Consider the following 57,671-nt stretch of genomic DNA (forward strand, 5'->3'; position numbering starts at 1 on the left):
TCCACAAGCTAGGTGGCCGCGATTATAGGGCAGCCCGGGGCGGGCGTGCAGCAATCCGCCTTTGGTCGCAGCAAATGAGCATTTGCGCCCCATGGCGGTCTATCCAAAGGCTGGCCGAAACGCACTGCACAGTTCGCTGGCAGGCCGCGCGTTTTTGCCAGATAATGCGCGCCTTGTAATTGGCGTCATGACTTTGACAGCCATTCAATCCACTTCGTAGCCAACCCAGCAAGGAGACCGGGATGCCCAATGACGGGAAGGTGGTGCCGTTCAAGGCGGCCACCGATCAGGCGTCACGCACGCCGTTCGCTCGTCTGCCGGTCATTCTGCTGCAAGTGCGCGACAAGGCAGCGCAGCACCTGCGCCAGGCGCTGCAGGGGCTGTTCGACAACGCCGACGACACGCTCTTCGAAATGGCCGACACGGCCGCCGACAACCATGACCGCAGCCTGTTCTTCGAAGCGATGCGCGACCTGCGCCTCAAGCGCAAGAGCATCGAGCGTGCCTTCCTCGACCTGTTCTATGACGCCTTCATCGATATTGCCGGCAACGACCCGACCGCGCCGTTGGCGCGCCGTGGCTACGACAGGCAGGCGCTGATGGCCGACGATGCGCGTGAGCGGGCCCAGGCTGTGGAGACGATGGTGGCCCGCGTGGCCACGCGTGACGGCTTCGCCCTCGGCCAGCTGACCCTGCGCATGAACAGCCTGATCAGCCAGCGCCTGGACGATCGCGCCAACCCGCTGGGGCCGGCGCTGCTGTGCGAGTACTTTCTGCAGGCCGGGCGCAGCCTGGGCGTGGGCATCAAGGTCAAGCTGATATTGCTCAAGCTGTTCGAGCGTTACGTGCTGTGCGACGTCGGCCAGTTGTACGGCGAAGCCAACCAGCTGTTGAGCGCCACCGGGATCCTGCCCGACCTCAAGAGCGCGCCGGGCTGGCGAACCCCGGCGGCCGAACCGGCGCACCCGGCCGGCGATCCGGAGGTCAAGCCAGCCCCGCTGATGGCCGATGCCGGGGCGCAGGCTGCCTTCGCCTCACTGCAGGTGCTGTTGTCCCCGGTGCGCGGTCGGGTGGCCCCGCGCCTGGAGCCCTATGACCGGGTGCAGCCGATCAGCAGGCAGGACCTGCTGCGCCTGCTCTCGCACCTGCAGCAGTTCGTGCCGGCAGCGGGGGAGGTGCAGGACTTCGACCTGCGCCACCAGCTGGAGCAACTGCTGACCCGGGCCAGCGTGCAAAGCGGCAAGTACCGCAGGGTCGAGGTGATCGATGAGGATGTGATCAACCTGATCGCCATGCTCTTCGACTTCATCCTCGGCGATCGCAACCTGCCGCATTCGCTGCGCCAGCTGATCGCACGCCTGCAGATCCCGATGCTCAAGGTGGCGCTGCTCGACAAGAGCTTCTTCAGCCGCGCCACCCACCCGGCGCGCCGCCTGCTCGACGAGATTGCCGCAGTGGCGATGGGCTGGGGCGCGCGTGATGACGTGCAGCGCGACGAGCTGTACCTGCGGGTCGAGGCCATCGTGCAGCGCCTGCTCACCGATTTTGCCGACGACCCGCAGATCTTCGCCGAGCTGCTGGCCGAGTTCCTTGCCTTCAGTGCCGATGAGCGCCGCCGTACCGAGTTGCTCGAACAGCGCACCCGCGATGCCGAAGAGGGCCGGGCACGCACCGTGCTGGCGCGCCAGCAGGTTGAAAGCGAACTCAACCTGCGCCTGCTCGGCAAGTGCCTGCCGCAAGGCGTGGTACGGGTGATCGAGCAGGCCTGGAGCCAGGTGCTGCTGCTGGCCTGCCTCAAGCATGGGCGGGGTTCGACCCAGTGGCAGGACGCGCTGGCCAACATGGACCTGTTGCTCTGGAGCGTCGAGTCACACACAGGCGACGACCGTGCACGGCTGCTGGAGCAGGTGCCGGGCCTGCTCAAGGCCCTGCGCGAGGGGTTGACCCGGGTTGCCTACGATCCCTTTGCCACCAGCGAGTTCTTCGCCCAGCTCGAAGCGCTGCACCTGCAGGCTGTGGAAGGGGCAGGGCACCCCGGCCAGGCGCGTATTGAGCGGGTGCTGGTGCGTGATCGGATCGTGCTGCTGGGGCCGGAGTCGGTGGCGGCGGGCGGGCTGTGCTCCAGCCTGCCCGACGACGACCCGGCGCTGCACCAGGTGCGCGACCTGCGCCCGGGGGCCTGGATCGAGCTGCGCGATGAGGATGACGAGCCGGTGCGCGGCAAGCTGATCGCGATCATCGACAGCACCCACACCTATGTGTTCGTCGACCGTACCGGGCGCAAGCTGCGCGAATGGTCGCAGCAGGGGCTTGCCGGGGCGTTGAGCCAGGGCCAGGTACGCCTGCTCGATGCCACCCAGCTGTTCGAACGTGCACTGGGTTCGGTGGTCAGCCAACTGCGTCAGCGCCAACCCTGAGCGCCCGCACTTTTTAACGATACAACCGTCGATTCCTCGGGGCATACTGCGCCAGAGCCCTCATGCTTCAGGATCTTCTATGCAACTTGACCACGCTACTGGCTGGGTCGCTGGCGTCACCCATTGCCCTTCCCCCAACTTCAACGCGCGCCCCGAGGGCGAAGCCATCAGCCTGCTGGTGATCCACAACATCAGCCTGCCGCCCGGACAGTTCGGCACCGGCAAGGTGCAGGCGTTCTTCCAGAACCGCCTGCCCATCGCCGAGCATGCGTTTTTCGAGCAGATCAAGGACCTGCGTGTATCGGCGCACTTTCTGATCGAGCGTGACGGCAGGGTCACCCAGTTCGTCTCGTGCCTGGACCGGGCCTGGCATGCCGGGGTATCGCGCTTCGAGGGCCGCGAGGGCTGCAACGACTTTTCCGTGGGCATCGAACTCGAAGGCACCGATCAGACGCCGTTCACAGACGCCCAGTACACTGCCCTGCAACACTTGACCCTGCAACTGCAGGCTGCCTGGCCCATCGCGGGGCGAATCCGCGGCCACAGCGACATTGCGCCGGGGCGCAAGACCGACCCGGGGCCGGCGTTCGACTGGGAACGCTATCGCGCCAGCCTGCACGTCAACGAGGACAGATCATGAGTTTTCTGGTGTTACTGCTGGTGCTGTGGGTCGAGAAGTTCTCGGCGCTGCGCCAGCGCCTGCAACGCGACGGCTTCTTTCTCACCGAACTGGCCCGCCTGGGGCGCAGGCCCAAGGCCGACCCCTGGTGGGTGCTGGGCATTCTGGTGCTGTTGCCGGTGGTGGTACTGGCGCTGCTGCTGCACGTGCTCGACCCGGTCGCCTATGGCCTGCTGGCCCTGCCGGTGCACCTGCTGGTGCTGATCTACAGCCTGGGCCGGGGCGATGTGAAGGCGGCGCTGGGGCCGTTTCGCGATGCCTGGCGACGCGGCGATGAACAGGCGGCCGTGCACGTGGCCGAGCGCGACCTGGGGGTGACGGCCGACGACAGCCAGGGCCTGATCCAGAAGGTGCAGGGGCACCTGCTGTGGCAGGCCTACCAGAGCTTCTTTGCGGTGATCTTCTGGTATGTGCTGCTGGGCCCGGCTGCAGCGCTGGCTTACCGGCTGCTGGCGCTGACGGGCGAGCGGGCCGGCAACCCGGCGGTACAGGAACGCGCCCGGCAGTTGCGCCACGCCTTCGACTGGGCGCCGGTGCGGGTACTGGCCGCCAGTTTTGCACTGGTGGGCAACTTTGTGGCGGTCAGCCGCATGATGCTGCACGAACTGCTCAACTGGCACATCGGTGCGCCGCGCCTGGTGGAGCAGGCGGGCACGGCAGCGGCGGAGATTCCCGCCGACGTCGAGGCCGGCCCGCAAGGCCTGACCGGGCTCGACAGCCTGTGGGAACTGCTGCTGCGTGCCGCAGTGCTCTGGTACGCGGGCTTTGCCCTGTGGACTGTGCTCGGCTGACTCACAACGTGTAAACGGGCTGCCGCAACGGCGGCTCGTTCCTACAGGGCGCCGCCGCTGGTGGTTAACCTTAAGTTACAAAACTTCCCTTCGATATGCGCTATACAGAGGCTGCTGACGATCGCCAGTGGCCTAGTGCTATTGCGCAGAAAACAATAAGAAATCGAAAGGAGACGACCCTTGAAGCGCCTCTTGTATCCGGCAATCGCATTGATGAACCGGCTGAGCTTCGGCATGAAGTTCAGCCTGATCAGCGTGCTGTTCTTTCTGCCCATGCTGGTCACCAATTTCTATCTGGTGCGCGACGCCTATGCCAAGTTCCACGCCACCCGTGTGGAGCTGCACAGCCTCGGCCTGCTGAGCGAGAGCCTGGCCGTGCGCGGTGATCTGGAGAGCCTGGGCAACCTGGTGCAGATCAACGCGGTGCTGGGGCAGTCCGGCAAGGCCGACGACCTGGAGGCGCGCATCGATGCGCTGGAACAGCAGGTGGCAAAGCACGTGGCCGCGCTGGCCCCGATGACCGAGGACCCGGCCCAGGTGCAGGCCTTCACCGCCCGGCGCGACGAGTTGCTGGCAGGGCTCGAGGCGGCGCGAGCCGACTCCTCGTTGCAGACCCGTGCAGCCCTGTACGACGCCCTGCTGGCGCAGGCGCAGCTGCTTGGCAAGCTGGTGGTCAGCCAGTCGGGCCTTGGCCAGGACAGCGATGCCGGCGTGCGCCAGATGGGCGAGCTGCTGACCACGGTCACCGCCCAGGTCACCCAGACCCTGGGTGAAGGCCGGGCAATCGGGGCTTACTCGCTGGGCCAGGGGTTTCTCAACTCATCGGCCAGTACCCGTTTCGAAGAACTGCTCAAAAGCCTCGACAAGCTGTCGGCCGACTACGCCATTCGCCTGCAGGACGCCCTGGGCGACGAGCCGCGGCTGGCCATCCAGGCCGCCAGCAGCCAGGCGTCGCTCAAGCAGGCCAGCGAGCTGCTCGAAGACCAGGTGGTGATGGCCGATACCCTCGACGCGCCGTGGCCGGCGTTCTACCAGCAGGTCAGCGGCCTGATCGAGCAGACCTACCTGCTCAATGGCGCCACCCTGCAGGTGCTCGAACAGCAGTTGCAGGCGCGCCTGGGCGACTACCGCCAGCACATGGTGCTGCTGGTGCTGGCCCTGGCGGCAGTGTTCATGCTGATCGGCTACCTGTATGGCGGCTTCTATGCCTCCACCCGCAGCACCCTGCGTACCCTGGGCAAGGTGATGGACAAGGTGGCCGGGGGCGACATGACGGTGACCTTCCAGGCCCGCAGTCGCGACGAGCTGGGCGAGCTGGGCGAGGTGTTCAACACCACGGTGCGGCGCATCCATGACCTGATCGAGCGGGTCGGGCAGACGGTGGCCGAGGTGGAACACCAGGCCGAGCAGGTGCATGCGGTATCGGCGCGCAGCAACCAGGCGGTGAGCGGCCAGCGTGGGCAGATCGAGCAGGTGGCCACGGCCATGAACCAGATGTCGGCCACTGCCCAGGAAGTGGCGCGCAGCGCTGCGGCAGCCGTGAACAGCGCCCACGGGGTCAACCGCGAGACGGTCAGCGGGCGCGAGCTGGTGGAGTCGCAGCAGGGCAGCATTGCCGGGCTGGCGGCCGAAATCGACCAGTCGGTGGGGGTGATCAACCAGCTGGTCAGCGACAGCCAGCAGATCAGCCAGGTGCTGGAGGTGATCAAGAGCATCGCCGGGCAGACCAACCTGCTGGCGCTCAACGCCGCCATCGAGGCGGCGCGGGCCGGGGAGCAGGGGCGTGGCTTCGCGGTGGTGGCCGACGAGGTACGCACGCTGGCCAAGCGCACGCAGCAGTCTACCGAGGAAATCGACCAGATGATTTCACGCCTGCAGGGTGGGGTGGAGGCGGCGGTGCGGGCGATGGACAGCAGTCACCAGATGGCGGCGGGCACCGTGGGGCAGTCGCAGCAGGTGCAGCAGGCGCTGGTCAACATTCTGGGGGCGATGGGCAGCATCGTGGAGCAGAACCAGCAGATTGCGGCGGCGGTGGAGCAGCAGACGGCGGTGGCGCATGACATCGACCTGAACATCGTGCAGATCAACCGCGCGGCCGAGCACACCACCGAGGGCGCGCACCAGACCGAAGATGCGAGCCGGCAGCTGTCGGCGCAGGTGATGGAGTTGAAGCAGTTGATCGGGGCGTTCAGGGTCTGAGCGAGGGCTGGGCCCTTCGCCGGCAAGGCGCAGGGCCGGTATTACCAGCCAAACAGCTCGCAGGCATTGCGCGTGCTGGCCTCGGCCAGCACCTGGGGCGCAACCCCCATCACCTCAGCCAGTGCCACGGCAATCTGCGGCAGGTGCACAGGGCTGTTGCGCACCCCGGCGTACATCGCCGGGGCCATGTCCGGCGAGTCGGTCTCCAGCACCACGCCGTCCAGCCCCAGGCGCGGCAGCACCTTGCGCAGGCGCAGCGCCTGGGGCCAGGTGGCCGCCCCGCCCAGCCCCAGCCTGAACCCGAGGCGGCGGTACTCGCGGGCCTCCTCGTAGCTGCCGGCAAACGCATGCACGATGCCGCCACGCGCCAGCTTGAAGCGCTTGAGCCGGGCGATCACGTCGGCATGGCTGCGCCGTACATGCAGCAGCGCCGGCAGGTCGAAGTCCACCGCCAGCTGCAACTGGGCCTCGAACAGCGCCTGCTGGCGCTCGCGGTCCAGCTCGGCCACGTAGTAGTCCAGGCCGAACTCGCCCACCGCGCACAGCTGCCGGTCGCCACGCAGGCGGCTCAGCCAGTCGCCCAGCGCCAGCAGGTGTTCCGGGCGATGCTGTTCCAGGTACACCGGGTGCAGGCCGAACGCCGCATACAGCTGCGGATCGCTCTTGACCAGCTCCCATACCCGCTGCCAGTTGTCCTGGTACACCCCCAGCACCACCATGCGCTCGACCCCGGCGCGGCGCGCCTGCCCCAGCACTTCGCTGCGGTCGGCATCGAAGTCGGGAAAGTCCAGGTGGGTGTGGGTGTCTACCAGGCGCATGGTCAGGCCTTGAAGAGGCGTTGCTTGAAGGTGCGCGCCACCGCGTGCACACCCGGCGTGTAGTGCTGCTTCTCCACCGCCTCCAGCGCCAGGCGCAAGGCGGTTTCGGCCATCAGGCCGTGCTGCTGGGCCATGGCGTTGACCGGCAGGGGCAGGAAGTCCAGCAACTGGTTGTCACCGAAGGTGCCCAGGTGCAGGCTGCGCGATGCTGGCGGGCGGGTCTGCAGCACATCGAACACGCCTTGCAGCAGCACATAGGAGGTGGTCACCAGCGCGTCGGGCAGGCGCCCCAGGTCGGCCAGCAGCTCGCTCATCAGGCGGCGCCCGCACTCGCGGCTGAAGGCTTCGCCCTGGTGCTGGCTGGCCCGTCCGTCGAAGCCTTGCAGGGCCTGGTCGAAGCCACGTGCGCGAGCGCGGCTGACGCTCAGCTCAGGGCGTGCGCCAATCAGTGCGATATGCGCCGGGGCGCTGTCGAGCAGGCTGCGGGTCAGGTGCAGGCTGGCATGCTCGTCGTCGCTGACCACCGAGCAGAACTGCGCCGGGTCCAGGCTGCGGTCGATGCCGATGATCGGCAGGCCGTTGGCCTGCAGCGTGCGGTAACTGTCGTCGTCTTCGGGCAGGCAACTGGCGACGAACAGGGCGTCGCAGCGCCGTGCGCGAAACAGCTGCTGCAACTGGCGCTCGCTGTCGGGCTGGTCGTCGCTGCTGGCGATCAGCAGCTGGTAGCCCTGGGCCCTTGCGCCTTGCTCCAGTTGCTTGGCGATGCGCGCATAGCTGGGGTTTTCCAGGTCTGGCAGGATGAAGCCAAGGGTGCGCGTGTGACGGCTGCGCAGCCCGGCCGCCTGCGGGTTGGGCGTGAAGCCATGGGCCTCGACCACCGCACGCACACGCTCTACCGTGCTGCTGCTGATGCGTTGCTGTTCGGCCTTGCCATTGATGACATAACTGGCAGTGGTAACGGACACACCGGCCAGACGGGCGATATCGCTGAGTTTCACCGAATTTTCCTTGTTATTACCGGGGTTGGCTGCAGAGCCTGACCGGGTATTGTCGCCGATTGCGAAGCATCGGCGCAGACGACCATTGTCGCAATTGTCCGACAAAATGGGGCTTTCATTGTTCGCAGGTTATCGAGTAACGTGCACGCTATTCTAGGTTAAACGATTCAGCAGGCGATTTTTCTGCCGTGGCCTTCGCCTGCGCCCGGCCCTGCGACGTGTCGGGTGCTGCTAAATTCACAACAATACCTCGGCGCCGGCCCGGCGCTGCAAAGGAGAGGTTCATGCTCGAGCTCACCATAGAGCAGATTTCCATGGGCCAGTCGGCCGTGGACAAGACCGCCGCGCTGCAGCTGCTGGCCGAGCGCCTGGTGGCCGACGGGCTGGTGGCCGAGGGCTACCTGGCCGGGCTGCAGGCGCGTGAAGCGCAGGGCTCGACCTTTCTCGGCCAGGGCATCGCCATCCCCCACGGTACCCCGCAGACCCGCGAGCTGGTGCATGCCACCGGCGTGCGCCTGTTGCAGTTCCCCGAGGGCGTGGACTGGGGTGACGGGCAGATCGTGTACCTGGCCATCGGCATCGCCGCGCGCTCCGACGAGCACCTGCGCCTGCTGCAATTGCTCACCCGCGCGCTGGGCGAGACCGACCTGGCCCAGGCGCTGCGCCGGGCCGGCAGCGCCGAGGCGTTGCTCAAGCTGCTGCAGGGGGCGCCGCAGGAGCTGGCACTGGATGCACAGATGATCGGCCTGGGTGTGCCCGCCGAGGATTTCGAAGAGCTGGTATGGCGTGGCGCCCGCCTGCTGCGCCGCGCCGATTGCGCCGGCAATGGCTTTGCCGCCGTGCTGCAGCAGGTCGAGGCGCTGCCCCTGGGCGATGGCCTGTGGTGGCTGCACAGCGAGCAGACCGTGCGCAAGCCGGGCCTGGCGTTCGTCACCCCGCAGCAGCCGCTGCGCTACCTGGGCCAGCCGCTCAACGGCCTGTTCTGCCTGGCCAGCCTGGGCGCGGCGCACCAGGCCCTGCTCGAACGCTTGTGTACCCTGCTGATCGAAGGTCGGGCGCAGGAGCTGTTTCGCGCTACCAGCAGCCGTGCGGTGCTGGAGGTGCTGGGCGGCGAGCTGCCGGCCGACTGGCCCAGCGTTCGCGTCGGCCTGGCCAATGCCCACGGCCTGCATGCGCGCCCGGCCAAGGAGCTGGCGCAACTGGCCAAGGCCTTCGAGGGCGAGGTGCGCGTGCGCGTGGTCGACAGCGGCGAGGCCGCCGTGTCGGTCAAGAGCCTGAGCAAGTTGTTGAGCCTGGGCGCACGCCGTGGCCAGGTACTGGAGTTCATTGCCGAGCCGAGCGTGGCCGACAGCGCGCTGCCGGCGTTGCTGGCGGCGGTGCAGGCCGGCCTGGGCGAAGCGGTCGAGGCGCTGGCACCGGTGAGCGAGGTAGCGGCGCCCCAGGTGCTCGAGCCGGTGCTGAGCGCGCCGCTGCCGGGCACGCAGGTCCAGGGCGTGGCCGCATCGCCGGGCATCGCCTGCGGCCCGGCGCATGTGCAGGTGCTGCGCCATTTCGACTACCCGCTGCGGGGCGAGTCGCCGGTGATCGAGCGCGACCGCCTGCAACGTGCCCTGGCCGCGGTGGCCAGTGAGCTCGAAGCGCTGATCCGGCGCAGCCCGGCCAAGGCCATCCGCGAGATCTTCGTCACTCACCAGGAAATGCTCAGCGACCCGGGGCTGGGCGATGAAGTCGAGCTGCGTCTGCTCCAGGGCGAAAGCGCCCCAGCGGCCTGGATGACCGTGATCGAGGCCGCAGCGCGGCAGCAGGAGGCCTTGCACGACGCCCTGCTGGCCGAACGCGCCGCCGACCTGCGCGACGTGGGCCGCCGTGTGCTGGCCACCCTGTGCGGGGCCGCCGAGGTGGCGGAGCCGCAACAGCCCTATGTGCTGGTGATGGACGAAGTCGGCCCGTCCGATGTGGCGCGCCTCGATCCGGCGCGGGTGGCCGGGATTCTCACCGCACGCGGTGGCGCCACCGCGCACAGCGCGATCGTGGCGCGGGCATTGGGCATCCCGGCGGTGGTGGGGGCCGGCGCGGCGGTGCTGCTGATCGCCGCCGGCACCGAGCTGTTGCTGGACGGCCAGCGTGGACGCCTGACCGTGGCCCCGGCGGCGGATGAGCTGCAGCGCGCCCTGGCCGAGCGCGAGCAGCGCGAACAGCGCCTGCAGGCGGCCCGGGCGCGTCGCCTGGAACCTGCCGTGACCCGCGACGGGCATGCCGTGGAAGTGTTCGCCAACATCGGTGAAAGCGCGGGTATCGAACAGGTGATCTACCTGGGCGCGGAAGGCATCGGCCTGCTGCGCACCGAGCTGATCTTCATGGCCCATCCACAGGTGCCCGACGAGGCCACCCAGGAAGCCGAGTACCGCCGTGTGCTCGACGGCCTGCAGGGCCGGCCGCTGGTGGTGCGCACCCTGGATGTGGGCGGCGACAAGCCGTTGCCCTACTGGCCCATCGCCAAGGAGGAAAACCCGTTTCTGGGGGTACGCGGCATTCGCCTGACCCTGCAACGGCCGCAGGTCATGGAAAGCCAGTTGCGCGCCCTGTTGCGCGCGGCGGGCGAGCGACCGCTGCGCATCATGTTCCCGATGGTCGGGCAGGTGGAGGAGTGGCGCCAGGCCCGAGCAATGGTCGAGCGCCTGCGCCAGGAGATACCGGTCGGCGACCTGCAGGTGGGCATCATGATCGAGGTGCCTTCGGCCGCGCTGCTGGCACCGGTGCTGGCGCCGGAGGTGGACTTCTTCAGTGTAGGCACCAACGACCTGACCCAGTACACCCTGGCCATCGACCGCGGCCACCCGAGCCTGTCGGCCCAGGCCGATGGCCTGCACCCGGCGGTGCTGCAGCTGATCGACATCACCGTGCGCGCCGCGCATGCCCACGGCAAGTGGGTGGGCATCTGCGGGGAACTGGCCGCCGACCCTCAGGCGGTGGCGGTGCTGGTGGGGCTGGGCGTGGATGAACTGAGCGTGGCGGCGCGCAGCATTGCCGAGGTCAAGGCGGTGGTGCGCGAACTGAATTTTGAACAGGCCCGGCAACTGGCGCGTGATGCGCTGGTGCAGGGCAGTGCCGCCGATGTGCGCGCACGGGTGGAGATGCATTGATGGCACGGATACTCACACTGACCCTCAACCCGGCGCTGGACCTTACCGTCAGCCTCGCCACCCTGCAGCCCGGCGCGGTCAACCGCAGCCACGCGCAGCACAGCCACGCGGCGGGCAAGGGCCTGAACGTGGCGCAGGTGCTGGCCGACCTGGGGCATTCGGTGACGGTGGGCGGCTTCCTGGGCCAGGACAACCTGCAGCCCTTCGAGGCCCTGATGGCCCGTCGCGGCTTTGCCGATTGCTTCGTGCGGGTGCCCGGCGAAACCCGCAGCAACCTCAAGCTGGTGGAGGGCGATGGCCGGGTCACCGATATCAACGGCGTGGGCCCGCAGGTCGACGAACACGCCCAGGGCGAGCTGCTGGCGCGCCTGCAGCACCTGGCCAGCGGGCATGACGCGGTGGTGGTGGCCGGCAGCCTGCCGCCGGGTGTGAGCCCGCAGTGGCTGCAGATGCTGCTGGCGTGGTTCAAGTCGCTGGGCCTGAAGGTGATCCTGGACAGCAGTGGTGCGGCCTTGATCGCCGGGCTCAAGAGCGCGCCGTGGCTGGTCAAGCCCAATACCGACGAACTGGCCGAAGCGCTGGGCCGCCCGCTGCACAGCATTGCCGAGCAGCAGGCCGCTGCCCGCCAGTTGATGGACCAGGGCGTCGAGCATGTGGTGGTGTCCCAGGGCGAGCAGGGGGTGATCTGGTTCCGGCGCGACGGCGCCCTGCAGGCGCTGCCGCCCCAGGTGGTGGTGGCCAGCACGGTGGGCGCGGGCGATTCGTTGCTGGCCGGCATGCTGCACGGCCTGCTCAATGCCGAGCCTGCCGCGCAGACCTTGCGCCGCGCCACCGCGATTGCCGCCCAGGCCGTGACCCAGATCGGCTTCGGCATCGGCGACCGCGTGCAACTGGCGCAGCTCGAAGATGCCGTCCGGGTGCAGATTCCCCACGCTCGACAAGAGGGTGAACAATGAAGATCGCCATCGTCACCGCCTGCCCCAACGGCCAGGTGTCCAGCCTGCTCAGCGCGCGCCTGCTGGATGCGGCCGCGCAGCGCCAGGGCTGGAGCACCAGTGTCGAGGTGCACGACCCCGACCATCCCGAGCGCCAGCTTTCGCCGGCAGTGATCGCCGCCGCCGACTGGGTGCTGGTGATCAGCACCGGCCCGTTCGACCTGCAGCGCTTTGCCGGCAAGCGCCTGTTCCAGAGCACCCCGGCCCAGGCCCTGCAGGATGTGGAGAGCTTTCTGCGCCTGGCCGCCGAACAGGCCCAGGTGCATCACCCCGAAGCCGTGGCGCCTGCGCCGGCCGCAGCGGGGGCGGTGAAGAAGATCGTTGCGGTCACTGCCTGCCCCACCGGGGTGGCGCACACCTTCATGGCCGCCGAAGCCTTGCAGCAGGCGGCGCGGCAACTGGGTTATCAACTGGCCGTCGAAACCCAGGGCTCGGTGGGGGCACGCACCCCGCTGAGCGCCGCGGCCATCGCCGAAGCCGACGTGGTACTGCTGGCCGCCGATATCGAAGTGCCCACCGAGCGCTTCGCCGGCAAGCGCATCTACCGCTGTGGCACCGGCGTGGCCCTCAAGCAGGCCCAGGCCACCTTGAACAAGGCGCTGGCCGAAGGTCGCGAAGAGCGTGCCTCCGGCAACGCCGGCGCCGCACCTGCACGCAGTGAAAGGGCCGGGGTGTACAAGCACCTGCTGACCGGGGTGTCGTTCATGTTGCCGATGGTGGTGGCAGGCGGGTTGCTGATCGCCCTGGCATACATGTTCGGGCTCGATGCCTACAAGGAGCCGGGCACCCTGGCCGCCGCCCTGCGCCAGATCGGCGAAGACGCCGCATTCAAGCTGATGGTGCCGCTGCTGGCCGGCTACATCGCGTATTCGATTGCCGACCGCCCGGGCCTGGCGCCGGGCATGATCGGCGGGCTGCTCGCCAGTTCGCTGGGCGCCGGCTTCATCGGCGGCATCGTCGCAGGCTTCGTGGCCGGCTACGCGGCCAAGGCGATCAGCCACTGGGTCCGCCTGCCCAGCAGCCTGGAGAGTCTCAAGCCGATCCTTATCATCCCGCTGCTGGCCAGCCTGTTCACCGGCCTGGTGATGATCTACGTGGTGGGCAAGCCGGTGGCCGGCATGCTCGATGGCCTGACGCATTTTCTCGACAGCATGGGCACTGCCAACGCGGTGCTGCTGGGCATACTGCTCGGCGCCATGATGTGCGTGGACCTGGGCGGGCCGGTGAACAAGGCCGCCTATGCCTTCTCGGTGGGCCTGCTGGCCAACCAGAGCATGGCGCCGATGGCCGCGACCATGGCCGCCGGCATGGTACCGCCGATCGGCCTGGGCATCGCCACCTTCCTGGCGCGACGCAAGTTCGCCCAGAGCGAGCGCGAGGCCGGCAAGGCGGCGCTGGTGCTGGGCATGTGCTTCATTTCGGAGGGGGCGATCCCGTTCGCGGCCAAGGACCCGCTGCGGGTGATCCCCGCCAGCATGGTCGGCGGTGCACTGGCCGGCGCGCTGTCGATGTATTTCGGTTGCAAGCTGATGTCGCCCCACGGCGGGCTGTTCGTGATGCTGATTCCCAACGCGATCAACCACGCCCTGCTGTACCTGCTGGCCATCGCCGCCGGCAGCCTGCTGACCGCTGTGGTGTACGCGGTGCTCAAGCGCAGGGACGTGGCCGAGCTGGCACTGGAGCCGGCCAAGGCCTGATCAGGGGCGTGGGCGCGGGTGCTTCTTGCGCAGCGGTTCGAGCAGGTCGGCCAGGCCGTTGTGGTCGACCTCGTGCATCAGCGCCAGCAGCCCGCCCAGTTCGCCCTTGGGAAAGCCCTGGCGGGCGAACCAGTTGAGGTAGTGGCCGGGCAGGTCGGCGATCAGCCGGCCCTGGTACTTGCCATAGGGCATTTCGCGGGTAACCAGCAGTTCGAGTGTCTCGGGAGTCATGGGCTCGGCGCAGCAGTGCAGGAAAGGCCCGACAATACATGCAATCTGCACGAGACCAAAGGTCCGTTCATGCAAAACGCTGCTTGGGGAAGGTTCAAAATTTTTATAAGTTGTTGATTTACAAGGATTTAATTTTTACAGAAAAGCTGGCATGAACACTGCTCCTGTACTACGCAACCACCCTCATGCAAAGGAGCACTGTCATGACCAACGTGAACAAAGACGTTATTTCGGTTCTGAACAACCTCATCGAGTACAGCAAGGATGGCGAGAAGGGCTTCAAGACTTCTGCCGAGGATGCCAAGAACCCGGACCTGAAGGCGTTCTTCCTGCAGCGTGAAGGCGAATGCCGTAGCGCCGCCGCAGATCTGCAGCAGCACGTGCGTTCCCTGGGCGGCGACCCGGAAACCACCACCAGCCTCAGCGGTGACATGCACCGCGCCTGGGTCAACCTCAAGTCCTCGCTGACCAGCAACGACGACAAGGCGGTGCTGGAAGAAGTGGAGCGCGGTGAAGACCACGCCCTCAAAGCCTACAAGGATGCCCTGGAAAAACTGGCCAAGCTGAATGTACCGGCAAGTGACCCGGCATATGCCCTGGTCGAGCGCCAGTACCACGGCGTGCAGCGCAACCATGACCAGGTCAAGGTGCTGCGCGACGCCGCCCGCGCACGTTCCTAACCGGCGTACACCTCTACCCGGTTGCGCCCGTTGCGCTTGGCGCAATACAGCGCATCGTCCGCACAGCCCAGCAAGGTCGAAAGATCCTGCTGGGCTTCTGGCGTCTGCAGGCCCACGCCAATGCTGACGGTCACCGGGTGCTGGTCGTCGCCGAACGGCGGCAGTGCCTCGACGCTGCTGCGGATACGTTCGGCCAGGGTCAGCACGCCGTTGAGGTCGGTCTCGGGCACGATTACCAGAAACTCCTCCCCGCCATATCGCGCGGCCAGGTCCGCCGGGCGGCGGATGCTGTGCGCGATCGTCGTCGCCACCTGGCGTAGCGCTTCGTCCCCGCCCTGGTGACCGTGGCGTTCATTGAACGCCTTGAAGTGGTCCACATCCACCATCAGTACCGCCAGCGGGCGCTGGCTGCGCTGGGCACGTGCCCATTCGCGGCGCAGTACCTGGTCGAGCTGACGGCGGTTGGCCAGCCCCGTGAGGCTGTCGGTGGCTGCCAGTTCGGCCAGGCCCTGCTCGGCGCTGTGGCGCCTGCGCAATTCGCGCCCCAGCAGCAACGACAGCCAGAGGATGCCGATGCACAACAGGCCGGTAGCGATACTGACCACCAGTGCGGTACGCCGCCACGAGCCATAGACCTCGTCGGTGGACAAGGCCACCACCACCAGCAGCGGCAGGTCGTCCACCCGTGAAAAGGTGTACAGGCGATGCTTGCCGTCCAGGCTCGAACGCGCGGTGAAGCTGCCGTTGCCCTGGGCCATTGCGCGCTTGAAGTTGGGTTGCTCGGACAGGTCGGCGCCGATCAGCGGGTCGCTGGGCAGCGAAGGGTGGCGGGCGAGCATCACGCCGTCGCTGTTGAACAGGTTGACGCTGCTGTCGCGGCCGATGTCCAGGCGCTGGAACAGCTCGCTGAAGTAGGCCAGGCGCAGGGCGCCTGACGCGATACCGGCGAAGGCCCCATCGGCATCGTTGATGCGCCGGCTGAAACTGATGCACCAGTCCAGCTCGCCCAGGCGCGCCTTGAATGGCGGGCTGATGACCAGGCCCAGGCCGGGGTTGTCGCGATGGGCCTGGAACACCCTGCTGTCGGCAAAGTTGGCGCTGCGTGGCACCACGCTGGTGGAGTCGGCCGCCACGTTGCCGTTGCGGTCCAGCCACAGGATGTCGCCGCGTAACGGCACGGTGAAGGCCTGGTTGAACAGCAGTTGCTGGCGCAGCGGCGCGGCCACGCTGGCCAGCTCAGGGCGCTGGATGGCCCAGATCAGTCCGTGCAGCGACAGGTCGTAGAGCTCGACGTTGCGCACGATGTCGGTGTCGATCAACTGCACGATATTGCTGGCCGAGCGTGCGGCCGCCTGGCCCACGTTGGCTTTTTCGCGTACCAGCAGGAAGGTCACGATGGTGATGATGGCCAGAACCGCCAGGCAACTGCCCAGGTTAAGGATCAACTCCGGATGAGTCCTGTACAGGGTCGGGCGCTGGGGCGGAAGGCGCGAAGGCATGATGGGGGTGATTCGTACCGCTGTCGTTGAAAGGGCAGGTGCGAGGCGGCGGTATTCTAGGCGGGTGCAGATTGTCGGACAAGCTGTTGCTGGTGCCGATTGATGTACGGCATCTTGGGGCTATTTGCAGGAAAAGAGCCTGCATCCTGCAGGCTCTTTGGCGCATGGCGGTGGGATCAGAAGACGTTGAGCGGGTATTCGACGATCACGCGGTATTCGTCCACATTGTTGTCGACCTGGGCGTAGCCCTGGCTGCCACGGTGCGAGGCCCAGCGCAGCAGCACGCTGAGGTCCTTGAGGGAACCTTGCTGGAACACGTAGGCCAGGTCCATGTCGCGTTCCCAGTGGCGCGCATTGTCGCCGTCGGCGCTGTACCAGTTGCTGTAGCCGGCGCTGGCCGGGTCGACCTTGCTCAGGTCCAGCTTGCCGCGCGAGTACGACACGGCGGTGGTCAGGCCGGGCATGCCGACGCCGGCGAAGTCATAGGCGTACTTGAGTTTCCACGAACGCTCGCCAGGCCCGTTGAAGTCCGAGTACATCTGCGAGTTGTCCAGGTACACGCTGTCGCCCAGGGTGATGTAGTCGAACGGCGTGTTGCCGTTGACCCGCTGGTACACCGCAGTGACGGTATGGTTACCCACGCCGAGCGCCAGGTGCAGGCTGTAGGTGTTGTTGTCGATGCTGCCCAGCAGCGCATCGCCGGTGTCCTGGGTGTGGTAGTAGTGCAGGCCGGGGTTGAGGCTGACGCCGTCGGCGAGCTGCCAGGTGTAGTCCAGGTCCAGGTAGTACTGGTTCCACACGTCCTTGAGTTCGGCGGCGTACAGGCTGCTGGTAAAACCTTCGACCGGTGCCCAGGCTGCGCCGGCCCAGTTCAGGTGACGGCTTTCGCGGTCATCTGGCAGGTTGCCGTAGGTAGCGCCGATGCGCTTGTGGCCGCTCTGGTTGTAGAGCTTGGTGAAGCTGGCCTGGCCGCCTTCCAGTTGCAGCCCGTCGATGCTGTTGTTGGTCAGGCTGACGCCGCGGAAGGTCTGCGGCAGCATGCGCGTCTCGCCACCGGCGATCACCGGGTTGGTCAGGAACAGGTCGCCGGCACGCAGTACGGTGTCGAAGGCCTTGAGCTTGATGGCAGCGCCGGCATTGGAGAACGAATCCGGGGCCTTGCCCAGTTCGCCATCGTACTTGTAGTGGTAGGGCAGGATGCTCGAACCCGCCGTACCGCCACCGCCGTCCAGCTTGAGGCCGAGCATGGCATGGGCATCCAGACCAAAGCCCACGGTGCCCTGGGTGAACCCGGACTCGAACTTGCCGATGAAGCCCTGGCCCCATTCACGGTTGTCGTGGTTGCCGCGCTGCAGCTGGTTGCGGTTGAGGTAGTAGTTGCGGCTGAGCACGTCGAGGTGCGCACCTTCGACGAAGCCTTCGGCCTCGTCGGCCTGGGCGTGCAGGGGCATCGTTGCAGCCAGCGCAACGAACAGCGGGGTGAAGCGAAAAGCGTGGATCACCGGTGTGGACTCCTTGAGGTGAGGGATGCAGCTTTTTATTGTGCGAAGCGGTGTTTTCTTGTGAGGACACATCTCTGGCCGCAGAACCTTTTGTCCAGGCCAAAAAAAAGCCGCTGATAGCAGCGGCTTTGAAAGACGGCCACGCAGGCGAACACGTCGCCAGCGCAGCAGTCGAGGGAATAGGAGAGAGGCAGAGGCAGCGTATCAGCTGTCTTTGTCGGCACTCGCAGAACCTTTGGACGCGGTCTGCTCCAGGTTTTTGGCGTGGTCCTGCTGCTGGGCGAGGGCTTCGCGGCCTTGCTGCGCGGCAGCGGCGCGGGCGGCGTACTGCGCCACGAAAGCAGGGGACTCCTCGGCCATGGCCAGGGGCGAGAGCAATACGGACGACAGGACGAAAATACTGGCAATACCCATACTGTTGGACATTTGAAGCTACCTTCTTGCATAGCAAGCTATCTATTTGGTGTGGGTACGATAGTCCTCGGTGGGGGGTTGAAACAGAGGGGATTGGGCAATGCACTGTTGCATTTCGGGCAACAGTCGAGCGCAGCGTTTGGCCCATCGCGGGTCAAGCTCGCTCCCACAGGGTGTTCGCTGGCCCTTGTGGGAGCGGGCTTGACCCGCGATGGGGGCTTCAGGCCGGCAACAGAATCCCGAAGGTATTGGCCCCCGCCTGGCTGCGCGCAAACACGCTGCCGCCATGCATCAGCGCAATCGCCTTGACGATCGCCAGCCCCAGCCCATGGTTGCCCACGGCGCTGTTGCTGCGCGCGGCATCCACCCGGTAGAAGCGCTCGAACAGGCGAGGCAGGTGCACGGCCTCGATGGCCGGGCCCGGGTTGCTCACGGCAATGCATACCTGCTCGCCCTGACGCTCGATATGCACCTGGATCACCTGCTGGCGGGCCGTGTGCTGCACCGCATTGTTGAGCAGGTTGATCAGCGCCCGGCGCAACTGCGCCTTCTCGATGCGCGCCCGTGCATCGCCGCTGACCTGCACCCGTACCTGGGCGTCCTCGAGGATGTAGTCCAGGTAGTCCAGGGTGGTCGCCACTTCCTCGGCCAGCGAGCTGCTGGTCAGCGCGGTGGCCTTGTTGCCCTGGTCGGCACTGGCCAGGAACAGCATGTCGTTGACGATGCTGCGCAGCCGTTCCAGTTCCTCCAGGTTCGATTGCAGTACCTCGAAGTAATGTTCGGCGCTGCGACCGCGGGTCAGCGCCACCTGGGTCTGGCCGATCAGGTTGGTCAGGGGCGAGCGCAGCTCATGGGCCACGTCGGCATTGAACCCCTCCAGGCGTGAATAGGCCTGCTCGACCCGCTCCAGGGTGGCATTGAAGGTGCCGGCGAACTGTTGCAGCTCTGGCGGCAGGTCGGCCGCATACAGGCGTGCGCTCAGGTGCGGTGGCGCCAGTTGCTGGGCCTCGGCCGAGAGCGCCCGCAGCGGGCGCAGGCCGATGCGCGCGGCCCAGTAGCCCAGGGCCGAGGCCAGCAGCACGCCGATCACCGCCAGGCTGATCAATGCCCCCAGCAGGGTGTGCTGGGTGTGCCAGAAGGTTTCGGTATCGATGCCGAGCAGAAAGCGCAGGGCAGGGCGCCGGTCCAGCGCCGGCAGCTCGCTCACCAGCACCTTGTACGGGTACGGCCGGCCCTTCAGCTGCAGGTCGCGCATGCCCAGCGGGCCGGCGGCAAAGTCGCGTATCGCGGCGTCGGGCTGGCCGTACTCGTAGTGCGCGTCGCCACTCACCACCCAGAAGCGGATACGCCGGTCTTCCTCGCCCAGCAGGTTGAGCTTGTTGGTGATCTTGGCCCAGTGCTCCCGGGTGCCATAGCGGGTCAGCGCCGATTCCAGCACGCTGTAGCGGGCGTCCAGCTCGGCCTCCGGCAGCAGGTCGAGGCTGCGGTCGACCTGTTTGTACAGGGCACCGCCGATCAGCAGGAACACGCCCAGCGCCACCAGGCTGAACAGCAGGCTCAGGCGCAGGGCGATGGAGTTAGTGCGCACGGCTTTCCAGTACATAGCCCATGCCTCGGATGGTGTGCAGCAGCTTGGTCTCGAACGGGCCGTCGAGCTTGGCGCGCAGGCGCTTGATGGCGACCTCCACCACGTTGGCGTCGCTGTCGAAGTTGATGTCCCACACCAGCTCGGCAATCGCGGTCTTGGACAGGATCTCACCCTGGCGGCGCGCCAGCACGCTGAGCAGCGAGAACTCCTTGGCGGTCAGTTCCAGGCGCTGGCCGGCGCGGCTGGCCTTGCGGCTGATCAGGTCCACCCACAGGTCCGCGACCTGGATCTGTACCGGCTCGTGCCCGCCGCTGCGGCGGGTCAGCGCCTGCAGGCGCGCCACCAGTTCGAGGAACGAGAACGGCTTGCCCAGGTAGTCGTCGGCGCCTTCGCGCAGGCCGCGGATGCGGTCTTCGACGCGCTCGCGGGCGGTGAGCATGATCACCGGGGTCTGCTTGCGTGCACGCAGGGCGCGCAGTACGCCGTAGCCATCCAGGCCCGGCAGCATCACGTCGAGCACGATCACCGAGTAGTCGCCCTCGAGGGCCAGGTGCAGGCCCTCGATGCCGTCCGGGGCGAGGTCCACGGTAAAGCCTTGTTCGGTGAGGCCGCGATGCAGGTAGTCGGCGGTCTTCTGTTCGTCTTCGATAATCAGCACGCGCATGGTCGGCTCTCAGTTCTCGATCGGCCGGGCCGCCGGCAGGTCGTTGCGGCGGCGGTGGAACAGGCGCTCCAGGGCCAAGTATATGACCGGCGTGGTGAACAGTGTCAGCGCCTGGCTGACCAGCAGCCCGCCCACCACCGCGATGCCCAGCGGCTGGCGCAGCTCGGCCCCGGCCCCGGCGCCGAGCATCAGTGGCACCGCGCCCAGCAGGGCGGCCAGGGTGGTCATGATGATCGGACGAAAGCGCGTCAGGCACGCCTCGTGGATCGCCGCCTCTGGCGCAAGCCCGCGCTGGCGCTGGGCTTCCAGGGCAAAGTCGATGAGCAGGATGCCGTTCTTCTTGACGATGCCGATCAGCAGCACCACGCCGATCAGGCCCATGATGGTGAAGTCCTGGCCCATCAGCCACAGCAGCGCCAGTGCGCCAAGGCCCGCCGAGGGCAGGGTGGAGATGATGGTCAGCGGGTGCACGAAGCTCTCGTAGAGCACCCCCAGAATGATGTACACCGCCACCAGCGCGGCCAGGATCAACCACGGCTGGCTCGACAGCGAACTCTGGAAGGCCTGGGCCGCGCCCTGGAAGGTGCCGATGATCGAGGCCGGCATGCCCAGCTCGCGCTGGGTGCGTTCGAGGATGCTCACCGCATCGCCCAGGGCTACCCCCGGTGCCAGGTTGAACGACAGGTTGGCGGCCGGGAACAGCCCGTCGTGGCTGATCGACAGCGGCCCGGTGCTGGGCGCCGCGACCTTGGCCAGCGCCGCCAGCGGCACCATCTCGCCACTGAGGGGCGAGCGCAGGTAGAAGTAGGCCAGGCTCTCGGCCTTGCCACGCTGGCGTGCATCGATTTCCAGGATCACCTTGTACTGGTTGGTCTCGGTCTGGAACTCGCTGATCTGACGCTGACCGAAGGCGTCGTACAGCGCCTGGTCGACGTCGGCGGTGGTCAGGCCGAAACGCGCGGCGGCCTGGCGGTCGATGTCGATGCGGGTCACGCTGGCGCCCAGTTGCAGGTCGTTGGACAGGTCGCGGAACGCCGGGTTGGCGTGCAGACGTTCGGTCAGGCGCTGGGTCCACAGGTTGAGCGCCGGGCCGTCGTTGCTCTTGAGCACGTACTGGTACTGGCTGCGGCTGGGCCCGGAGCTGAGGTTGATGTCCTGCCCGGCCCGCAGGTACAGCACCAGGCCCGGCACCTGGGCGGCCTTGGGGCGCAGCCGGTCGATGAACTCGCTGGCCGACACATCGCGCTGGGCAGGGTCCTTGAGGGCGATCCAGAAGCGCCCGTTGGCGATGGTCTGGTTGCTGCCGGTAACCCCCACCGAGTGCGAGAACGCGCGTACCGCAGGGTCGGCCTCGATGATCTTCGCCAGCGCCTGGTGCTTGCGCACCATGTCCGGGTACGACACGTCGGCCGCGGCCTCGGTGGTGCCGAGGATGAAGCCGGTGTCCTGCACCGGAAAGAAGCCCTTGGGAATGGCCACGTAGCCGCCGATGGCCAGGGCCAGGGTCACGAAGAACAGCCCGAGCATCAGCCGCTGGTGCGCCAGGGCCCTGACCAGCAGACGATCGTAACCGGCCACCAGGCGCTCGCCGAAGGTCGGTGCGGCGTGCTCGGGGTGTTGCGGGCGGCGCATGAACAGCGCGCACAGGGTCGGCGCCAGGGTCAGCGAGACCACCACCGAAATCAGGATGGTGGAGGTGGCGGTGAGGGCGAACTCCTTGAACAGCCGCCCCACCACGCCCCCCATGAACAGCAGCGGAATGAACGCGGCCACCAGCGAGAAGCTGATCGAGACAACGGTGAAGCCGATCTCGCCGGCGCCCTTGAGGGCAGCCGTGCGGCTGTCGTCGCCGGCCTCCAGGTGCCGGTGGATGTTTTCCACCACCACGATGGCATCGTCCACCACAAACCCCACGGCGATGACGATGGCCACCAGGGTCAGGTTGTTCAGGCTGAAGCCGAACAGGTACATCAGCGCGAAGCTGGCCACCAGCGATACCCCCAGCACGCTGGAGACGATCAGCGTGGCCGACCACTGGCGCAGGAACAGCGCCATGACCGCGATCACCAGCAGCACGGCGATCAGCAGGGTGATCTCCACCTCGTGCAGCGAGGCGCGGATGGTCTGGGTGCGGTCGCTGAGCACCGACACCTGCACCGATGCCGGGAGCATTTCCTCCAGGTGCGGCAGCGCCTGCATGACCCGGTCCACGGTGTCGACGATGTTGGCCCCGGGCTGGCGGAACACCACCAGGTTGAGGCCTTCCTGGTCGCCGGACCAGGCTTTGACATAGGCGTTTTCGGCGCCGTTGATGACCGTGGCCACGTCCTTGAGGTGTACCGGGGCGCCGTCGCGGTAGGCGACGATGAGCTGGGCGTATTCATCGGGGTGGAACAGCTGGTCGTTGGTGGCCAGGGTCGACACGCTGCTGTCGCCGTACAGCGCGCCCTTGGCCAGGTTGAGGCTGGTCTGCTGGATGGCCTGGCGCAGGTCGGCCAGGGTCAGGCCGATGGCGGCGAGTTTTTCCGGCTGGGCCTGCACGCGAATCGCCGGGCGCTGCTGGCCGGTGATGTTGACCAGCCCGACCCCGTCGATCTGGCTCAGCTGGCGTGCCAGCAGGGTTTCGGCGTAGTCGCTCAGTTCGTTGGCCGGCATCTGCGCGGAGCTGACGGTCATGATCAGCACCGGGCTGTCGGCCGGGTTGACCTTGCGCCAGGTGGGCAGGCTCGGCATGTCCTGGGGCAGGCGCGAGGAGGCGGTGTTGATCGCGGCCTGGACTTCCTGGGCGGCGGTGTCGATGTTCTTGTCGAGGGTGAACTGCAGGATCAGGCTGGTCGAGCCCAGTGCGCTGCTGGAGGTCATCTGGGTCATGCCGGGGATGGCGCTGAACTGCACCTCCAGCGGGGTGGCCACCGACGAGGCCATGGTCTCGGGGCTGGCGCCGGGCAGCTGCGCGCTGACCTGAATGGTGGGGAAGTCCGCCTCGGGCAGCGGTGCCACCGGCAACTGCGGGAACGCCACCACGCCCAGCAGCACCAGGGCGAAGGTCAGCAGCAGGGTGGCCACCGGGCGGTCGATGCACCACGCACTGATCGAGCTGCGCCCGCTCATGGCTGCACACCGCTGCCGGCAACATCGTCGCCGACGGGCGCGGCGGGCGGGGCTGTCAGTACCTCGACCCGGGCGCCGGGCCTGAGCCGCGACTGCCCGTCGGCCACCAGCGTGTCGTTGACCGCTACGCCGCTGATCACGTTGAGATTGCTGTCCTGGTACAGCACCTTGACCGGCACCACCGCGACCTTGTCGCCCTCGACGCGGTACACGAAGTGCTGGTCGATGCCCCGCTGCACCACGCCGGGGGGCACCACCAGCGCATCGCGCTGGATGCTGGTCTGGATCTTCAGGCTCACCAGTTGCCCCGGCCACAGGCGGGCCTGGGCATTGTCGAACGCGGCCTTGGCGCGCAGGGTGCCGGTGTTGGCGGCGATCTGGTTGTCGATCAGGCTCAGGTGCCCTTCACCCAGCAGCAGGCCGCCGCTGTCGCCGTTGCCTTCGAGGTAGGCGCGGATCGGCGCCGGGGGGTCGGCGGCCACCAGCCCCTGCAGGGTCGGCAGCCATTGCTGCGGCACGGCGAACTCCACCGCGATGGGGTCGATCTGGGTCACGCTGAACAGGCCCTGGGCGTCGCTGGTGCGCACCAGGTTGCCTTCGTCGATGTTGCGAATGCCCACCCGTCCGGTGACCGGCGAGCGGATCTGGGTGTACGACAACTGCACCTTGGCCGCTGCGATCGCTGCCTGGTTGCCGAGGATGCTTGCCTTGAGCTGGTTGACCAGCGCCTGCTGCTGGTCGAGGGTCTGGCGCGAGATGCCGTTGTCTTCGCTGAGCAGGCGGTAGCGCCTGAGGTCGACCTCGGCCACCTGCTGCTGGGCCTGGCTCTGGCCCAGTTGCGCCTGGGCCTGCTCGAGGCTGGCGCGGATGCTGCGGTCATCCAGGGTGGCCAGCAGGTCACCGGCCTGCACCGACTGGCCCTCCTTGACCAGGATCCGGGTCAGCACGCCCTCCACCTGGGGGCGGATCTGCACGCTGTGCAGCGACTGCACCGCGCCGATGGCGCTGAGGTAGTGCGGCACATCCTGCTGCTGCACCTGGATCACACTGACCGGGGTGGCCAAGGGCATGGCCGGTTGGCTGGCCGTGTGGCGACCGAAAGTCAGGTACAGCGCCAGGCCCAGCAGCAACGCTATCAGGCCGAAAAAAAACACTCGAGAGCTGGAAATTCGCATGCGTGCACGGCGCCAGGGCAGAAAAAGGAGGGCTGTCAGTAGGTTATAGCTGCTACTGGGGGTCAGCAGTGTGACGCCCACCTGTCAGCGCTGTCAGCTGGCAGATGGCCAAGTGCCAATAGTCTGCGCTGGATCAAGGTTTTACTAAATGTTGCCCCGTAGAGTCTCTCGCCCTGCCGCCCCTCCACCTATAAAAACGCGAGCGCTTTCGATGAAGAGCAATCTGCCTGTGACCGGCCGCAATGTAGATTACCCCGGTGACGCGAATATCCTTTCCACCACCGATCTGACCAGCGCCATTACCTATGCCAACGAGGATTTTCTCAAGGTCAGCGGGTTCGAGCGCGACGAGCTGATTGGCCAGTTGCACCATGTGGTACGCCATCCCGACATGCCTTCCCAGGCCTTTGCGCAGATGTGGCAGACCCTCAAGGCCGGCCGCTCGTGGATGGGGCTGGTGAAGAACCGCTGCAAGAATGGCGACCATTACTGGGTCAGCGCATTCGTGTCGCCGGTCACCAGCCAGGGCCAGACGGTGGAGTACCAGTCGGTGCGCACCAAGCCCACCCCGGCGCAGGTGGAGGCCGCCGAACGTTGCTATGCACGCTTGCGCCAGCAGCGCCCGTTGCCCTGGTGGCAACGCCTGCCGCGCCCTGGCCTGGCGTTGCAGCTGGGGCTGGGCACAGGCCTGGTGCTGGCAGTGGTGCTGGGCACCAGCCGCCTGCTGTTGCCGACGCTGCCGTGGCAGTGGCTACTGGAGCTGGTGGCCGCCGGTGGGCTCAGTGCGCTGCTGGTGTCGGTGCTGCTGCGCCCACTGGAACAACTACGGGTGCGGGCGCAGTCGATTGCCGACAACCCGTTGAGCCAGCAGCTGTATACCGGCAAGGCGGGCGCCGTGGGGCAGATCGAGTTCGCCCTGCTGATGCTCGAGGCGCAGATCGGGGCGGTGGTGGGGCGCATTGGCGACACCTCGCAGCGCCTGGCCGGCCACACCGCAGAGCTGGCCCAGCACCTTCAGCACAGCCACACCACCACCCTGGGCCAGCAGGGCGAGGCCGATCAGGTGGCGGCGGCAATCAACCAGATGACCACCAGCGTGGCCGAGGTGGCCAGCAATGCCCAGCAGGCTTCGGAGGCCGCCGAGCATGCCGAGGATGCCACCCAGAATGGTCACCAGCTGGTGGATCGCAGCCGCAGCAGCATCCTCGAGCTGGCCAGCGCGCTGAGCGCTGCCACCGAGGTTATCCACACCCTGGAAGGCCACAGCATGGAAATTTCCGGGGTGCTGTCGGTTATCCACAGCATCGCCGAGCAGACCAACCTGCTGGCACTGAACGCGGCCATCGAGGCGGCGCGGGCGGGGGATCAGGGGCGTGGCTTTGCGGTGGTCGCCGATGAGGTGCGCGGCCTGGCCAAGCGCACGGCCGAGTCCACCGGCGAAATCCAGCGCATGATCAGCGCCTTGCAGCGCGGCACCCGCGATGCGGTGCAGGCCATGCACGAGAGCCGCGAGCATGCCGGGCAGAGCGTCGAGCAGGCGCAGCAGGCGGCGGTGGCGCTGGACGGCATCAGCCAGCAGGTCAACCAGATCAGCGAGATGAGCCTGCAGATTGCTGCGGCGGTGGAGCAGCAGAGCCTGGTCAGCGAAGACATCAACCGCAACATCATCAGCATTCGCCAGGCCAGCGAAGAGAGCGTGGTGGCCGGTCAGCACGGGCATGCCAACGCCAGCGACGTGGCCGGCCTGGCCGAAGACCTCCGGCGCCTGGCCGAGGAGTTCTGGCAGCGCCGCTAGGCGCCGCTCAGAAACCGATGAAGCTGTAGTGGCCAGCCGATGTGCTGCACACCCGGGCGCCGGCCTGATGCAGTTGCTCGACCAGTGCCGGGTTTTCCACGTGCAGGGTCCAGGGCGCCAGCGCGGCGTTGCCCGGGGCATGCAGGGCGGCGTGCAGCGCCCCGGTGTCGGGCAGGTAGGCGGTGAAGCCGTTGCCCTTGAGCGCGCTGGTGGTGATGCCCAGTTGCTGGCAGATCTGCACCTTGGCGTGGATATCGTCGCGGTCGGCCTGGCGCGAGCGCTCGATCAGCTCGGCCAGTTGGCGGTCCATCAGATGGCTGCCGTGGATCAGTACCGGGCCGCGTTGCCAGGCTTCGGTCGGGCAGTCCTTGGCGTCGGGGCGCAACGGGATGTGCGGGTTGATTTCCATCGGGTAGATGCGGCACACCAGCGGCCGGCGCTCATAGATGCGGCACAGGTTGTCGGCATCCAGATTGCGGCAGGCGCCGGGGTTGAACGCGGCGAAGGTGATGGCCACGTGTGCCTGGGTACTGCCGCAGGGCACGGCGCAGGCACGGCGGGTGGCGTGCTCGCGCTGGGCGTCGGGCAGGCCCAGGCCGTTGGCCAGAAAGGCTTCCACCAGCACGATGAGCTGGCCGCCATCTGCCACCCAGTGGCGCGCTTCGTCGAGGGTCAGGGGAACGTGGTGGCCATTGCAGCATTTGCCACAGCCGGTGCAGTCGAACTGGAGTGAGGTTGCAGCGCTGGTCACGGTTTGGCGGGGGTCCATTCGGTGATGAAGGCAGTCTTGCGCTGCTTGTCGAACAGGCACAGCTCGCTGCCTTTCTGGTTCTTCATGTGCTTTTGCGGGTAGTGGCCGCTGATCAGCAGGGCACTGTAGCCGACGCGGTCGTCGAACTCGGCCGGCTTGCTGGCGGGCCGGGCATCCTTGAACTGGCTGGCGGCGAGGCAGGCCCTGGTCAGGGCTTGTTCGTGGTCGGCCCAGGCCTGGTCGCTGGAGGCGTGGGCGCCGAGGCTGAACAGGGCCAGCAGGGCGAAGGTGAGGGCTTTCATGATGGGCGGCTCATGAGGGGAGAGGCCGCTGATTATGCCAGAGCATCGGTTTTTGCAGGAGCAGGAGCGTTTCAGCGTTTGTCCTGGCCTCTTCGCCGGCAGCCCCTATAGGAGTCGCCTTGCCGGCGAAGGGGGCCGGCTCAGCGCTCGGCGAAAGCCACCGCCCGCGCTGCCACGATCAGGCAATCGGTGAGTTCCGGCGAGGAGAACTTGGTCAGCACCGCGTTCGCCCCTGCCAACCGGGCTTTCTCGCTGTTCATCGCGCTGTCCAGCGAGGTGTGCAGCAGTACATAGAGGTGCTGGAAGTCAGGCGTTTCGCGCAGCGTGCGGGTGAAGGCGTAGCCGTCCATCTCGGACATCTCGATGTCCGAGACCACCACGTTGATCTCCCGGTCGGTACCCTGCAGCTCCAGCAGGGTGTCGATGGCATCCTTGGCGCTCTTGGCGGTGTGGCATTCCAGCCCCAGGCCGCGCAGGGTCAGCACCGACTGGTGGAGTGCCACATGGCTGTCATCGACCACCAGTATGTTGGTGGCCTGCAGAACGGCGGCGTCTTCGGGGTTCAGCTCGCTGCTGCTCACTTCACGCGGCGGCGGCGCAATGCCGTGAATGACCTTTTCGATGTCCAGCACCTGCACCAGCGTGCCGTCCACCTGGGTTACCCCGGTGATGAATGCCTTGCTGCTCGACCCGTAGGGCGGCGGCTTGATGTCGGTACTCAGGCAATGCACGATGCGGCTTACCGCCTGCACGTGCAGGCCCTGCTTGGAGCGGCTGATGTCGGTGACGATCAGGCAGCCGCCGTTGGGGTCTTCCAGCGGGCGCTCGCCGATGGCACGCGACAGGTCGATGACCGACAGCGAGTTGCCCCGCAGGGTGGCCACGCCTTTGACGTGCGGGTGCGATTCCGGGAGCTTGGTCAGGGGCGGGCAAGGGATGATCTCGCTGACCTTGAGCAGGTTGATTGCCATCAGCTTGCCGCTGCGCAGGGTGAACAGCAGCAGCGACAGCGAGTCGGCGCGGGCATTTTGCGAGGCCATAGGCACCTTCAGGGCAAAGAGAATAAGGGATCTGCCGGGTTATCGACCCGAGCACGCCAGGCTTTAATCCGCCACTGCACTTCAGCGTAGCCCCAGTCGGCGGGCCAGGCGGCTGAGGTTGGCGCGGTCCAGGCCCAGCTCGCGCGCGGCACTGGCCCAGTTGTGCTGGTGGCGCTCCAGGCAGGCCTCGATCAGCTGGCGCTGGTACAGGTCCAGGGCCTGGCGCAGGTCGGTGCCGGGCGGTGGTGGCAGTGGCGCCGCCACGCTGGGCGCTGCCCCCGGGCCGGCGCCGGGCAGGTCGAAGTCGCGGGCCTCCAGGGTCAGGATCTTCGGCCGCTCGGGGTGCTGGCCCAGCGCCTTGAGCGACGAGCGGCCGATCAGGTGCTCCAGTTCGCGCACATTGCCCGGCCAGTCGTACGCCAGCAGCGCGGCCTGGGCATCGCTGCTCAGGCGCAGGCTGTTCAGGCCCATGCGCGAGCGGTTCTGCTCCAGGAAGTAGCCGCTGAGCAGCAGCACGTCGCGCCCGCGCTCGCGCAGCGCCGGCACCCGCAGCGGGTACACGCTCAGGCGGTGGTAGAAGTCGGCGCGGTAGCGCCCGGCACGCACTTCCTCGGCCAGGTCGCGGTTGGTGGCGGCAATCAGGCGCACATCCACCTGGTGCTCCTGGTCCGAGCCCAGGCGCTGCAGCTGTCCGCTTTGCAGCACGCGCAGCAACTTGGCCTGCACGGCCAGCGACAGTTCGCCCACTTCGTCGAGAAACAGTGTGCCGCCGTTGGCCAGCTCGAACTTGCCGCGTCGCTCGCCCACCGCGCCGGTGAAGGCGCCGCGCACATGGCCGAACAGCTCGCTCTCGACCAGGGTGTCGGGCAAGGCGGCGCAGTTGAGGCTGATCATCGGCTTGTCGGCACGCGCCGACTGCTGGTGGATGGCCTGGGCCACCAGCTCCTTGCCTACCCCGGTTTCACCGGTGACCAGTACGGTCAGGTCGCTGCCGGCGACCAGGCGGATCTCTTCGAGCAGGTGCTTGTGGGCCTTGCTCTGGCCGATCAGTTCCTGGTGCTGCTGGCCGCTGGCCTGGCGGTAGATCTCGGCGCGCTGGTGTTCGTCTTCGGCGCGCAGGGCCAGGCGTTCGATACGTTGCGCCACGTTGACCGTGGCGGCGGCCAGGCTGGCGAAGGCCTGCAGGGCGTCCAGCTCGACCTGCTGGAAGCGCTCCGGGGCCAGCGCATCGAGGGTGATCAGGCCCCAGGGCCGTTCGTCGACGAACAGCGGGCAGCCCATGCAGTCGTGTACCTCCAGGTGCTGGTGCAGGCCCTCGACCAGGCCGTCGTAGGGGTCGGGCAGTTGGCTGTCGCTGGCAAAGCGGGTCGGCTCGCTGCGGCTGAGCAGGGCGGCGAAGCGCGGGTGTTCGCTGACCTTGAAGCGCCGGCCCAGGGTGTCGGGGCTCAGGCCGTCCACCGCCAGGGGGACCAGCCATTCGCCATCCAGGCGCAGCAGCGCGGCGGCGTCGCATGGCAACAGGGCGCGCATGGCTTCGAGCAGGCGACGGTAGCGTTCGCGTTCGGGCAGCTCGCGAGACAGGTCGCTGACCAGGGGCAGCAGTGCGGTAAGCAGGGATTTTGCGGTCATGATGACTCCTTCGAGTCTTTATGACTCTAGCAGGGCTGTGGTCAATTTGACTCAAAAATATTCAAGCTATTGATTTATATGGATTTAATAGTTGGCACGAAAGCTGAAACAACCCGGACAGATTATCCAGAAGCCATAAGGCCCGGGAGTTACCCATGCTCAATGCCCAAGATCGTGCCATCGTCAAAGCCACCGTTCCGCTGCTTGAAAGCGGCGGCGAGGCGCTGACCACGCATTTCTACAAACTGATGCTCAGCGAATACCCCGAGGTGCGTCCGTTGTTCAACCAGGCCAACCAGGCCAGCGGCGACCAGCCGCGGGCGCTGGCCAATGGCGTACTGATGTATGCACGCCATATCGACCAGCTCGAGCAACTGGGCGGCCTGGTGAACCAGATCATCAACAAGCACGTGGCGCTGCAGATCCTGCCCGAGCACTACCCCATCGTCGGCGCCTGCCTGTTGCGTGCCATCGAAGAGGTGCTCGGCAAGGAGGTCGCCACCCCCGAGGTCATCGCGGCCTGGGGCGCGGCCTACCAGCAACTGGCCGATATCCTGATCGGCGCCGAAGAGGGCCTGTACCAGCAGAAGGCCCAGGCGCCGGGTGGCTGGCGCGGTGCGCGGGCGTTCCGGCTGGCGGCGCGGGTGCAGGAGAGCAGCGAGATCGTCTCGTTTCACTTCGCCCCGCTCGATGGCGGCCCGGTCCTCAAGGGCGAGCCCGGCCAGTACTTGGGCCTGAAGGTGCAGATCGATGGCCAGGAGCATCGGCGCAACTATTCATTGTCGGCGCTGGGTGACGGCCGCGAGTACCGCATCAGCGTCAAGCGCGAGGCGGGCGGCAAGGTGTCCAACTACCTGCATGAGCAACTGCAGGTGGGCGATACCCTGGAGCTGTTCCCGCCGGCGGGCGAGTTCACCCTGAGCGCCAGCGACAAGCCGCTGGTGCTGATCAGCGGCGGGGTAGGGATCACCCCGACCCTGGCGATGCTCGACGCGGCCCTGGCCAGCGGTCGCCTGGTGCACTTCATTCATTGCGCGCGCAACGGTGCGGTGCATGCGTTTCGCGACTGGGTGGACGAACGCGCGGCGCGTCATCCGCAGCTCAAGCGCTTCTATTGCTACGCCGAGGATGATGGGGTGAGCCTGCCGGCCGACGCCGTGGGGCTGCTGAGCCAGGATCAACTGGCGCAGTGGCTGCCGGTCGAGCGTGACCTGGACGCGTACTTCCTGGGGCCCAAGGGCTTCATGGCGGCGATCAGGCGTCAGCTCAAGGCCCTGGGGGTGCCGGAGCAGCAGAGCCGCTACGAGTTCTTCGGGCCGGCGGCAGCACTCGAGTAAGGGCCGGGGCCTGTTCGCCGACAATGCCGGCGCCTGCAGCTGCGCGTATGTGCTGCAGGCGCCGGCTAAGCTGCCGACCTTAATCTTCTTTTAATCGGTTTAACCTTCACTCCCTGTGGTCATGGTCGGCGTGTAGAATTGCGCCCAGGCTTGAGCCACCTATCTAGTGAAGGGAACGGGAATGAACGATCTAACGCAGCGCCTGAATCGGGAACGGCGCTTTCTGGTACTGCTGGGCGCCATCTGCCTGGCGCTGATCGGCGGTGCCCTGTACATGCAGATCGTGCTGGGCGAGGCACCGTGTCCACTGTGCATCCTGCAGCGCTATGCGTTGCTGTTCATCGCCCTGTTCGCCTTCATCGGTGCGGCCATGCCCGGGCGGCGCAGCCTCACGCTGTTCGAGGCCCTGGTGGTGCTGAGCGCCATCGGCGGCATTGCTGCAGCGGGCAACCACGCCTACATTCTGGCCAACCCGGCCGTCAGCTGCGGCATCGACACACTGCAGCCGATCGTCGACGGCCTGCCGCTGGCCTCGGTGCTGCCGCTGGTGTTCCAGGTGGATGGTTTCTGCTCGACGCCGTACCCGCCGGTGCTGGGGCTGTCGCTGGCGCAATGGGCGCTGCTGGCCTTCGTGCTGACCGCCGTGCTGGTGCCGCTGGGCATCTACCGCAACCGTCGCCAGCGTTAGACAAAAGTCCCGTGTCGAGGCAAGTGCGCAGGGCTTGAGAATTTTCCGAAGAAGTCGCCTCCAGGTTGACCTGGATCAAGTCCCAACCCTTGCGGTACGGGCATTTCAGGGCTACAGCCAGGGGTGCGACAAACTGTCGCGAAATTGATTTTTGCTGCGCTATTGTTACGTTTTCTGTAAAGGACTGTTGCTCAATAAGTCATAGTCATGGCCATGTTACGTCACTACAATCGCCCCCAATTTCCGTTCGGCACCGCTTGCGAGTTGCAGGATTAAAGGAGCTCCGGCTCCTTTCGTGACTCTGACGAGCATCGCCTGCGGCGATGCCGGGCTGACCCCCCTCCCGTGATTTTCCGCACCAAATGGAATTGGTCTGTAAACAGGCCTGATTGCCTACGAAGTCAAAACAATAAGCACCGTTGCACACCGGTTCTGCCGAGCAGCCGCAGCTGAATTCCGGCGTGACCGTATTCGATCCCATAAATGCTGACGCTTGGCAGGACGAAGTGTTGGCGACCAAAACACAAATTGCATTGAAGCAAGCTGCTCTAGAGGTCGTGAGATGAGTAAAAAGCGTTACCCCAGACTGTTTGGCATTCTGCCCTTTTTAGGCATGCTTTTACTCAGTGGGTGCAACTGGACCCTGCTCGACCCGAAGGGCCAGGTCGGCATTGAGCAAAGGAACCTGATCCTGATCGCTACCGGCCTGATGTTGCTGGTGGTGATTCCTGTCATTTTCATGACGATCGCGTTCGCGTGGAAGTATCGCGCCTCCAACAAGGCTGCCACCTACACCCCTGACTGGTCGCACTCGACCAAGATCGAAGTGGCCGTATGGTCCATCCCGGTGCTGATCATCATCGCCCTGGGTTATGTCACCTACCTCTCCACCCACAAGCTGGACCCGTACCGTCCACTGGATTCCGACGTGAAGCCGGTGCAGATCGACGTGGTCGCGCTGGACTGGAAATGGCTGTTCATCTACCCGGAACAGGGCATTGCCACGGTCAACAAGATCGTCTTCCCGGCCAACACCCCGGTCAATTTCCGCGTGACCTCCGACGCCGTGATGAACTCGTTCTTCATCCCGGGCCTGGGCGGCCAGATCTACGCGATGGCGGGCATGACCACCAAGCTGCACCTGATTGCCAACCAGAACGCCGAGTTCGACGGGATCTCCGCCAACTACAGCGGTGCCGGCTTCACCGGCATGAAGTTCAAGGCGATCGCCACGTCCCAGGAAGATTTCGAGGCGTGGGTCAACGAGGTCAAGCAGTCGCCGCAACAACTGGACAAGGCCACCTACGAGGCTCTGGCCAAACCTAGCGAAAACAACCCGGTTGCGCTCTACAGCGTGGCCCCGGAAAACATGTTCCAGTCCATCGTCGACAAGTACGAGGGCATGAACCGTGGCAAGCCGGTGGTGCACGAGAAGAAAGAGCACAAAGAAGCGGCCGAAGCGATGGACGTGAGTATGCATTCAGCTGCTGGGGCAGAGGAGTAAAAGATGTTCGGTAAACTTAGTCTGGACGCGATCCCGTATCACGAGCCGATAGTCATGGTGACCCTCGCCATGATCGCGCTCGGCGGTCTCGCGTTGGTTGCTGCAATCACCTATTTCCGCAAGTGGACCTACTTGTGGACCGAGTGGCTGACGTCGGTCGACCACAAGAAGATCGGGGTGATGTACATCATCGTCGCGATGGTCATGCTGCTGCGCGGCTTTGCCGACGCCATCATGATGCGTACCCAGCTGGCCATGGCCACTGGCGGCGCCGAGGGCTATCTGCCTCCTGAACACTATGACCAGATCTTCACCGCTCACGGTGTGATCATGATCATCTTCATGGCGATGCCATTCTTCACCGGCCTGATGAACCTGGCCCTGCCTCTGCAGATCGGTGCACGTGACGTTGCCTTCCCGTTCCTCAACTCCCTGAGCTTCTGGCTGCTGGTGTCCGGCGTTGCGCTGGTCAACATCTCCCTGGGCGTGGGCGAGTTCGCCAAGACCGGCTGGGTGGCCTATCCACCGCTGGCGGGTATCCAGTACAGCCCTGGGGTCGGTGTCGACTACTACATCTGGGCGCTACAGATATCCGGATTGGGGACAACGCTGACCGGTGTCAACTTCCTGGCCACCGTGCTGAAAATGCGCGCCCCTGGCATGAAGCTGATGGACATGCCGATCTTCACCTGGACCTGCACCTGGGCCAACATCCTGATCGTGGCTTCGTTCCCGATCCTGACCGCGACCCTGGCACTGCTGACCGTTGACCGTTATCTGGACTTCCACATTTTCACCAACGAGCTTGGTGGGAACCCGATGATGTACGTCAACCTGTTCTGGGCATGGGGTCACCCTGAGGTGTACATCCTGATCCTGCCGGCGTTCGGCGTGTTCTCGGAAGTCATCTCGACCTTTACCGGCAAGCGCCTGTTCGGCCACAAGTCGATGATCTACGCCTCGGGTGCGATCTCGGTTCTGGGCTTCGGCGTATGGCTGCACCACTTCTTCACCATGGGTTCGGGCGCCAGCGTCAACACCTTCTTCGGTCTGGCGACCATGCTCATTTCGATCCCGACCGGGGTCAAGCTGTTCAACTGGCTGTTCACGATCTACCAGGGCCGTCTGCGCTTCACCGCGCCAGTGCTGTGGACCCTGGGCTTCATGGTGACCTTCTCGATCGGCGGCATGACCGGCGTACTGCTGGCCGTACCTGGTGCTGACTTCGTGCTGCACAACAGCCTGTTCGTGATCGCTCACTTCCACAACGTGATCATCGGTGGTGCGGTGTTCGGCTACATTGCCGGCTTCGCCTTCTGGTTCCCGAAAGCCTTCGGTTTCACCCTGAACGAGAAGTGGGGCAAGGCTGCCTTCTGGTTCTGGATCTCCGGTTTCTACGTGGCCTTCATGCCGCTGTACGCACTGGGCTTCATGGGCATGACCCGTCGTCTGAACCACTCGGACAACCCTGCCTGGGAACCGTACCTGTACGTGGCCGTGGTCGGTGCCGTGCTGATCCTGTTCGGTATCGCCTGCCAGCTGATCCAGCTGTACGTGTCGATCCGCGATCGCAAGGACAACATGGACGTCACTGGCGACCCATGGAATGCGCACACCCTGGAATGGTCGACCTCGTCGCCACCGCCGTTCTACAACTTCGCCACCATGCCGGAAAAAGTCGGCCTGGACGCATGGACCGAAGCCAAGCGCGCCGGTATCGCCTACAAGGCTCCGGCCCAGTACGCACCGATCCACATGCCGAACAACACCGCTACCGGTCTGTACATGGGCGCGCTGTTGACCGTCTTCGGTTTCGCCACCATCTGGCACATCTGGTGGTTGGCCGCGGTCGGCCTGATCGGCACCATCGCTGTCTTCGTTGCTCACGCTGCGCGTGACGACCAGGGCTACATGGTTCCTGCCGAGGAAGTGGCACGTATCGAAGGTGAGCGTCTGAAGCACCTCGGTCTGGCTACCGGCTCGCCAGTCGGTGCGCCTGTCGAATCGTTTGAACGGGTTTAATCAATGTCCAGTCATGTAATCAATGCTGATGCTGCTCATGGTCACGACCATGGGCACGAAGAACACCACGACTCGGGCCAGATGACCGTATTCGGTTTCTGGCTGTACCTGATGACCGACTGCATCCTGTTTGCGTCGATCTTCGCAGCCTACGCGGTGCTGTCCGGCAACTTTGCCGGCGGCCCGTCGGGTCACGACATTTTCGAACTGCCGTATGTACTGGCTGAAACCGCGCTGCTGCTGTTCTCCAGTATCACCTTCGGCTTCGCCATGCTGCAGATGTACAAGGGCAACAAGAACGGTGTACTGGCCTGGCTGGCAGTCACCTTCCTGCTCGGCCTTGGCTTCATCGTCATGGAAGTCAACGAGTTCCACCTGCTGATCAGCGAAGGCTTCGGCCCGCAGCGCAGCGGCTTCCTGTCGGGCTTCTTCGCCCTGGTCGGCACCCACGGTCTGCACGTGACCGGTGGTCTGATCTGGATGGCCGTGATGATGTACCAGATTCAGAAGAAGGGCATCACCGGTTCGGCCAAGACCCGCATGGGTTGCCTGAGCCTGTTCTGGCACTTCCTGGACGTGGTCTGGATCTGCGTATTCACCGTTGTCTATCTGCTGGGGGTTCTGTAAATGGCTAACGCACATAACGAGCACGCCGAGGGCAGCCACGGCAGCGTGAAGTCGTACGCAATCGGCTTCGTACTGTCGGTGATCCTGACGCTGATCCCGTTCGGTCTGGTGATGTACCCGACCTTGCCCAAAGACATGACCGTACTGATCGTGGTGGCCTTCGCGGTCATCCAGATCGTCGTGCACCTGTACTACTTCCTGCACCTGGACCGTTCGCCAGAGCAGCGTGAGAACGTCAGCGCCTTCCTGTTCACCGGGTTGGTCATTGCACTGTTGGTCGGCCTGTCGCTGTGGATCATGTTCAGCATCCACACCAGCATGATGGCGAAGTGAGGTAAGACGGCATGTCCTTTAAGCACTTTATCCAAATCACCAAACCGGGGATCATTTTCGGTAACGTGCTTTCTGTGGCAGGCGGTTTCTTCCTTGCCGCGCAAGGGCATGTGGACTTCATGCTGTTCCTGGCCACGGTGATCGGCACTTCGCTGGTGGTGGCGTCCGGTTGCGTGTTCAACAACTGCATCGACCGTGACATCGACATCAAGATGGAGCGCACCAAGAACCGTGTGATGGTTCAAGGGCAGGTCTCGCTGAAGATCGCGCTGGCCTACGCCACCCTGCTCGGGGTGGCCGGGCTTGGCCTGCTGTACGTGCAGGCCAATGCCCTGGCAGCGTTGTTCGGCCTGATCGGGTTCATCATCTACGTGGGTTTCTACAGCCTGTACCTGAAGCGCAAATCGGTGCACGGCACCCTGGTAGGCAGCCTGTCCGGTGCCATGCCTCCGGTGATCGGCTACTGCGCCGTGAGCAACAGCTTCGACCTGGCTGCGTTGACCCTGCTGGTGATGTTCAGCCTGTGGCAGATGCCGCATTCCTATGCGATCGCGATCTTCCGCTTCAACGACTACCTGGCGGCCTCGATTCCGGTACTGCCGGTCAAGCGTGGCATCCTGGTGGCCAAGAAACACATCCTTTGGTACATCGTGGCGTTCCTGGTAGCGACCCTGATGCTGACCATCGGTGGTTATGCCGGCATGAGCTACATGGCCGTGGCCGCGGCGATGGGCATGTACTGGTTGTACATGGCCTGGACCGGCTACAAGGCTGTGGATGATCGCCTGTGGGCGCGCAAGCTGTTCGTGTTTTCCATCTTCACCATCACTGCGTTGAGCGTGATGATGTCGTTGGACACCAAGGTGCCGACCGAACTGCTGCTGACCTACGCGCATTGATCTGATGTGTTGAAAGAGACCCCGGGCCGAAAGGTGCCGGGGTTTTTTTTGCCCTTCAGAAACGGCTTCGCTCCCGCTCTTGCTTTTGATCTTTCCGTCCTTCAGGAGGCCGAATGGAGCCCGCGTGTAGTGGGGTGTAGGGCCATGGATGGCCCGGAAAGTGCCGACGGGCAGGGACGCCCGTGCGGCGCGGCCCCACGGAGCGTGGGTGGAATGAGGGGACCCGTAGCGAAGCGTAGGGCCGGATGCTGGACGGAGCGGTTTTGCTTACTTTTTCCAAGAAAAAAGTAAGCCGCTGTAAGAGCGGAAGGGGCCCTAAATGTCGATATCCATGCTGGATAAGCACATGATTGTCGATTTTCATGTCGGTGTGATTATCCGACATGGATAGCGCTGCGAGCGGCGCCTTCCGCTCTTACAGCGGGTCACTTTTGGCAAACGCCCCAAAAGTAACCAAAAAGGCTGGGCCCTGCATACGGCCCTACGCTTCGCTACGGGTCCCCTCGCTTCGCACCTGCTCCGGGGGCCGCGCCGCACGGGCGTCCCTGCCCGTCGGCACTTTCCGGGCCATCCATGGCCCTACACCCCACTACGCAGGCGCTCCACTCGGCCTCCTGAAGGGCCAGAAGATCAAAAGCAGATCCAAAGCAGATCAAAAGCAGATCAAAAACCAGAGCAAGATCACCAGCCGGAGCAAGGCCTCTGGATCGGTGCGTGCCAACGGCCGGCAATCCCTCCCACCCGGGCACCACTCCCCGCTGAACACGCAACCCCCGGCATTGCTAGCGTGACGGCTCCCCACCCCAAGGAGCACACCGCCATGAGCATTCTGACCGTTTACTTCTGCGGCACCGGATCGCACCGTTTCGATGACCAGAACCCCAATTTCTGGAACGGCGAACTGGTCGCCACCCTTGCTTCCAACGACCAGAGCCGCGAGTTCGCCAACTGGATCGCCATCGACGGCCCGGGCAGCGGCAACCTGCAGGCCGATGACCTGTTCATCGAAAACAAGGAATACGGCCTCACCGGCACCCTGTTCGGCGCCGGCTGGGAGCAGAACGTGGCCCACGCCCTGCAGGTCATCAAGGGCTCCTGCACCTGGCAGCGCGAAAAACTCACCGAGCAGGACTACAACCGCCTGAAGTCAGCCGGCGTGCCGATCGAGGACGTGAAGAAGGAGGGTTCCTGGTTCTGGCGCCAGTACGACTATGGCGACCGCGGCGTGACCCCGCAGCAACTCCAGGAAGGCATCATCCGCATGCACCGCAAGGACGGCCTGATTCCCGATCAGGTCAACATCGTGGGCTGGAGCCGCGGCGGCATCAGTGCCCACATGCTCGCCAACGCCATGGCCGACGACCCGCAACTGGCCCACGTGCCGGTGAACATCTTTGCCATCGACCCCGTGCCCGGGATCAACAACCTGCAGCCACACCGCCTGCACCTGCGCACCAACGTGAAGGAGTACGTGGGTTTCTTTTCTCGCGACGAGCGCTCCAAGGGCTTCGCCTGCGTCATCCCGTCCACCTACCCCGATACCCGTGTCCACATCTTTCCGCTGCCAGGACGCCACGCCACGCTGGTGGGCAATGCCTCGGCCGATGGCGCCAGTGCCGGCAACGAGCTGCCCGACCCGGGCCTGATCGTGCGCCATTTTGCCGAAACCTGCCTGACCCGCTGGGGCGTGACGCTGCAAAAACGCCTTGAGCTGAGCGAAGGGCAGGTGGCCGACTACCTGGATGCCATGGACCGCGACGATGCCCGCTACAGGGCCATGCGCAAGCACTCCTACACGCTGCTGAGCGAGTCCGAAGGGGAGCATCGGCTGGTCCACCAGGGCGATATGCGCAAGGCTTTCAGCTTCGTGCGCGGGGCCCACATGGCGCCGGAGGAGGGCCTGGATGTGGGGAGCTGGCGCTCGCTGTCGTTCGAGCGTCTGTGCTGACACCCGGCATCGGTCGCGGCCGCGCTGTGCGGCCCGCGATCGAATCCACTTTACAGGCATTGCCTGCAGGCACTATCTTCTGCCTCGGCCACCGCAGTGGCCAACGTCGCTCGGACGGTTCCGGGCGCTTACGTCCTCGAGGTAACCATGGCTGACCAAGGTTCGCCGCGCCGCTTTGCGCGCATAGATCGTCTCCCCCCCTACGTATTCAACATCACCGCCGAACTCAAGATGGCCGCGCGCCGTCGTGGCGAAGACATCATCGACCTGAGCATGGGCAACCCCGACGGGGCCACGCCGCCGCACATCGTCGAGAAGCTGGTACAGGTCGCCCAGCGCGAAGACACCCACGGCTACTCCACCTCGCGCGGTATCCCGCGCCTGCGCCGGGCCATCTCGCACTGGTACAAGGACCGCTACGACGTCGAGATCGACCCCGAGTCCGAAGCCATTGTCACCATCGGCTCCAAGGAGGGCCTGGCCCACCTGATGCTGGCCACCCTGGACCACGGCGATACCGTGCTGGTGCCCAACCCCAGCTACCCGATCCACATCTACGGCGCGGTGATCGCCGGGGCCCAGGTGCGTTCGGTGCCGCTGGTGCCCGGCGTGGACTTCTTCAACGAGCTGGAGCGGGCGATCCGCGAGTCGATCCCCAAGCCCAAGATGATGATCCTGGGGTTCCCCTCCAACCCCACCGCGCAGTGCGTGGAGCTGGACTTCTTCGAGCGGGTGGTGGCGCTGGCCAAGCAGTACGACGTGCTGGTGATCCACGACCTGGCCTATGCCGACATCGTCTACGACGGCTGGAAGGCCCCGTCGATCATGCAGGTGCCAGGTGCCAAGGACATCGCCGTGGAGTTCTTCACGCTGTCCAAGAGCTACAACATGGCCGGCTGGCGGATCGGCTTCATGGTCGGCAACCCGGAGCTGGTCAACGCCCTGGCGCGAATCAAGAGCTACCACGACTACGGCACCTTCACGCCGTTGCAGGTGGCGGCGATCGCGGCGCTCGAAGGCGACCAGCAGTGCGTGCGCGACATCGCCGAGCAGTACCGCCAGCGGCGCAACGTGCTGGTCAAGGGGCTGCACGAGACCGGCTGGATGGTCGAGAACCCCAAGGCCTCGATGTACGTGTGGGCCAAGATCCCCGAGCAGTACGCGCACCTGGGTTCGCTGGAGTTCGCCAAGAAGCTGCTGGCCGAAGCCAAGGTATGCGTGTCGCCGGGCATCGGCTTTGGCGACTATGGCGATGACCATGTGCGCTTTGCCCTGATCGAGAACCAGGACCGCATTCGCCAGGCGGTGCGCGGCATCCGCCAGATGTTCCGTGCCGATGGCATCGAGGCGCCGAAGGCGGTCAGGGCTTCACGCACGTCGTGATGCACCTCGCCGGCAAGGCCTGCTCCCGTAGGAGCCGGCCTTGCCGGCGAAGGGCGCGACACCGCCTTCCGTCGGCCGCCCATATTTCTTTCACTGCCCCCCTTTTCAACGCCACGCCGAAGCATAGAATGATCGTCGGGTTTCTCCCTCCAACGATACTTCTCCCCCCCTCCCAAATCATGTCCGAAAACAATCCTTGTTTGACTTGCGGTGCCTGCTGCGCGTATTTCCGTGTGTCCTTTTTCTGGGGTGAATGCACCTCGGCCGGGGGTGTCGTGCCTGATGAACTGGTGGTGCAGATCAACCCGACCCGGGTGGCGATGATCGGCACCGACGCCAAGCCGTGTCGCTGCATAGGGCTTGAAGGCGAGATCGGCAAGAGCGTCAGCTGTTCGCTCTATGCCCAGCGCTCCAGCCCCTGCCGCGAGTTCGATGCCGCCTGGGTCAATGGCCAGCCCAACGACGACTGCAACGCGGCGCGGGCCGCCCACGGCCTGCCCCCTCTGGAAGCCAACGAGCCGTTCTGGCCCGCCGAAGACCCGGAGGTGGCCTGACCGTTCGTCGGTTGGCTGACGCTGTAAGTTTGACGAGGCCCTGTATTCACGGGGCCCATTGCCAAAGTATTAACACCATTTGACGTAACGCCTTTGCGCAAGGGCTCCGGGAAAGCGGCTACATATTCCAGCACTGGAATCGTAGTCGCCAAGGTCAGGCATTTCGACGTTAGTGTGTGTAGTTTCCACGGCTTACCCGTCGCACGCATTCAAGGAACGAACTGCCTGATCCACGAAGGAGTCGCCCGTGGACAGACGTGCCGTCAAGCTTGCCCCCACCCGTATTCGCCCCTTGTCGCTGGCCGTGAGCCTGGCCACCGCGGGAATCGCTTTCGGCCTGTTCAGTGCAACGGCCAGCGCCGCCTGTACCCCACTGGTCCCCGGTGCGGGCGCGACGGTCACCTGCACCCCGGGGTTGAACGGCAACGTCAGTTCCTCCGCCAACAACCTGACCCTTAACCTGAGCAATGGCTCGCAGATCAACGCGCCGTTGCTCGGCACGGCAGTCAACCTGACCGGCAACAACGTCACCCTGAACAACTCGGGCACCATCGACCCCGCATTCCTCGGGATCCTGAGCGGGCTCAGCTCCGGGATCAAGGTCGGCAACGCGGCGGCCAGCACGGTCAGCATCACCAACTTCAGCGGTGGCGTGATCAAGGGCACCACCGGTGTGCTCAGTGCCAGCCTGCTCAACCTCAACGGCCTGGCCCTGAGCGTGCAGAACGGCAACGGTGGCGTTACCACGCTGGTCAACGACGGCACCATCGGTTCATCGAACATTGTCGGCGTCAGCGTGCTGGCCCCAGACGCCCCGGTGGTGGCGGTGTATGGCGGCGGCAGCGTGAACATGACCAACACCGGCACCATCATCGGTCGCGTGGCGTTCCAGGCATCGGGCACTGCCACCGGCAATACCTTCACCAACAGTGGCGCGATCAGTGGCGGCGTGTCGATGGGGGCGAACTCCACCAACCGCTTCAACGCAATCACAGGTTCCAGTGTCAGTAGCGGGGGAGGTGTAGGCGTCGACCTGGGCATCGCCGGCATCAACCTGCTGTATGCGCCTAGCGGCAAGGTCGACGGCGGTGCCGGCGGCAGCAACACCCTTGCCCTGCAGAACGCCATCGGCGGGGGCACCGGTACCGGCGGCACGGGCACGCTTTCGGCCAGCAACTACATCAACTTCAACAACCTGCTCGTGCAGAGCGGCACCTGGACACTCTCCGGCGCGTTGCTCGGGGTCACCAGCACCAGCCTCAACGGCGGCTCGCTGGTGTTCGACGACGCCTCGACCTTCGGCACCGGCACCATCGCGGCCAACGGTGGCGCGCTGGGTGCGGGCGCGGCCAACCTGTCGCTGGCCAACGCCGTCACCCTCGGTGCCGGCGGGCTCGGCATCATCGGCGACAACAACCTGACCCTCACCGGCATCGTCAGCGGTAGCGGCCCCTTGACCAAGACAGGCGCCGGCACCCTGGGCCTGAGCGGGGCCAATACCTATACCGGCGGCACCTTCCTTAATGCTGGCGTACTGTCGCTCGCCAACGCCGCGGCCCTGGGCACCGGCAGCCTGAGCGTTACCGGGGCCGGCAGCCTGCAGGGCTCGGTACCGCTGGTGCTGAGCAACGCCGTGCAGCTGTCGGCAGCGCTGAGCCTGCCCGGCAGCAATGCGCTGACCCTGGGCGGTGTGGTCAGCGGCACCGGCTCGCTGAACAAGACCGGCAGCGGCGACCTGACCCTGGCCGCCAGCAACACCTACAGCGGCGGTACCACGCTGGGCGCCGGCAAGCTGATCCTCGGCAATGCCGCCGCGCTGGGGGGCGGTACATTGACTGCGGCCGCCGGCACCAGCCTGGACACCAGCAGTGCGCTGACCCTGGCCAACGCCATCAGCCTGGGCGGTGCGCTGACCCTCACCGGCAGCAACAACCTGACCCTCGGCGGCGTCATCGGCGGCAACGGCAGCCTGGTCAAGAACGGCACCACCAACCTCAACCTCACGGGCACCAACACCTTCACCGGCGGCCTGCTGCTCAACGGCGGCAGCCTGACCGTAGGCAACGGTGCGGCGCTGGGTACCGGCGCGCTGACCCTGGGCGCCAATGCCAGCCTGGACGCCAGCAGCGCAGTCAACCTCAACAACGCCGTGGTGCTCGGCGCCAACACGCTGAGCCTGCTGGGCACCAGCGCGACCACCCTGGGGGGCGTGGTCAGCGGTACGGGCGGGCTGATCAAGAGCGGTGCGGCCGACCTCACCCTGGGCGCGGCTAATACCTTCGGCGGCGGCGTGCAGTTGCAGGCCGGCAAGCTGATCGTCGGCAACAACACGGCGCTGGGTACCGGCACGCTGGCCGTGGCCGATGGCACCACGCTGGACAGCACCAGCTCGGTTGCACTGGCCAATGCCATCAGCCTGGGCGGCAACCTGACCCTGGCCGGCAGCAATGCCCTGACGCTCGGCGGCGTGGTGTCGGGCAGCGGCGGGCTGGTCAAGAACGGCGCCGCGTTGCTCACGCTCAACGGCAACAACAGCTTCCAGGGCGGTGTGACGCTCAATGCCGGCGGCCTGATGGTGGGCGCGGCCAACGCCCTGGGCAGCGGCGCCCTGAACACCACGGGCACCGCCAGCCTGGATGCGAGCGTGGCACTCAGCCTGGCCAACGCGGTCAACCTTGGCGCCGACCTGACCGTCGGCGGCACGGCCAATCTTGGCCTGGGCGGCCCGATCAGTGGCGCGGGCGGCGTGATCAAGAACGGCGCGGCCGACCTGACCCTTTCCGGCAACAACACCTACGTGGGCAACACCCGGCTCAACGCCGGCAAGCTGGTGCTCGGCAGCAGCACGGCGCTGGGGCAGGGCGCACTGATCGCGGCGGACGGTACCCGCCTTGACGCTGCCCCAGGCGTGACCCTGGGCAACGCCCTCACGCTCAACGGCGCGCTGACCCTCGACGGCAGCAACGACCTGGCCTTGCAAGGCCTGATCAGCGGCAATGGCAGCCTGATCAAGAACGGCACCACCAACCTGACCCTCAGCGGCAACAACACCTTCCTCGGCGGTACCACCCTGAACGCCGGTACCCTGACCCTGGCCAGTGCCGCAGCGCTGGGCACCGGCGCCCTGACTGTCGGCGGCGCGGCGAGCCTTGCCAACAGTTCACCGCTGGTACTGGCCAATGCCGTGGTTCTCAATGGCGTGCTGACCCTGCCGGGCACCAGCAACCTGACCCTGAACGGCGTCATCAGCGGCGCCTCGGGCCTGAGCAAGAACGGCGCGGCCAACCTGACGCTGGGCGCTGCCAATACCTTCGGTGGCGGCGTGGCGCTCAATGCCGGCACGCTGATCCTGGGCAACAACACCGCACTGGGCACCGGTACGCTGGCTGCTGCCGGCAACACCTCGCTGGACGCCACCAAAGCCCTGACGGTGGGCAATGCCGTGACCCTGGCCGGCAACCTCAACCTGCTGGGCAGCAACACCCTCAACCTCGGCGGCGTGATCAGCGGCGCAGGCGGCCTGACCAAGGCCGGCGGTGCCGACCTGACCCTGAGCGGTGCCAACACCTTCAGCGGCGCCACCAACCTGAACGCCGGCAAATTGATCGTCGGCAGCAACACCGCGCTGGGCACCGGCGTGCTGAACGCAGCCGGCAACACCCAGCTGGAGGCCAGCACGGCGGTCAGCCTGGCCAACCTGGTCAACCTGGCCGGCAACCTGGGCATCGGCGGGGCCGCGAACCTGACGCTCAACGGCGTGGTGGGCGGCACCGGCAGCCTGACCAAGACGGGCACGGCCACCCTCGGCCTGAACGCGGCCAATACCTATCAAGGCGGTACCAACCTCAATGGCGGCGGCCTCAGCCTTGGCAACAACCAGGCACTGGGCAGCGGCGCACTGAACGTGGGCGGCGCTGCCACGCTCGACAACAGCGTGGCGCTCAACCTGGCCAACCAGGTGAACCTGAACGCCAACCTGAGCGTTGTCGGCAGCAATGACCTGACCCTGGGCGGTGTGATCGCCGGGGCCGGCCAATTGATCAAGAATGGTGCCGCCACCCTGACCCTCAATGGCCTCAACACCTTCACCGGCGGGACCTTGCTCAATGCCGGCGCGCTGGTGCTGGGCAATGCCTCGGCACTGGGCAATGGCGCACTGAACGTGACCGGTGCGGCCAGCCTCGACAACAGCGCCAGCTTCGCCTTGGCCAACGCGATCAACCTGGGTGCCAACCTGACCCTGGCCGGCAGCAACGACCTGACCCTGGGCGGCGTGATCAGCGGCGCCGCCGGGCTGGTCAAGAACGGGGCGAGCAACCTGACCCTCAATGGCGTCAACACCTTCCAGGGCGGCACCGTGCTCAATGCCGGCGGCCTGACCCTGGGCAATGCCAATGCCCTGGGCACCGGCGCGTTGACCGTGGCCGGCAACGCCAGCCTGGACAACAGCGCCAGCTTCGCACTGGGCAACAACCTGATACTCAATGCCGACCTGAGCCTGGCGGGCAACAACGACCTGAGCCTGGGCGGGGTGATCAGCGGCACCGGTGGCCTGATCAAGAATGGCCTGGCCGACCTGACCCTGAGCGGCAACAACACTTTCAGCGGCGCGGTCAACGTGCTCAACGGCAGCCTGACCACGGTCGGTGCCGGCGCACTGGGCAATGCCTCGGCGGTGAACGTGGGGCTGGGCGCCAGCCTCAACCTGGGCAACAGCAGCAGCCTTGCCAGCCTCACCGGCAGCGGCAGCGTGAACCTGGGGGCCGGTACCAACCTGAGCGTGGGCGCGGGGGATGCCAGCAGCGTATTCACCGGCGGCCTGGCCGGGGCCGGTGGCCTGATCAAGGTCGGCGGCGGCAGCCTGGAACTGGCCGGCAACAACGGCCTGCTCACTGGCACCACCCAGGTCAATGGCGGCACCCTGAACGTCACCGGTTCGCTGGGCAGCAACCTGGTGCAGGTCAATACCGGCGCCACCCTCACCAGTACCGGCACTGGCAGCGTGCTGGGCGCGGTGACCATCGCCGATGGCGGCCACCTGGCGGCCAACAGCGGCAGCAGCCTGACCCTGGGCTCGCTGGTGCTCAACGCCAACTCCAACCTGGACGTGGGCCTTGGTTCGCCGGCTACCGGCGGCAATGCGCTGATCAAGGTCAACGGCAACCTGACCCTGGACGGCACCCTCAATGTCAGCGACATCGGCGGCTTTGGCACCGGTATCTACAGCCTGATCAACTACACCGGCCAGCTCACCGACAACGGCCTGGTGATCGGCAGCATTCCCGGCAGCGTGCAGCTGGGCGACCTGCAGGTACAGACCTCGATCGGCAGCCAGGTCAACCTGCTGGTCGGTGGCGCCAATGGCAGCGTGCTGTTCTGGGACGGCACCGGCCTGGTCGGCAACGGCGTGATCCAGGGCGGCAACGGCACCTGGGATGCCCTGAGTACCAACTGGACCACGGTCAACGGCACCGGCAACCGTGACTGGAGCAGCAACTTCGCGGTATTCCAGGGCGCCGCAGGCGACGTGCTGGTCAATGGCGCGCAGTCGATCACCGGCCTGCAGTTCGTCACCGATGGCTACCGCCTGCTCAATGGCGTGACCGGCCAGCTGAACCTGGTCAATGGCAGCAATGGCGCCACCACGGTGCGTGTCGATCCGGGTGTGACCGCCACGGTTGGTGTCGCCCTGGGCGGCAGCGGCCTGCTGAGCAAGGTCGACAGCGGCACGCTGGTGCTCAACGCCAGCAACAGCTACAGCGGCGGCACCGCCCTCAATGGCGGCACCCTGGTGGTGGGCAACAACCTGGCGCTGGGCAGCGGTGCGCTGACTGCTGCCAACGGCACCACGCTGGACAGCAACGCCAGCATCGCCCTGGGCAACAGCGTCAACCTGCTCGGCGGCCTGACGGTGGCCGGCAGCAACGATCTGGCCCTGAACGGCAGCATCAACGGCGCCGGCAACCTGACCAAGAACGGCGCTGCCACGCTCACCCTGGGCGGCGCCAACAGCTACACCGGCGGCACCACCCTGGCCGCTGGCCGGCTGCTGCTGGGCAATGACCTGGCCCTGGGCACAGGCGCGCTGCACGTGACCGCTGCCAGCAGCCTGGCAGGCACTACCACGACCAGCCTGGCCAACGCCATCGACCTGGGCGCCAACCTGACCCTCGACGGCCTCAACGCCATGACCCTCAACGGCATCGTCAGCGGCAGCGGTGCCCTGAACAAGACCGGCACGGGCAACCTGACCCTCAATGGTGCCAACACCTACCAGGGCGGCACCAGCGTCGGCGGCGGCACCCTCACCCTGGGCAATGGTGCGGCACTGGGCAGTGGTGCGCTGAACGTCACCGGCGCGTCCAGCCTGGCGACCAGCACCCCGCTGAGCCTGGCCAACGCGATAAACCTGGGCGCCGACCTGACCCTGCCGGGCACCAGCAACCTGGTGCTCAATGGCGTGATCGGCGGCAGCAGCGGGTTGGTCAAGAACGGTTCGGCCAGCCTGACCCTCAATGGCAACAACACCTATCAGGGCAGCACCAGCCTCGCCGGCGGCACCCTGATCGTCGGCAGCAACACCGCACTGGGCACCAGCACGCTCACTGCACAGGCCGGCACGTCACTGGACGCCAGCAGCGCCGTGACCCTGGGCAATGCCATCGGCCTGCTCGGCGGCCTGACGGTGGTCGGCAGCAACGACCTGACCCTTGCCGGCAACCTCACCGGCAGCGGCGGGCTGAGCAAGAATGGTGGCGCGACGCTCACCCTGTCGGGCAGCAACACCCACCTGGGCAACACCTTGCTCAATGGCGGCCGCCTGGTCCTGGGCAGTGACCAGGCGCTGGGCCTGGGTAACCTGGTGGCAGCAGGCGGCACCACGCTGGACAGCAGCCTGGATGTCACCGTGCTCAACGCCGTATCGCTGGCCGGCAACCTGACCGTTGGCGGCACCCACGACATCACCCTGGGCGGCCAGGTCAACGGTGCCGGCAGCCTCACCAAGAATGGCGCGGGCAACCTGACCCTGACCGGTGCCAACGCCTGGCAGGGCGGCACCACCCTGAACGCCGGCACCCTTACCGTGGGCAATGCGCTGGCGCTGGGCAACGGCAGCCTCAGCGTGGGCGGGGCGTCCACCCTGGCCAGCAGCGCTGCGGTGAACCTGGCCAACGCGGTCAACCTGGGCGCCAACCTGACGGTCGCCGGCAACACCGACCTGGGCCTGACGGGCGTGGTCAGCGGCACTGGCGGGCTGATCAAGACCGGTGGCGGCAACCTCGCCCTCACCGGTGCCAACACCTACAGCGGCGGCACCACCCTGAATGCCGGCACCCTCACCGTAGGTAACGCCACCGCACTGGGCAGCGGCGCGCTGACGGTCGGCGGCGCCTCCACCCTGGCCAGCAACACCGCGCTGAACCTGGGCAACGCCATCGGCCTGAATGCCGACCTGACCGTCGCCAACAGCGCCGGCCTGACCCTGGGCGGCGACATCAGCGGTGCGGGCGGCCTGATCAAGACCGGCACCGGGGTGCTGACCCTGGGCGGCAACAATACCTACCAGGGCGGTACCGCGCTCAATGCCGGCGGCTTGCTGCTGACCTCGGCCACGGCGCTGGGCAGTGGCACCCTGACCGCCGCCGGCGCCACCACGCTGGACACCAGCACCGCGCTGACCCTGGACAATGCCCTGGTACTTACCGGCAACCTGACCCTGCTCGGCGCGCAGAACCTGGCCCTGACGGGCGCGATCAGCGGCGCGGGCGGCCTGGTCAAGACCGGCGCCAGCGACCTGACCCTGAGCGGCGCCAACACCTACAGCGGCGACACCCTGCTGGGCGCCGGCCGCTTGATCGTGGGCAGCGACAGCGCACTGGGCGTCGGTACCCTGCGCACCAGCAACAACACCATCCTCGATGCCAGCACGGCGGTGACGCTGGGCAATGCGCTGAACATCGTCGGCAACCTGAACGTCGGCGGCAGCAACGACCTGACCCTGAACGGCGTGATCGACGGCCCCGGCGACCTGACCAAGAACGGCGCTGCGACCCTCACCCTCAACGGCAGCAACACCTACAGCGGCGAGACCATCCTCACCGCCGGCACCCTGGTGCTGGGCAATAACAATGCGCTGGGCACCGGGGTGCTGTCGGTCACCGGCAACTCGAGCCTGAACAGCGGCAACAGCGCCGTGGTGGTGAACAACGGCATCGGCCTCAATGCCAACCTTACCGTCAACGGCAGCAACGACTTCGGCCTGGGGGGCGTGATCAGCGGCAACAGCCAACTGATCAAGACCGGTAGCGGCAACCTGACCCTGAGCGGTACCAACACCTATTCCGGTGGTACCAGCCTGGGCGGCGGCACCCTGACCGTCACCAATGGCGCTGCGCTGGGCAGCGGCGCACTGAGCGCGACGGGCACCAGCACCCTGGGCAATACCCAGGCTGTCACGCTGCTGAATGCCATCGCGGTCAATGGCGACCTGACCCTGGACACGGCCGCCAACCTGACCCTGGGTGGGGTTATCAGTGGCTCGGGCAACCTGATCAAGAGCGGCGCCCAGGAACTGGTGGTGTTCGGCAACAACACCTTCAGCGGCACACTCGATATCACCCAGGGCATGCTGACCACCTTGAATAGCAACGCCCTTGGCAATGTCGCCAGTGTCAACCTGGGCAGCGGCACCGACCTGAACCTGAACGGCAACACCAGCATCGGTGCACTCACCGGCAGCGGCACCACCAATATCGGCCTGGGCAGCACGCTGAGCCTGGGCAGTACCAACCTGGACAGCGTCTTCGCCGGTGCCCTGGTCGGCAGCGGCGGCTTGAACAAGGTCGGCACCGGCGTGCTGGAACTTGCCGGCATCAGCAACCTGGGCGGCGCCAGCCAGGTCAGCGGCGGTACCTTGAACGTGTCGGGCGCCCTGAACGGGGGGAACCTGACGGTCAATTCCGGCGCGACCCTGACCGGCAGCGGCAGCGTGGGCGGGCTGACCACCATCGTCAACGGCGGCCACCTGGCCGGCACCAGCGGCACCCAGCTCAGCTTCGGCTCGCTGGCGCTGGCGCCAAACGCCAGCATCGACGTCGCACTCGGCTCGCCCGTCACCGGCGGTACCTCGTTGTTCAGTGTTGCCGGCAACCTGACCCTGGGTGGCACGCTCAACATCACCGATGACGGCGGCTTCGGCAATGGTATCTATCGCCTGTTCGATTACGGCTCGCTGACCAACAACGGGTTGGTGCTGGGCAGCCTGCCGGGCAGCGTCACGCCCGGCGAGCTGCAACTGCAAACCGCGATTACCGGCCAGGTCAACGTGCTGGTCAACTCGCCCAACCTGATCGTGCAGTTCTGGGATGGGGCGGGCACTGTCCCCGATGGCGTGGTGCAGGGCGGCAGCGGCACCTGGAACAGCACCACCACCAACTGGACCGACCTCAACGGCACCGTCAACGACGTCTGGCAGGGGCAGTTCGCGGTGTTCCAGGGCGCTGCGGGCGGCGTGGTCACGGTCGAAGGTGGCCAGGCCGTCAATGCCCTGCAGTTCATCACCGACGGCTACCAGCTGGTCGCCGGCAGCGGCGGCGTGCTCAACGCCGTCAACGGCAACAGTGGCAGCTTTGCGGTACGTGTCGACCCGAACGTGACCGCCACCCTGGGCCTGCCGGTCAATGGCAGCGCGACCCTGGCCAAGCTCGACAGCGGCACGCTGGTGCTCAACGGCGCAAACGGCTACACCGGCGGCACGCAGCTCAATGGCGGCACCCTGGTGGTCGGCAATGACGGCGCGCTGGGCAGTGGCACGCTGACTGCGGCCAATGGCACCACCCTGGACAGCAACAAGGCGGTGAGCCTGGCCAACACCATTGGCCTGCTCGGCCAACTGAGCATTGCCGGCAGCAACGCACTGACGCTGGACGGTGACATCAGCGGCACCGGCGGCCTGCTCAAGGCGGGCGGCGCCAGCCTGACGCTCAACGGCGACAACAGCTACACCGGCCCTACCGCCCTGAATGCCGGCACGCTGGTACTGGGCAGTGACACCGCACTGGGCGTCGGCGCCCTCAACGCGGCCGCGGGTACGCAACTGGACAGCAGCAGCGCGCTGGCGCTGGCCAACACCTTCAACCTGAGCGGCAACCTGACGCTGCTCGGCAGCAACGACCTGACCCTCAATGGCCTGGTCAACGGCGCCGGCAGCCTCACCAAGCAGGGCAGCGGCAGCCTCACGCTCAACGGTGCCAACGGTTTCACGGGCGGTACCGTACTGCAGAGCGGCACCCTGAATGTCGGCAACGCCGGGGCGCTGGGCAGTGGCGCGCTCACCGTCAGTGGCGCCTCCAGCCTGGTCAATGGCAGTGCGCTGTCACTGGCCAATGCCATCGTGCTCAACGCCGGCCTGACCCTGCCGGGCAGCAACAACCTCACCCTGGGCGGTGTCATCAGTGGCACGGGCAGCCTGAACCACACCGGCAGCGGCGGCCTGACCCTCACCGGGGTGAACACCTACAGCGGTGGCACCCAGCTGGGTGCCGGCAACCTGGCCCTGGGCAACGGCTCGGCGCTGGGCAGCGGTGCCCTGAGTGTCAGCGGCACCTCCACCCTGACCACCACCAGCGCCATGACCCTGGCCAACGCGGTGGATGTGGGTGGCACGCTCAACGTGGCGGGCACCAACAACCTGACCCTGGCCGGCGTGCTCAGCGGTGCGGGCACCCTGAACAAGAACGGTGCGGCCAACCTCACCCTCAGCGGCAACAACAGCTTCAGCGGCATCCTCAACATTCTTTCCGGCAGCCTCAGCACGGTGGGCAGCGGTGCACTCGGCAACCCTGCCGAGCTCAACCTGGGCAACGGCGCCAGCCTCAACCTGGGCGGCACCACCAACCTGGGCGAGCTCAGCGGCAGCGGCACCGTGAACGTAGGCGCCGGTACCGGCCTGCAAGTGGGCGAGGGCACGTTCGGCGGGGTGCTCAGCGGCACCGGTACGCTGGACAAGACCGGCACCGGCACGCTGACCCTGGGCGGTGGCAATACCCTGAGCGGGGCCACCACCGTCAGCGGCGGCAGCCTCATCGTCAATGGCAGCCTGGCCAGCAGCACCGTCACGGTGAACAGCGGCAGCATCCTGGGCGGCACCGGCAGCCTCGGCGGCGCGCTGACCGTCGCCGACGGCGGGCACCTGTCGCTGCGCAGCGGCGATACCCTGAGCGTCGGCTCGCTGGTACTGGGCGCGGACGCCAACCTGGATGCGGCCCTGGGCGCCCCTGTGGTGGGTACCCCGGCGCTGATCAACGTGGGCGGCAACCTGACCCTGGACGGCAAGCTCAATGTCACCGACCTGGGCGGGTTCGGTGCGGGCGTGTATCGCCTGATCGACTACAGCGGCGCGCTGACCAACAACGGCCTGGCCATCGGCAGCGTGCCCAATGGGGTCATCGCGGGCGATCTGGATGTGCAGACCGCCGTCAACAACCAGGTCAACCTGGTGGTGGGCGGCAGCAACAACAACGTGCTGTTCTGGGACGGCAGCCAGACCGTCGGCAATGGATCGGTCGACGGCGGCGCCGGTGTCTGGAGCGTCGGCGGCACCAACTGGACCGATGCCAACGGAGCGCTCAACCAGGCCTGGAACGGCACCTTCGCGGTGTTCCAGGGCACGGGCGGCGCGGTGACCGTCGATGGTGTGCAGACCGTCAACGGCCTGCAGTTCCTCGACAATGGCTACGTGCTGAGCGGTGACGCGCTGAACCTCACCAACGGTGCCCAGGGCACCGGCAACGTGCGTATCGGCAACGGCGTGAGCGCCACACTGAACGTGGACATCAACGGCAGCGGCACCCTGGCCAAGCTCGAAGGCGGCACCCTGGTGCTCAACGGCAACAACGGCTATACCGGCGGCACCCAGCTCAACGGCGGCACGTTGGTGGTGGGCAGCAACACCGCCCTGGGCAGCGGTGCGCTGACGGCTGTCGACGGCACCACGCTGGATGCCAACCAGGCCGTGACCCTGGGCAACGCCGTGACGCTCGGCGGTGCGCTGACCATCGCGGGCAGCAATGACCTTGATCTCACCAACCTCGTCAGCGGCAGCGGCAGCCTGGTGAAGAACGGTACGGCCGACCTGACCCTGGCCGGCGCCAACACCTACCAGGGCGGTACGCGCCTCAATGCCGGCAGCCTGACCCTGGGCGACAACGCTGCACTGGGCAGCGGCGCGCTCACGGTGGGTGGCACTGCGCAGCTCGACGGCACGCTTGACCTGCAACTGGGCAACGCCGTCAGCCTGGCCTCGCAACTGACCCTGGGCGGCAGCCACGACCTGACCCTGAACGGGGTGATCAGCGGCAACGGCAGCCTGGTGAAAAACGGCAATGGCGCACTGCTGCTGAGCGGTGCCAACACCTACAGCGGCGGCAGCACCTTCAACGCCGGCAGCGTGCAGGGCAATACCAGCAGCCTGCAGGGCGCGATCCTCAACAACGCCGCGCTGACCTTCGAACAGGCCAGCAACGGTACCTACACCGGCAACCTCACCGGCAGCGGCACGTTGATCAAGAACGGCAGCGGGCAACTGCTGATGACCGGCAACAGCGGCTTCACCGGCGCCACCACGGTCAACGCCGGCAGCCTGCTGGTCAACGGCAGCCTGGCCAGTGCCACGGTGCAGGTCAACAACGGGGCGACCCTGGGCGGCAGCGGCAACTACGCCGGCACGGTCAACCTGGCCAGCGGTGCGACCCTGGCGGCAGGCAGCGGCGCCACGCCACTCAAGGTCGGCGCGCTCAACCTGGATGCCGGCAGCAATGTCGACCTGGCGCTCGGGCAGGCATCGGCCTCGACCACCGTGGTCAAGGTGGCGGGCGACCTGACCCTTGATGGCACGCTCAACATCAGCAATGCCGGTGGCTTCGGCAGCGGCGTTTACCAGCTGTTCAGCTACGGTGGCAACCTGACCGACAACGGCCTGCTGTTCGGCCTGCTGCCAGGCGGCACCTTGCCAGGCCAACTGACCCTGCAGACGGCCATCGCCCAGCAGATCAACCTGGTGGTGCAGGGCGCCGGTGGTGCACTGCAGTTCTGGAACGGCGGCAAGACCAATGCCGACGGCACCATCGGTGGTGGCAGCGGCACCTGGGGCAACGGCACCAACTGGACCGACGTCAACGGCAACCTGAGCGAAACCTGGGATGCGCAGTTCGGCGTGTTCGGTGGCCAGGCGGGGACCGTCACCGTGGCCGGCAACCAGTCCTTCACCGGCCTGCAGTTCCTCAGCGGCGGCTACCAGTTGGTGGCCGGCAGCGGCGGCAGCCTGACACCGGTCAATGCAGCCAATGGCGACCTGGCCGCCGTGCGCGTGAACACCGGCGACAGCACGCAGATCTCGGCGCCGCTGGTGGGCGCGGGCGGTATCGAAAAACTCGACGCAGGCACGCTGATCCTGAGCGGCGCCAACACCTACACCGGCGGCACCAGGGTCAGCGGCGGTACGCTGGTGGGCAACACCACCAGCCTGCAGGGCAACATCGTCGACAACGCCAGCCTGGTGTTCCAGCAGGACACCGACGGCCGCTTCAACGGTGTGCTCAGCGGCACCGGCAACACCGTCAAGCAGGGTAGCGGCAGCCTGCTGCTGACCGGCAACCAGCCGTTCAGCGGCAACCTGGCGGTCAACCAGGGCCTGCTGCTGGTGGGCAATGCGGCCAACCCGGGCACGGTGCTCGGGGCCAAGGTCACGGTGGGGGCCGGTGCCGCACTGAGCGGCAACGGCAGCGTGGGCTCGCTGGTCAACAACGGTGTGGTGCAGCCTGACCCGGCCAGCGGGCTCAAGGTCGGCGGCAACTTCACCAACGCCCCGGGCGGCACCCTGCAGGTGGTGGTCGGCAACCCCGCCAGCAGCGGCCTGACCGTGGGCGGCACGGCCAACCTGGGCGGCAGCCTGGTGGTGTTGAACTCGGCACCGGCCTCGGGCAACGCGCAGTACACCGTAGTGACTGCCGGCGGCGGGGTGAACGGCACCTTCACCACCGTGCAGTTGCCGGATACGCCGTTCTACGACACCACCCTCAACTACGGCAGCAACCAGGTCGGCGTCACCATCAGCCGCAACGGCACCAGCCTCGGCGATGTGGCTTCGACCCCCAACCAGCAGGCCGTGGCCGGCGCACTGGGCAGCAGCGGGGCACCGGCGGCGGTACTGGGCGCGGTCATGGCGCAGAACCGTGGTGGCGTTCAGGCGGCGCTGGACAGCCTGTCGGGCGAGATCCATGCCAGTACCGCCAGTGCGCTGATCGAAGACTCGCGCTACGTGCGCGAAGCGGTCAACGACCGCCTGCGCCAGCCAGGCTGCATGCGCGAGGAGGATCCGCGTCGGGCCCTGGCACCGAACGCCAACCAGCTCACCAGCGATGGTTGCCACGACGAGGCCGTGGGCTGGGCGCAGGCACTGGGCACCTGGGGCAAGATGGACGGCAACAGCAACAGCGCCAGCATCGACCGCAACGTGCAGGGCTTCCTGCTCGGGGTGGACCGCAGCCTGAACAGCGACTGGCGCGTGGGCGTGGCCGGCGGCTATACCCGCAGCGACCTGGATGCCAGCGGCCGCCGTTCCGATGCGAGCATCGACAGCTACCACCTGGCCACCTACCTGGGCTACCAGCTCGATGCCTTCTCGGCCCGCGTGGGTGCGGCGTACAGCTGGCACGACATCGAGAGCAAGCGTGACGTCGCCATCGGCAGCTACGACGACCGCCTCAAGGCCAAGTACAAGGCGCGCACCGCGCAGGTGTTCGGCGAGGTGAGCTACGCCATCGAGGCAGGCGGCGTGGCGCTGGAACCGTTCGCGGGCCTGGCCTACGTCAACTACGACAGCGACACTGCACGCGAGAAGGGCGGCGCGGCGCGGCTCAAGGCCAGTGCCGACCAGGACATCACCTTCTCCACCGTGGGCCTGCGGGCGGGCAAGGCGTTCAAGCTGGCCAACGGCAGCACCCTGACCCCGCGTGGCAGCCTGGGCTGGCGGCATGCCTACGGCGACACCAAGCCCGATGCCGACCTGCGCTTCATCGAGGGCGGCGCCGGCTTCACCACCCAGGGCGTGCCGATCGCCCGCGATGCGGCGGTGGTCGAGGCGGGGCTGGACCTGTCGATCGGGCAGGCCGGCAAACTGGGCCTGGGCTATTCGGGGCAGCTGTCCAGCGACACCCGCGACCATGCGGTAACGGTGAGTTTCAGCATGGGGTTCTAGGCGGCGAACGACGATCACGGCGCGTGAAGGCGGTGGCTTGAGCGCAGGTACCTCAAGTACCATCGCCCTCTGATTTGATGAGAGGGAAGTCGCTGATGATCGTCGGTATCGACCTGGGCACGACCCACAGCCTGGTGGCGGTGTGGCGCGATGGCGCCACTGAACTGGTGGCCAACGCACTCGGCCACACGCTCACCCCCAGCGTGGTGGGGCTCGACGACCAGGGCCGGGTGCTGGTCGGGCAGGCGGCGCGCGAGCGCCTGCACACCCATCCGCACCTGACCACCGCATTGTTCAAGCGCTACATGGGCAGCAACCAGCAGGTCACCCTGGGTGGGCGTGCCTACCGCCCCGAAGAACTCTCGGCACTGGTGCTCAAGAGCCTCAAGGAAGATGTCGAGCGTGCCTATGGCGAGCCGGTCACCGAGGCGGTCATCAGCGTGCCGGCCTACTTCAGCGATGCCCAGCGCAAGGCCACCCGCGTGGCCGGCGAACTGGCCGGGCTGCGCGTCGACAAACTGATCAACGAACCCACCGCCGCCGCACTCGCCTACGGCCTGCACCAGCGCGACAAGGAAACCTCGTTTCTGGTCTTCGACCTGGGCGGCGGCACCTTCGACGTGTCGATTCTGGAGCTGTTCGAAGGGGTGATGGAGGTGCGCGCCAGCGCCGGCGACAACTACCTGGGCGGTGAAGACTTCGACCAGTTGCTGCTGGAGCATTTCGTGCAGGCCCAGCAGGGCAACGACTTCCCCGGCGCGACCACGCTGCTGCAGCCGCTGCGCCGCGAGGCCGAGCGTGTACGCCGGCAGCTGGGTCAGGCCCAGCAGGCCGACTTCGTGGTACGCGTGGAGGGCCGCGAATGGCGCCACGTGTACACCCAGGACGCCCTGGCCGACCTGTTCGCACCGCTGCTGGCACGCCTGCGCACCCCCATCGAACGCGCCCTGCGCGATGCGCGCATCCGCGCCTCGGACCTGGACGAAGTGCTGCTGGTGGGCG

General features: G+C 66.4%; 35 protein-coding genes and 1 pseudogene (1 of these 36 running past the window's edge). 22 read left to right on the forward strand and 14 right to left on the reverse strand.

Going from position 1 to position 57,671, the window contains the following annotated elements; genetic code table 11:
- Positions 1 to 242 precede the first annotated feature (242 nt).
- The 4 genes from KH389_RS04215 (at position 243) to KH389_RS04230 (ending at position 6,086) form a co-directional block, all read left to right on the forward strand.
- Positions 243 to 2,417: a DUF1631 domain-containing protein gene (locus tag KH389_RS04215; RefSeq protein ID WP_054916278.1), complete on the forward strand. Its 2,175-nt coding sequence runs from the start codon at positions 243 to 245 to the stop codon at positions 2,415 to 2,417.
- Between the two features lie 79 nt (positions 2,418 to 2,496).
- On the forward strand, positions 2,497 to 3,057 hold the full coding sequence (gene ampD, locus KH389_RS04220; protein WP_043864381.1) for a 1,6-anhydro-N-acetylmuramyl-L-alanine amidase AmpD: 561 nt from the start codon (positions 2,497 to 2,499) through the stop codon (positions 3,055 to 3,057).
- Complete coding sequence (gene ampE, locus KH389_RS04225; RefSeq protein ID WP_213606931.1) at positions 3,054 to 3,887, forward strand: regulatory signaling modulator protein AmpE; 834 nt, start codon at positions 3,054 to 3,056, stop codon at positions 3,885 to 3,887. Before ampD ends, ampE begins: the two co-directional genes overlap by 4 nt.
- 180 nt (positions 3,888 to 4,067) lie before the next feature.
- Entirely contained in the window at positions 4,068 to 6,086 is a 2,019-nt protein-coding gene (locus tag KH389_RS04230; RefSeq protein WP_213606932.1) for a methyl-accepting chemotaxis protein, read from the forward strand.
- A 41-nt stretch (positions 6,087 to 6,127) separates the two neighbouring features.
- Here KH389_RS04230 and KH389_RS04235 read toward each other — a convergent pair whose 3' ends face one another.
- Both KH389_RS04235 and cra read right to left on the reverse strand, forming a co-directional pair.
- Positions 6,128 to 6,904 carry a TatD family hydrolase gene (locus KH389_RS04235; protein ID WP_054916281.1) on the reverse strand — a complete coding sequence of 259 codons (777 nt, stop codon included), beginning with the start codon at positions 6,902 to 6,904 and terminating at the stop codon, positions 6,128 to 6,130.
- A 2-nt stretch (positions 6,905 to 6,906) separates the two neighbouring features.
- Complete coding sequence (gene cra / locus KH389_RS04240; protein ID WP_054916282.1) at positions 6,907 to 7,902, reverse strand: catabolite repressor/activator; 996 nt, start codon at positions 7,900 to 7,902, stop codon at positions 6,907 to 6,909.
- Positions 7,903 to 8,186: 284 nt separating this feature from the next.
- Here cra and ptsP point away from each other — a divergent pair, with 284 nt between their 5' ends.
- Genes ptsP through KH389_RS04255 form a run of 3 tightly spaced genes read left to right on the forward strand, consistent with a single transcriptional unit; the run spans position 8,187 to position 13,737 of the window.
- Complete coding sequence (ptsP, locus tag KH389_RS04245; RefSeq protein ID WP_213606933.1) at positions 8,187 to 11,045, forward strand: phosphoenolpyruvate--protein phosphotransferase; 2,859 nt, start codon at positions 8,187 to 8,189, stop codon at positions 11,043 to 11,045.
- Complete coding sequence (pfkB, locus tag KH389_RS04250) at positions 11,045 to 12,001, forward strand: 1-phosphofructokinase (protein WP_213606934.1); 957 nt, start codon at positions 11,045 to 11,047, stop codon at positions 11,999 to 12,001. The genes ptsP and pfkB overlap by 1 nt, the downstream gene beginning before the upstream one ends.
- Positions 11,998 to 13,737 (forward strand): PTS fructose-like transporter subunit IIB, encoded by a 1,740-nt coding sequence (locus KH389_RS04255; RefSeq protein ID WP_213606936.1) that lies wholly within the window; start codon positions 11,998 to 12,000, stop codon positions 13,735 to 13,737. Before pfkB ends, KH389_RS04255 begins: the two co-directional genes overlap by 4 nt.
- On the opposite strand, the gene KH389_RS04260 is transcribed toward KH389_RS04255, so the two are convergent.
- On the reverse strand, positions 13,738 to 13,968 hold the full coding sequence (locus KH389_RS04260) for a DUF3820 family protein (RefSeq protein ID WP_043864478.1): 231 nt from the start codon (positions 13,966 to 13,968) through the stop codon (positions 13,738 to 13,740).
- 203 nt (positions 13,969 to 14,171) lie between these two features.
- Here KH389_RS04260 and KH389_RS04265 point away from each other — a divergent pair, with 203 nt between their 5' ends.
- Positions 14,172 to 14,648, forward strand: a complete 477-nt coding sequence (locus tag KH389_RS04265) for a PA2169 family four-helix-bundle protein (RefSeq protein WP_043864389.1) — start codon at positions 14,172 to 14,174, stop codon at positions 14,646 to 14,648.
- Here the strand turns inward: KH389_RS04265 and KH389_RS04270 are convergent.
- From KH389_RS04270 to KH389_RS04300, 7 genes are all read right to left on the reverse strand, one after another.
- On the reverse strand, positions 14,645 to 16,147 hold the full coding sequence (locus tag KH389_RS04270) for a GGDEF domain-containing protein (protein WP_043864390.1): 1,503 nt from the start codon (positions 16,145 to 16,147) through the stop codon (positions 14,645 to 14,647). The genes KH389_RS04265 and KH389_RS04270 overlap by 4 nt on opposite strands.
- A 176-nt stretch (positions 16,148 to 16,323) precedes the next feature.
- Entirely contained in the window at positions 16,324 to 17,598 is a 1,275-nt protein-coding gene (locus tag KH389_RS04275) for an OprD family porin (RefSeq protein ID WP_420831969.1), read from the reverse strand.
- A gap of 255 nt (positions 17,599 to 17,853) precedes the next feature.
- Entirely contained in the window at positions 17,854 to 18,075 is a 222-nt protein-coding gene (locus KH389_RS04280; RefSeq protein WP_043864392.1) for a hypothetical protein, read from the reverse strand.
- Positions 18,076 to 18,283: 208 nt separating this feature from the next.
- Positions 18,284 to 19,666 carry a heavy metal sensor histidine kinase gene (locus KH389_RS04285; protein WP_213606940.1) on the reverse strand — a complete coding sequence of 461 codons (1,383 nt, stop codon included), beginning with the start codon at positions 19,664 to 19,666 and terminating at the stop codon, positions 18,284 to 18,286.
- A complete protein-coding gene (locus KH389_RS04290; RefSeq protein WP_043864394.1) occupies positions 19,641 to 20,315 on the reverse strand; it encodes a heavy metal response regulator transcription factor in 675 nt (224 codons plus the stop codon). Before KH389_RS04290 ends, KH389_RS04285 begins: the two co-directional genes overlap by 26 nt.
- Positions 20,316 to 20,324: 9 nt before the next feature.
- On the reverse strand, positions 20,325 to 23,426 hold the full coding sequence (locus tag KH389_RS04295; protein WP_043864395.1) for a multidrug efflux RND transporter permease subunit: 3,102 nt from the start codon (positions 23,424 to 23,426) through the stop codon (positions 20,325 to 20,327).
- Entirely contained in the window at positions 23,423 to 24,601 is a 1,179-nt protein-coding gene (locus KH389_RS04300) for an efflux RND transporter periplasmic adaptor subunit (RefSeq protein ID WP_213606942.1), read from the reverse strand. The genes KH389_RS04295 and KH389_RS04300 overlap by 4 nt, the downstream gene beginning before the upstream one ends.
- 211 nt (positions 24,602 to 24,812) lie before the next feature.
- Here KH389_RS04300 and KH389_RS27680 point away from each other — a divergent pair.
- A pseudogene (locus tag KH389_RS27680) lies at positions 24,813 to 25,094 on the forward strand (PAS domain-containing protein); the annotation flags it as partial.
- 210 nt (positions 25,095 to 25,304) lie between these two features.
- Entirely contained in the window at positions 25,305 to 26,396 is a 1,092-nt protein-coding gene (locus KH389_RS04305; RefSeq protein WP_387517202.1) for a methyl-accepting chemotaxis protein, read from the forward strand.
- A 7-nt stretch (positions 26,397 to 26,403) separates the two neighbouring features.
- Here KH389_RS04305 and KH389_RS04310 read toward each other — a convergent pair whose 3' ends face one another.
- From KH389_RS04310 to norR, 4 genes are all read right to left on the reverse strand, one after another.
- Entirely contained in the window at positions 26,404 to 27,165 is a 762-nt protein-coding gene (locus tag KH389_RS04310) for a YkgJ family cysteine cluster protein (RefSeq protein WP_213606944.1), read from the reverse strand.
- Positions 27,144 to 27,449, reverse strand: a complete 306-nt coding sequence (locus tag KH389_RS04315; RefSeq protein WP_043864399.1) for a hypothetical protein — start codon at positions 27,447 to 27,449, stop codon at positions 27,144 to 27,146. Before KH389_RS04315 ends, KH389_RS04310 begins: the two co-directional genes overlap by 22 nt.
- Positions 27,450 to 27,589: 140 nt before the next feature.
- Entirely contained in the window at positions 27,590 to 28,489 is a 900-nt protein-coding gene (locus KH389_RS04320) for a chemotaxis protein (RefSeq protein ID WP_043864400.1), read from the reverse strand.
- An 81-nt stretch (positions 28,490 to 28,570) separates the two neighbouring features.
- Positions 28,571 to 30,118: a nitric oxide reductase transcriptional regulator NorR gene (norR, locus tag KH389_RS04325; protein WP_043864401.1), complete on the reverse strand. Its 1,548-nt coding sequence runs from the start codon at positions 30,116 to 30,118 to the stop codon at positions 28,571 to 28,573.
- Between the two features lie 155 nt (positions 30,119 to 30,273).
- Here norR and hmpA point away from each other — a divergent pair, with 155 nt between their 5' ends.
- The 12 genes from hmpA to KH389_RS04385 all read left to right on the forward strand — a co-directional run.
- Positions 30,274 to 31,455: an NO-inducible flavohemoprotein gene (gene hmpA, locus KH389_RS04330; RefSeq protein WP_116052856.1), complete on the forward strand. Its 1,182-nt coding sequence runs from the start codon at positions 30,274 to 30,276 to the stop codon at positions 31,453 to 31,455.
- A gap of 181 nt (positions 31,456 to 31,636) precedes the next feature.
- The gene (locus KH389_RS04335) at positions 31,637 to 32,143 is read left to right on the forward strand and encodes a disulfide bond formation protein B (protein ID WP_043864403.1); all 507 of its coding nucleotides are present in this window, start codon (positions 31,637 to 31,639) and stop codon (positions 32,141 to 32,143) included.
- Between the two features lie 562 nt (positions 32,144 to 32,705).
- Entirely contained in the window at positions 32,706 to 33,647 is a 942-nt protein-coding gene (cyoA, locus tag KH389_RS04340; protein WP_043864404.1) for a ubiquinol oxidase subunit II, read from the forward strand.
- Between the two features lie 3 nt (positions 33,648 to 33,650).
- Positions 33,651 to 35,669: a cytochrome o ubiquinol oxidase subunit I gene (gene cyoB, locus KH389_RS04345; protein WP_043864405.1), complete on the forward strand. Its 2,019-nt coding sequence runs from the start codon at positions 33,651 to 33,653 to the stop codon at positions 35,667 to 35,669.
- A gap of 3 nt (positions 35,670 to 35,672) precedes the next feature.
- Positions 35,673 to 36,296, forward strand: coding sequence for a cytochrome o ubiquinol oxidase subunit III (gene cyoC, locus KH389_RS04350; RefSeq protein WP_043864406.1), 624 nt, complete (start codon positions 35,673 to 35,675; stop codon positions 36,294 to 36,296).
- The gene (gene cyoD, locus KH389_RS04355; RefSeq protein WP_043864407.1) at positions 36,297 to 36,629 is read left to right on the forward strand and encodes a cytochrome o ubiquinol oxidase subunit IV; all 333 of its coding nucleotides are present in this window, start codon (positions 36,297 to 36,299) and stop codon (positions 36,627 to 36,629) included. It begins immediately after the preceding gene.
- 11 nt (positions 36,630 to 36,640) lie between these two features.
- The gene (gene cyoE / locus KH389_RS04360; RefSeq protein ID WP_213606946.1) at positions 36,641 to 37,528 is read left to right on the forward strand and encodes a heme o synthase; all 888 of its coding nucleotides are present in this window, start codon (positions 36,641 to 36,643) and stop codon (positions 37,526 to 37,528) included.
- An 820-nt stretch (positions 37,529 to 38,348) separates the two neighbouring features.
- Entirely contained in the window at positions 38,349 to 39,476 is a 1,128-nt protein-coding gene (locus KH389_RS04365) for a hypothetical protein (protein ID WP_058541385.1), read from the forward strand.
- A 147-nt stretch (positions 39,477 to 39,623) separates the two neighbouring features.
- Complete coding sequence (gene alaC, locus KH389_RS04370; protein WP_104572930.1) at positions 39,624 to 40,859, forward strand: alanine transaminase; 1,236 nt, start codon at positions 39,624 to 39,626, stop codon at positions 40,857 to 40,859.
- A 179-nt stretch (positions 40,860 to 41,038) separates the two neighbouring features.
- Positions 41,039 to 41,413 carry a YkgJ family cysteine cluster protein gene (locus KH389_RS04375; RefSeq protein WP_043864412.1) on the forward strand — a complete coding sequence of 125 codons (375 nt, stop codon included), beginning with the start codon at positions 41,039 to 41,041 and terminating at the stop codon, positions 41,411 to 41,413.
- Between the two features lie 247 nt (positions 41,414 to 41,660).
- The gene (locus KH389_RS04380) at positions 41,661 to 56,669 is read left to right on the forward strand and encodes an autotransporter-associated beta strand repeat-containing protein (RefSeq protein WP_244988681.1); all 15,009 of its coding nucleotides are present in this window, start codon (positions 41,661 to 41,663) and stop codon (positions 56,667 to 56,669) included.
- Positions 56,670 to 56,764: 95 nt separating this feature from the next.
- A protein-coding gene (locus KH389_RS04385; RefSeq protein WP_043864413.1) for a molecular chaperone HscC crosses the window boundary here: on the forward strand, positions 56,765 to 57,671 show its 5' portion. The gene runs 788 nt beyond the window's last position; the window shows 907 of its 1,695 coding nt (coding positions 1-907); its start codon is at positions 56,765 to 56,767; the stop codon falls past the right edge of the window.

The sequence above is a fragment of the Pseudomonas qingdaonensis genome, from assembly GCF_018398475.1.
Taxonomy (GTDB): domain Bacteria; phylum Pseudomonadota; class Gammaproteobacteria; order Pseudomonadales; family Pseudomonadaceae; genus Aquipseudomonas; species Aquipseudomonas palmensis.

What these genes read in the sequence shown, in the direction of transcription:
- KH389_RS04215 (WP_054916278.1), top strand. Translation starts at nt 243, where the DNA reads ATGCCCAATGACGGGAAGGTGGTGCCGTTCAAGGCGGCCACCGATCAG.
- ampD (WP_043864381.1), top strand. Translation starts at nt 2,497, where the DNA reads ATGCAACTTGACCACGCTACTGGCTGGGTCGCTGGCGTCACCCATTGC.
- ampE (WP_213606931.1), top strand. Translation starts at nt 3,054, where the DNA reads ATGAGTTTTCTGGTGTTACTGCTGGTGCTGTGGGTCGAGAAGTTCTCG.
- KH389_RS04235 (WP_054916281.1), bottom strand. Translation starts at nt 6,904, where the DNA reads ATGCGCCTGGTAGACACCCACACCCACCTGGACTTTCCCGACTTCGAT.
- ptsP (WP_213606933.1), top strand. Translation starts at nt 8,187, where the DNA reads ATGCTCGAGCTCACCATAGAGCAGATTTCCATGGGCCAGTCGGCCGTG.
- pfkB (WP_213606934.1), top strand. Translation starts at nt 11,045, where the DNA reads ATGGCACGGATACTCACACTGACCCTCAACCCGGCGCTGGACCTTACC.
- KH389_RS04255 (WP_213606936.1), top strand. Translation starts at nt 11,998, where the DNA reads ATGAAGATCGCCATCGTCACCGCCTGCCCCAACGGCCAGGTGTCCAGC.
- KH389_RS04260 (WP_043864478.1), bottom strand. Translation starts at nt 13,968, where the DNA reads ATGACTCCCGAGACACTCGAACTGCTGGTTACCCGCGAAATGCCCTAT.
- KH389_RS04265 (WP_043864389.1), top strand. Translation starts at nt 14,172, where the DNA reads ATGACCAACGTGAACAAAGACGTTATTTCGGTTCTGAACAACCTCATC.
- KH389_RS04270 (WP_043864390.1), bottom strand. Translation starts at nt 16,147, where the DNA reads ATGCCTTCGCGCCTTCCGCCCCAGCGCCCGACCCTGTACAGGACTCAT.
- KH389_RS04275 (WP_420831969.1), bottom strand. Translation starts at nt 17,598, where the DNA reads ATGCCCCTGCACGCCCAGGCCGACGAGGCCGAAGGCTTCGTCGAAGGT.
- KH389_RS04280 (WP_043864392.1), bottom strand. Translation starts at nt 18,075, where the DNA reads ATGTCCAACAGTATGGGTATTGCCAGTATTTTCGTCCTGTCGTCCGTA.
- KH389_RS04285 (WP_213606940.1), bottom strand. Translation starts at nt 19,666, where the DNA reads ATGTACTGGAAAGCCGTGCGCACTAACTCCATCGCCCTGCGCCTGAGC.
- KH389_RS04290 (WP_043864394.1), bottom strand. Translation starts at nt 20,315, where the DNA reads ATGCGCGTGCTGATTATCGAAGACGAACAGAAGACCGCCGACTACCTG.
- KH389_RS04295 (WP_043864395.1), bottom strand. Translation starts at nt 23,426, where the DNA reads ATGAGCGGGCGCAGCTCGATCAGTGCGTGGTGCATCGACCGCCCGGTG.
- KH389_RS04300 (WP_213606942.1), bottom strand. Translation starts at nt 24,601, where the DNA reads ATGCGAATTTCCAGCTCTCGAGTGTTTTTTTTCGGCCTGATAGCGTTG.
- KH389_RS04310 (WP_213606944.1), bottom strand. Translation starts at nt 27,165, where the DNA reads ATGGACCCCCGCCAAACCGTGACCAGCGCTGCAACCTCACTCCAGTTC.
- KH389_RS04315 (WP_043864399.1), bottom strand. Translation starts at nt 27,449, where the DNA reads ATGAAAGCCCTCACCTTCGCCCTGCTGGCCCTGTTCAGCCTCGGCGCC.
- KH389_RS04320 (WP_043864400.1), bottom strand. Translation starts at nt 28,489, where the DNA reads ATGGCCTCGCAAAATGCCCGCGCCGACTCGCTGTCGCTGCTGCTGTTC.
- norR (WP_043864401.1), bottom strand. Translation starts at nt 30,118, where the DNA reads ATGACCGCAAAATCCCTGCTTACCGCACTGCTGCCCCTGGTCAGCGAC.
- hmpA (WP_116052856.1), top strand. Translation starts at nt 30,274, where the DNA reads ATGCTCAATGCCCAAGATCGTGCCATCGTCAAAGCCACCGTTCCGCTG.
- KH389_RS04335 (WP_043864403.1), top strand. Translation starts at nt 31,637, where the DNA reads ATGAACGATCTAACGCAGCGCCTGAATCGGGAACGGCGCTTTCTGGTA.
- cyoA (WP_043864404.1), top strand. Translation starts at nt 32,706, where the DNA reads ATGAGTAAAAAGCGTTACCCCAGACTGTTTGGCATTCTGCCCTTTTTA.
- cyoB (WP_043864405.1), top strand. Translation starts at nt 33,651, where the DNA reads ATGTTCGGTAAACTTAGTCTGGACGCGATCCCGTATCACGAGCCGATA.
- cyoC (WP_043864406.1), top strand. Translation starts at nt 35,673, where the DNA reads ATGTCCAGTCATGTAATCAATGCTGATGCTGCTCATGGTCACGACCAT.
- cyoD (WP_043864407.1), top strand. Translation starts at nt 36,297, where the DNA reads ATGGCTAACGCACATAACGAGCACGCCGAGGGCAGCCACGGCAGCGTG.
- cyoE (WP_213606946.1), top strand. Translation starts at nt 36,641, where the DNA reads ATGTCCTTTAAGCACTTTATCCAAATCACCAAACCGGGGATCATTTTC.
- KH389_RS04365 (WP_058541385.1), top strand. Translation starts at nt 38,349, where the DNA reads ATGAGCATTCTGACCGTTTACTTCTGCGGCACCGGATCGCACCGTTTC.
- alaC (WP_104572930.1), top strand. Translation starts at nt 39,624, where the DNA reads ATGGCTGACCAAGGTTCGCCGCGCCGCTTTGCGCGCATAGATCGTCTC.
- KH389_RS04375 (WP_043864412.1), top strand. Translation starts at nt 41,039, where the DNA reads ATGTCCGAAAACAATCCTTGTTTGACTTGCGGTGCCTGCTGCGCGTAT.